General features: G+C 69.8%; 44 protein-coding genes (2 of these 44 only partly in view). 21 read left to right on the top strand and 23 right to left on the bottom strand.

Annotated features, from left to right (window positions below):
- Positions 1-71: the end of a hypothetical protein gene (locus AXK61_RS01620; RefSeq protein ID WP_068743431.1), read on the top strand. It extends 433 nt beyond the left edge of the window; the window shows 71 of its 504 coding nt (coding positions 434-504); the start codon falls outside the window, past its left edge; the stop codon is at positions 69-71.
- Between the two features lie 68 nt (positions 72-139).
- Here AXK61_RS01620 and AXK61_RS01625 read toward each other — a convergent pair whose 3' ends face one another.
- The 3 genes from AXK61_RS01625 to AXK61_RS26025 form a co-directional block, all read right to left on the bottom strand.
- Complete coding sequence (locus AXK61_RS01625) at positions 140-553, bottom strand: type II toxin-antitoxin system VapC family toxin (RefSeq protein WP_068743433.1); 414 nt, start codon at positions 551-553, stop codon at positions 140-142.
- Positions 550-777, bottom strand: a complete 228-nt coding sequence (locus AXK61_RS01630) for a FitA-like ribbon-helix-helix domain-containing protein (protein ID WP_068743435.1) — start codon at positions 775-777, stop codon at positions 550-552. The genes AXK61_RS01625 and AXK61_RS01630 overlap by 4 nt, the downstream gene beginning before the upstream one ends.
- A gap of 115 nt (positions 778-892) precedes the next feature.
- Positions 893-1,279 (bottom strand): helix-turn-helix domain-containing protein, encoded by a 387-nt coding sequence (locus tag AXK61_RS26025; RefSeq protein ID WP_082789167.1) that lies wholly within the window; start codon positions 1,277-1,279, stop codon positions 893-895.
- On the opposite strand from AXK61_RS26025, the gene AXK61_RS01635 reads away from it, so the two are divergent.
- The 5 genes from AXK61_RS01635 to AXK61_RS24220 are packed head-to-tail and all read left to right on the top strand — an operon-like array spanning position 1,278 to position 19,160.
- On the top strand, positions 1,278-4,184 hold the full coding sequence (locus AXK61_RS01635; protein WP_068743544.1) for a helicase-related protein: 2,907 nt from the start codon (positions 1,278-1,280) through the stop codon (positions 4,182-4,184). The genes AXK61_RS26025 and AXK61_RS01635 overlap by 2 nt on opposite strands.
- Before the next feature lie 29 nt (positions 4,185-4,213).
- Positions 4,214-8,878 carry a DNA methyltransferase gene (locus AXK61_RS01640; protein ID WP_331710543.1) on the top strand — a complete coding sequence of 1,555 codons (4,665 nt, stop codon included), beginning with the start codon at positions 4,214-4,216 and terminating at the stop codon, positions 8,876-8,878.
- Positions 8,878-15,177, top strand: coding sequence for a DEAD/DEAH box helicase (locus AXK61_RS01645; protein ID WP_068743440.1), 6,300 nt, complete (start codon positions 8,878-8,880; stop codon positions 15,175-15,177). Before AXK61_RS01640 ends, AXK61_RS01645 begins: the two co-directional genes overlap by 1 nt.
- Positions 15,177-17,411, top strand: a complete 2,235-nt coding sequence (locus AXK61_RS01650) for a 3'-5' exonuclease (protein ID WP_068743442.1) — start codon at positions 15,177-15,179, stop codon at positions 17,409-17,411. The genes AXK61_RS01645 and AXK61_RS01650 overlap by 1 nt, the downstream gene beginning before the upstream one ends.
- 9 nt (positions 17,412-17,420) lie before the next feature.
- Complete coding sequence (locus AXK61_RS24220; protein WP_082789168.1) at positions 17,421-19,160, top strand: ATP-dependent nuclease; 1,740 nt, start codon at positions 17,421-17,423, stop codon at positions 19,158-19,160.
- A gap of 5 nt (positions 19,161-19,165) precedes the next feature.
- Here the strand turns inward: AXK61_RS24220 and ilvA are convergent, their stop codons facing one another.
- A complete protein-coding gene (gene ilvA, locus AXK61_RS01660; protein WP_068743546.1) occupies positions 19,166-20,488 on the bottom strand; it encodes a threonine ammonia-lyase IlvA in 1,323 nt (440 codons plus the stop codon).
- A gap of 48 nt (positions 20,489-20,536) precedes the next feature.
- Positions 20,537-20,971, bottom strand: coding sequence for a hypothetical protein (locus AXK61_RS01665; protein ID WP_082789169.1), 435 nt, complete (start codon positions 20,969-20,971; stop codon positions 20,537-20,539).
- A gap of 108 nt (positions 20,972-21,079) precedes the next feature.
- Between AXK61_RS01665 and AXK61_RS01670 the strand changes: the two genes are divergently transcribed.
- From AXK61_RS01670 to AXK61_RS01695, 6 genes are read left to right on the top strand one after another with little or no spacing between them, the layout of a single operon-like run.
- Positions 21,080-22,174 carry a sensor histidine kinase gene (locus AXK61_RS01670; RefSeq protein ID WP_068743448.1) on the top strand — a complete coding sequence of 365 codons (1,095 nt, stop codon included), beginning with the start codon at positions 21,080-21,082 and terminating at the stop codon, positions 22,172-22,174.
- Positions 22,175-22,855, top strand: a complete 681-nt coding sequence (locus tag AXK61_RS01675) for a response regulator transcription factor (RefSeq protein WP_068569408.1) — start codon at positions 22,175-22,177, stop codon at positions 22,853-22,855. It abuts the gene before it with no gap.
- A 42-nt stretch (positions 22,856-22,897) separates the two neighbouring features.
- Positions 22,898-23,902 (top strand): amino acid ABC transporter permease, encoded by a 1,005-nt coding sequence (locus AXK61_RS01680; protein ID WP_068569407.1) that lies wholly within the window; start codon positions 22,898-22,900, stop codon positions 23,900-23,902.
- The gene (locus AXK61_RS01685; RefSeq protein ID WP_068569406.1) at positions 23,899-24,669 is read left to right on the top strand and encodes an amino acid ABC transporter ATP-binding protein; all 771 of its coding nucleotides are present in this window, start codon (positions 23,899-23,901) and stop codon (positions 24,667-24,669) included. The genes AXK61_RS01680 and AXK61_RS01685 overlap by 4 nt, the downstream gene beginning before the upstream one ends.
- 45 nt (positions 24,670-24,714) lie before the next feature.
- Positions 24,715-25,632 carry an ABC transporter substrate-binding protein gene (locus tag AXK61_RS01690; protein ID WP_068569405.1) on the top strand — a complete coding sequence of 306 codons (918 nt, stop codon included), beginning with the start codon at positions 24,715-24,717 and terminating at the stop codon, positions 25,630-25,632.
- The gene (locus tag AXK61_RS01695; protein WP_068743450.1) at positions 25,632-26,636 is read left to right on the top strand and encodes an LLM class flavin-dependent oxidoreductase; all 1,005 of its coding nucleotides are present in this window, start codon (positions 25,632-25,634) and stop codon (positions 26,634-26,636) included. The genes AXK61_RS01690 and AXK61_RS01695 overlap by 1 nt, the downstream gene beginning before the upstream one ends.
- Here the strand turns inward: AXK61_RS01695 and AXK61_RS01700 are convergent.
- From AXK61_RS01700 to AXK61_RS01720, 5 genes are all read right to left on the bottom strand, one after another.
- Positions 26,633-28,258, bottom strand: coding sequence for a class I adenylate-forming enzyme family protein (locus AXK61_RS01700; RefSeq protein ID WP_068569403.1), 1,626 nt, complete (start codon positions 28,256-28,258; stop codon positions 26,633-26,635). The two genes, AXK61_RS01695 and AXK61_RS01700, sit on opposite strands and share 4 nt — an antisense overlap.
- A gap of 55 nt (positions 28,259-28,313) precedes the next feature.
- Complete coding sequence (locus AXK61_RS01705) at positions 28,314-29,654, bottom strand: NtaA/DmoA family FMN-dependent monooxygenase (RefSeq protein ID WP_231855387.1); 1,341 nt, start codon at positions 29,652-29,654, stop codon at positions 28,314-28,316.
- Positions 29,651-30,679 carry an MsnO8 family LLM class oxidoreductase gene (locus AXK61_RS01710; protein ID WP_068743455.1) on the bottom strand — a complete coding sequence of 343 codons (1,029 nt, stop codon included), beginning with the start codon at positions 30,677-30,679 and terminating at the stop codon, positions 29,651-29,653. The genes AXK61_RS01705 and AXK61_RS01710 overlap by 4 nt, the downstream gene beginning before the upstream one ends.
- Positions 30,679-31,773, bottom strand: coding sequence for an LLM class flavin-dependent oxidoreductase (locus AXK61_RS01715; RefSeq protein ID WP_068743458.1), 1,095 nt, complete (start codon positions 31,771-31,773; stop codon positions 30,679-30,681). The genes AXK61_RS01710 and AXK61_RS01715 overlap by 1 nt, the downstream gene beginning before the upstream one ends.
- 217 nt (positions 31,774-31,990) lie before the next feature.
- Positions 31,991-32,452 carry a cupin domain-containing protein gene (locus AXK61_RS01720; RefSeq protein WP_068569399.1) on the bottom strand — a complete coding sequence of 154 codons (462 nt, stop codon included), beginning with the start codon at positions 32,450-32,452 and terminating at the stop codon, positions 31,991-31,993.
- An 80-nt stretch (positions 32,453-32,532) separates the two neighbouring features.
- Between AXK61_RS01720 and AXK61_RS01725 the strand changes: the two genes are divergently transcribed.
- Positions 32,533-33,006, top strand: coding sequence for a MarR family winged helix-turn-helix transcriptional regulator (locus AXK61_RS01725; RefSeq protein WP_139057711.1), 474 nt, complete (start codon positions 32,533-32,535; stop codon positions 33,004-33,006).
- A 68-nt stretch (positions 33,007-33,074) separates the two neighbouring features.
- Here AXK61_RS01725 and AXK61_RS01730 read toward each other — a convergent pair whose 3' ends face one another.
- The gene (locus AXK61_RS01730) at positions 33,075-34,754 is read right to left on the bottom strand and encodes an alpha/beta hydrolase (protein WP_175399913.1); all 1,680 of its coding nucleotides are present in this window, start codon (positions 34,752-34,754) and stop codon (positions 33,075-33,077) included.
- A gap of 209 nt (positions 34,755-34,963) precedes the next feature.
- Between AXK61_RS01730 and AXK61_RS01735 the strand changes: the two genes are divergently transcribed.
- Complete coding sequence (locus AXK61_RS01735; RefSeq protein WP_231855389.1) at positions 34,964-36,313, top strand: DUF2252 domain-containing protein; 1,350 nt, start codon at positions 34,964-34,966, stop codon at positions 36,311-36,313.
- Positions 36,314-36,326: 13 nt separating this feature from the next.
- Here the strand turns inward: AXK61_RS01735 and AXK61_RS01740 are convergent, their stop codons facing one another.
- From AXK61_RS01740 to aspS, 12 genes are read right to left on the bottom strand one after another with little or no spacing between them, the layout of a single operon-like run.
- Entirely contained in the window at positions 36,327-36,779 is a 453-nt protein-coding gene (locus tag AXK61_RS01740) for a prepilin peptidase (RefSeq protein ID WP_068743460.1), read from the bottom strand.
- Between the two features lie 12 nt (positions 36,780-36,791).
- Entirely contained in the window at positions 36,792-37,202 is a 411-nt protein-coding gene (locus tag AXK61_RS01745) for an acyl-CoA thioesterase (RefSeq protein WP_068743548.1), read from the bottom strand.
- Positions 37,199-38,020, bottom strand: coding sequence for a shikimate dehydrogenase (locus tag AXK61_RS01750; RefSeq protein ID WP_231855391.1), 822 nt, complete (start codon positions 38,018-38,020; stop codon positions 37,199-37,201). The genes AXK61_RS01745 and AXK61_RS01750 overlap by 4 nt, the downstream gene beginning before the upstream one ends.
- The gene (locus tag AXK61_RS01755) at positions 38,017-39,273 is read right to left on the bottom strand and encodes an endolytic transglycosylase MltG (RefSeq protein WP_068569396.1); all 1,257 of its coding nucleotides are present in this window, start codon (positions 39,271-39,273) and stop codon (positions 38,017-38,019) included. Before AXK61_RS01755 ends, AXK61_RS01750 begins: the two co-directional genes overlap by 4 nt.
- Entirely contained in the window at positions 39,270-39,758 is a 489-nt protein-coding gene (gene ruvX / locus AXK61_RS01760; RefSeq protein ID WP_068569395.1) for a Holliday junction resolvase RuvX, read from the bottom strand. The genes AXK61_RS01755 and ruvX overlap by 4 nt, the downstream gene beginning before the upstream one ends.
- A gap of 2 nt (positions 39,759-39,760) precedes the next feature.
- Positions 39,761-42,442 carry an alanine--tRNA ligase gene (gene alaS / locus AXK61_RS01765; RefSeq protein ID WP_068743462.1) on the bottom strand — a complete coding sequence of 894 codons (2,682 nt, stop codon included), beginning with the start codon at positions 42,440-42,442 and terminating at the stop codon, positions 39,761-39,763.
- A 43-nt stretch (positions 42,443-42,485) separates the two neighbouring features.
- The gene (locus AXK61_RS01770) at positions 42,486-43,856 is read right to left on the bottom strand and encodes a replication-associated recombination protein A (RefSeq protein WP_068569393.1); all 1,371 of its coding nucleotides are present in this window, start codon (positions 43,854-43,856) and stop codon (positions 42,486-42,488) included.
- The gene (locus tag AXK61_RS01775; protein ID WP_068569392.1) at positions 43,853-44,959 is read right to left on the bottom strand and encodes a hypothetical protein; all 1,107 of its coding nucleotides are present in this window, start codon (positions 44,957-44,959) and stop codon (positions 43,853-43,855) included. The genes AXK61_RS01770 and AXK61_RS01775 overlap by 4 nt, the downstream gene beginning before the upstream one ends.
- 15 nt (positions 44,960-44,974) lie before the next feature.
- Positions 44,975-45,892 (bottom strand): transglutaminase family protein, encoded by a 918-nt coding sequence (locus tag AXK61_RS01780; protein ID WP_068569391.1) that lies wholly within the window; start codon positions 45,890-45,892, stop codon positions 44,975-44,977.
- A complete protein-coding gene (locus AXK61_RS01785; protein WP_068569390.1) occupies positions 45,883-48,345 on the bottom strand; it encodes a circularly permuted type 2 ATP-grasp protein in 2,463 nt (820 codons plus the stop codon). The genes AXK61_RS01780 and AXK61_RS01785 overlap by 10 nt, the downstream gene beginning before the upstream one ends.
- Positions 48,342-49,274: a DUF389 domain-containing protein gene (locus AXK61_RS01790; protein WP_068743464.1), complete on the bottom strand. Its 933-nt coding sequence runs from the start codon at positions 49,272-49,274 to the stop codon at positions 48,342-48,344. The genes AXK61_RS01785 and AXK61_RS01790 overlap by 4 nt, the downstream gene beginning before the upstream one ends.
- A 3-nt stretch (positions 49,275-49,277) precedes the next feature.
- Entirely contained in the window at positions 49,278-51,080 is a 1,803-nt protein-coding gene (gene aspS, locus AXK61_RS01795) for an aspartate--tRNA ligase (RefSeq protein ID WP_068569388.1), read from the bottom strand.
- Between the two features lie 94 nt (positions 51,081-51,174).
- Here aspS and ypfJ point away from each other — a divergent pair, with 94 nt between their 5' ends.
- The 7 genes from ypfJ to AXK61_RS01830 form a co-directional block, all read left to right on the top strand.
- Positions 51,175-52,083: a KPN_02809 family neutral zinc metallopeptidase gene (ypfJ, locus tag AXK61_RS01800; RefSeq protein WP_068743466.1), complete on the top strand. Its 909-nt coding sequence runs from the start codon at positions 51,175-51,177 to the stop codon at positions 52,081-52,083.
- A gap of 4 nt (positions 52,084-52,087) precedes the next feature.
- A complete protein-coding gene (locus AXK61_RS01805) occupies positions 52,088-52,555 on the top strand; it encodes a hypothetical protein (protein ID WP_068569386.1) in 468 nt (155 codons plus the stop codon).
- A 36-nt stretch (positions 52,556-52,591) separates the two neighbouring features.
- Positions 52,592-54,226 (top strand): DUF885 domain-containing protein, encoded by a 1,635-nt coding sequence (locus AXK61_RS01810; RefSeq protein WP_068743468.1) that lies wholly within the window; start codon positions 52,592-52,594, stop codon positions 54,224-54,226.
- 101 nt (positions 54,227-54,327) lie between these two features.
- On the top strand, positions 54,328-54,897 hold the full coding sequence (locus AXK61_RS25295) for a hypothetical protein (RefSeq protein ID WP_068569384.1): 570 nt from the start codon (positions 54,328-54,330) through the stop codon (positions 54,895-54,897).
- On the top strand, positions 54,894-55,988 hold the full coding sequence (locus AXK61_RS01820) for an MFS transporter (protein WP_068569383.1): 1,095 nt from the start codon (positions 54,894-54,896) through the stop codon (positions 55,986-55,988). The genes AXK61_RS25295 and AXK61_RS01820 overlap by 4 nt, the downstream gene beginning before the upstream one ends.
- Positions 55,985-56,830, top strand: a complete 846-nt coding sequence (locus AXK61_RS01825) for a class I SAM-dependent methyltransferase (RefSeq protein ID WP_068743470.1) — start codon at positions 55,985-55,987, stop codon at positions 56,828-56,830. Before AXK61_RS01820 ends, AXK61_RS01825 begins: the two co-directional genes overlap by 4 nt.
- Positions 56,827-57,671 carry the 5' portion of an NtaA/DmoA family FMN-dependent monooxygenase gene (locus tag AXK61_RS01830; protein WP_068569381.1) on the top strand. It continues 403 nt past the right edge of the window, so 845 of the gene's 1,248 nt are visible here — the first part of the coding sequence; its start codon is at positions 56,827-56,829; its stop codon lies off the right edge, out of view. The genes AXK61_RS01825 and AXK61_RS01830 overlap by 4 nt, the downstream gene beginning before the upstream one ends.

A 57,671-nucleotide genomic window follows, 5' to 3' on the forward strand; every position in this document is an offset into this window, starting at 1 on the left:
CCCAGAACTGGTTCCTCCAGCAGCGCGTCGCCGCGCACCGGGCTCAGCAGCCCGTGGTCCCGGTCGGCTGATCCGTCCCGTTGTCCCTGCCCGACGGTGACCGCTCACCGTCGGGTTCTCGTGCCGAGCACCTGCGCCGTTACGACGTCCACGGGTCGACGATCGCGACGCCGAGCGGCTCGAAATGCTTCACGTTCCTCGTGGCAACCGTCATTCCGTGAGCCTTCGCTACCGCCGCGAGAAGCGCGTCGTCCAGCGGAGCGTGTTCGGGAACCCTGAATTTGGCGAGTTCCCGCGCCGCGGGCAAGTCCAAGGCGAGGACCCGTCCCGTGAATGCCGGGAGCACTCGGGACGCAAACCACTCCCGTAGAACTGCGCCCTGATCGGGGTCTTCGCGCTCCTTCGACTTCACGCCCCGCTCAATCTCCGCGATCGTGGTTGCGGCGAGGTACTGGTCCGCCACCTCAATGCCAGAAATCCACCTCTCCACGGCGGGGTTGCGTCCGCGAACACGCAGTGCAGACACCACGTTAGTGTCGAGGACGTACTTCATAGCTCGGGTGTTCGCGCGGTCGTGCCGAGCGGAGCAGGCTCGAAGTCGATGTCCGCCCCCTCATCCATACTCAGCAGATCGACCATCGTCACGAGGCGCCGTTCGAGCGCTTCCTCGAAGATCGACCGCGCCTCTGCCTCCACCGAGCGATGGTTACGCTCCGCGCGTGCGCGTAGTGCCGCCTTCGTCCCCGTCGGCAGATTCCGAATCAACAATTGCTCCATAGCCACCTCCGCTTGATATCACTACAACGATATCACCAGGCCGACCGTGGCGTTTAGACGTGGCGAGCCTCGCGCGCTTCCGTGGCGCCGGCCTGCCCGTCACCGAACAGCGTAATCACGAGGTCGGATACTGACATCTCAAGACCGCCCGCGATCGCGATGAGCGTGTTGAGCTTCGGATGAACGGGCTGCCAGTCTTGTAGTCACTCATGCCGTTCTCGTAGCCGCCGTACGTCTTCGGGTCGATCCCCGTCGCCGCCGCGATCGATTCCTGCGTGAATCCGCGATCCTCTCGCAGTCGCCTCAGCCGCAGACCCAGGCGTCTCGCCAGGTCCTTCTCGATCGGCGAGGCAGGCACTCGCTCAACCTTTCCGGCCCTACACCTGCACTCCCACCGGGTAAACCCCGGGATACCCGACATTGCGCCCACCCCCGGCTTGTAGGGTCGGGCCGATCCGGGGTTTACCCGGTGTACCTCTGGGATGCGAGTGGGTACGGGCATGGTCGACGCTGGAGCAGGCGTTCGCGCGGCGCGGACGGAGTTCTCCGGCGCGCCCGGATCGGTCGTGGTCGTCCGCGATCAGGAGTGGCTGGTCACCGTCGTAGAGCCCCGCGCCGACGGCGCGTTCGTGCACGTCACCGGTCTCTCTGAGCTCGTCCGTGAGACCTCGGCAGTCTTCTCGAGCGCTCTGGACCGGATCACCGTGGTCGACCCGACCGACGTCGGTGTCATCGCCGATCCGTCGGACCGGTTCCGGCGCAGCCGCCTGTGGTTGGAGTCGATGCTCCGTAAGACTCCGGTCGCCGTCACCGACCCGAGCCTCGAGACAGCCCGCGGCGGGCTTGCACGGCCGCTCGACTACCAACTGAGGGCCGTCGCGAAGGCCCTCGATCCCGACAAGCTGCGACCCCGCATCCTGCTGGCGGACGCGGTGGGGCTGGGCAAGACCATCGAGATCGGCATGATCCTCTCCGAACTCGTCCGAAGGGGCCGGGGCGACCGAATCCTCATCGTCACCCCGAAGCACGTGCTCGAGCAGATGCAGATGGAGCTGTGGACCCGCTTCGCGCTCCCCTTCGTCCGCCTGGATTCGTCCGGCATTCAACGGATCCGGCAGATCCTCCCGGCCAGCAGGAACCCGTTCACCTACTACAAGCGCGTCATCATCTCGATCGACACGCTCAAGAGCGACAGGTACGTGGCCCACCTGCGCAAGCAGCGCTGGGACGCCGTCGTCATCGACGAGTCGCACAACGTTACGAACAGCTCGTCGCAGAACAACCGCCTCGCCACGATGCTCGCCGCGAACACCGACGCGCTGGTGCTCGCGTCGGCAACGCCGCACAACGGCAAGGCCGAGTCGTTCGCCGAGCTGATCCGCATGCTGGACCCGAGCGCCGTCTCCCCCACGGGCGACCTCGACCTCGCGGAAGTCGCCAAGCTGGTGATCCGGCGGCATCGGCATCACCCGGACGTGGCCGGCGAGGTGGGCGACGAATGGGCGGAGCGGCAGCCGCCGAACAACATCGCCGTCCCCGCCACCGCCGCGGAAGACGCGGTCGCCCGGGAGCTGGAGGACGTCTGGCTCTGGCCCGACGGCGCCACGCCGTACTCCGGGAAGAACTCGTCGCTGTTCCCGTGGACCCTCGCCAAGGCGTATCTCTCCTCGCCGGCCGCCCTGGCCCAGTCGATCCGGGAACGACTCCGTCGCCTGGATCCGACGGTGCCGGCCGACGCGGCAGAGCGCTCGGCTCTCACCCGCCTGGGCGAGTTGACCGACGCCGTCCCGATCACCGCTTCCGCCAAGTACCTCGCCCTGCGGGAACAGCTCTCCACCATCGGCGTCAGCAGGACCGGCGACACCCGCGTCGTCGTGTTCGCCGAGCGCGTCGCCACCCTGACCGCTCTCGCCGAGGCGCTGTCCGCGGACTTGAAGATGAGCCGTACCAAGGGCGACGATCTGGGGCAGGTCACCGTCCTGCACGGTGGTCTCAGCGACACCGAGCAGACCGCGATCGTCGAGTCCTTCAAGCTCGAGTCCTCACCGATCCGCATCTTGGTGACGGGCGATGTGGCCTCGGAGGGCGTGAACCTCCACTCACAGTGCCACCACCTGATCCACTACGACATCCCGTGGAGCCTCATCCGGATCGAGCAGCGCAACGGCCGCATCGATCGCTACGGGCAGCGCCACCGCCCGCAGATCAGCACCCTGCTCCTCACCCCGTCCACCGAGCACTTCGCCGGCGATATCAAGGTGCTCACCCGCCTGCTGGAGCGCGAACACGAGGCGCACGGCGCGCTCGGTGAATCCTCCTCGCTCATCGGCAAATACGACGTGAAGGCAGAAGAAGAGGCGATCCGTCAGGTCCTCGCGGGTCAAAAGGAACTCGACGAGGTGGTCCGGTCCGTCGACGAGGTGGTCGACGCCGGGGGCATCGACGCGCTGTTCGCCGAGCTCGCCCTCGGCGACATCGACCAGGACGAGCCTGTGGAGGCTGTGGGAGCGCCGAACGCCTCGTCCGGCGTGTACGGGTCCGAGTTCGAGTTCCTCGCCGACGCTCTGCTGGAGTTCCTCGAGACGCCGCAGCTGGCCCCTCCCAGCGGCGCCGACTGGACCGTCCACAAGCAGCATTCGATCGCCAGCCTCACTCCCACGCCGGACCTGATCCAGAGGCTCGAAGTCCTTCCGCAGGACTACCTGAAAGCACGACGGGTCAAGACCACCTACAAGCTGGCATACACCCGCGCCCGCGGAGAACACGAGCTGCTGCAGGCCCGCTCGGGCGAATCGACGTCGACCTGGCCGGAGGCGCACTACCTCGCCCCGCTCCACCCCGTCGTCGACTGGGCCGCGGACCGCGCGCTCGCCGCACTCGGACGATCGCAGATCTACGCGGTCCGCGGGGACGTGCCGTTCCCGACGGTGCTCGTCCAGGTCACGCAGACCAACACGCGCGGCCAAGTCGTCGCCGCCGGGTACTTCACCGTCGGATTTCCCGACCCGGCGGACCCGTCGGGCAACTGGGTCACGACCCACCCGAATCCGCTCGACGCGGTGCAGGCGCTCTCGCTTGCCGACGTCAACGGAGGCGATCTCACCCCCGCCGACGCCGCCGGGCTGCAGCCCCTCGTCGCGGCCGCTGTCCGCGCCGTCGACGAACCCGCAGAGCTCCAGGCGGCGGCAGTCCGCACGGAGACCACCGCACGGGTCGAGGCGTGGATCGCGCGCGCGGACGCATGGCAGGCCGAGGCGGGCGCGCTGATCCAACGCGGCGACGTCCTGGACCGCCGGGAACGAATCACGCAGGAGCAGAAGCACGCCCGGGCGATGAACCCGGAGCGTCGGCTCACCCGCCCGCTGATGATCGCCGTCCCCGCCGACTACACCGGAACGGAGTCCTGACAATGCCCTCCCCTTCCGACGCGTTGATCGTGGGCGACGAGTTCGTCAGCGAGCACTTCTTCACCACGGATGCCAAGTCGCAGTCCTTCCAGGCGAAGGTCCTCGAGCGCCGCAAGCAGTGGGACGAGGCGAAGGCCGACGGTGCCTCCACCGCGCGGTCCCGGTACTCCGAGGCCCGTGGCCGGCTTGGCGGCGTGCTCAACGGCCTCGCCGAGGCCGCCGACGCCGAGACGCTCGACCAGCTGTACGGCGACCTCCGCACGATCCTCGGCTACGACAACGGAGTCCGCTGGGAGTCGCGCCGATACGGCGGCGCCGACGAAGGGACCGGACCCGTCATCGGCTTCCGCACCCGCGGCCTCACCGGCCCGGAACCGTTCGTGCTCATCGAGGCGCAGGGCGGACTCGAACTCGAGGACCTGCTCGCGAAGAACGAGAAGACGCTACTGCGCGGCTTCCACACCGATTCCGACGAGATCGGCTCGGTCGCTCGACTCCTCTCCCACCTGTTCGTCAGCGACGACGGTCCGCGGTTCGCGCTCGTGCTCGCGGGTGGCACGGCGCTGGTCACGGAGCGGGAGCGCTGGCTGGAGGGCCGGTACCTCGCCGTCGACTTGCAGCTGATCGGCGACCGCAACGACGACAAGCGCGGCGGCGAGATCGACCGTGCCCTCGCGTGTATCGAGGCCGATTCGCTCGCACCGGATGCCGACGGCGACATCTGGTGGTCCGGGGTTCTCGACGAGTCTGTCAAGCACACCGTCGGCGTGTCGAAGGACCTCCGCGAGGGCGTGCGCCTCTCCATCGAGATCATCGCCAACGAAGTGGTGGCCCGGCGGAAGGCGCAGGGTCTCCCTCCCCTTCCGGACGATCAGGCGCAGGTCCTGGCCGGCCAGTCGCTGCGCTTCCTCTACCGTGTGCTGTTCCTCCTGTACGCGGAGGCGACGCCCGAGCTGGGGGTTCTACCCGCGGGCGATCCGACGTACGAGCGCGGCTACAGCCTGGACCGGCTGCGCGAGCTACTGCCCGTGTCGATCACGAATCAAGTCGCGAAGTCGAACACCTATTTCTACGACTCGCTCAGCGTGCTCTTCGAGCTGGTCGACAGTGGCCACGACGGCGGCGCCGCCGACAACCCGGAGGCGTATGCGGAGGGCCTCGTCTTCCAGCCGCTCCGCGCGGATCTGTTCCGCCCCGAGGCCATTTCGCACATCTCCGACGTGAAGTTGGGCGACGAGCAGCTACAGAAGGTACTTCAGCTTCTACTGCAAACCAAGGAGAAGCGCGGCCAGGAGCGCGGTTACGTCTCGTACGCCGAACTGGGGATCAACCAGCTCGGAGCGGTCTACGAGGGCCTGATGAGCTACACCGGATTCTTCGCCCATGAGGATCTGTACGAGGTCGCCAAGCACGGTGATCCGAAGGACGGTTCGTGGGTCGTGCCGGAGGCGCGGATCGAGTCGATCGACACCAAGGACTTCGTGCGCGCCCCCGATGCGAACGGCGAGCTGCAGCCCGTCATCCATTCGCGCGGCAGCTTCGTGTTCCGGCTCGCTGGCCGCGAACGCCAGCAGTCCGCGTCCTACTACACGCCGGAGGTGCTGACCCGGTTCACCGTGGGCCAGGCCCTCGAGGAACTGCTCGACCAAGACGGCACCACGACGACGGCCGACGAAATCCTCGAGCTCAGCGTCTGCGAGCCCGCAATGGGCTCCGGTGCGTTCGCCATCGAGGCCGTGCGGCAGCTGGCCGAGCAGTACCTCAAGCGCAAGCAGGACGAGCTGCGCGAGCGGATCGATCCCGAGAACTACGCGGTCGAACTGCAGCGGGTGAAGTCCTACATCGCGCTGCACAACGTCTACGGAGTGGACCTCAACGCGACCGCCGTGGAGTTCGCCGAGATCACGCTCTGGCTCGACACCATGGGCCCCGGCCTTGCCGCCCCGTGGTTCGGTCTGCACCTGCGCCGCGGCAACTCGCTGATCGGCGCCCGGCACACGGTGATTCCCGCAGGCCAGGTCACGGAGCGTGGCTACCTGGAGGCGACGCCCGTCGACGTGCCGCTCACCGATGGGCTCGCCAACCACCACAACGCCGTGCACCACTTCCTGCTGCCAACCACCGGGTGGGGTTCGACGGTCGACGCCAAGGAGGCGAAGAACCTCGCCCCCGAGACCACAGCGAAGCTCAAGGACTGGCGCAAGACCTTCCGCAAGAAGCTGACTCAGGCGCAAGTCCGACGCGTCCGTGACCTGGCGATCCGCACAGACGTTCTGTGGGGCTTCGCTCTGCGGCGCCTACAGATCGCCGAGTCCGAGATCCGCCGTGATATCCCGCTCTGGGGCCGTAACTTCACCCCCACCGGCGGCGCCGTCTCGCGCGAGCAGATCGAGGACTCGCTCGCCGACCAGAACGGCGCCTACCGACGGCTGCGACGCGTCATGGACGCCTGGTGCGCCCTCTGGTTCTGGCCCCTGACCGACGGTGACCGCACCGTGAACGGCGCGATCGTCGAGCCGCCCAGCCTCGACGAGTGGATCGACACCCTCACTGACCTCCTCGGCACCATTCCGAAGTCCGGCAAGTTCGAGAAGTTCGGCCAGGGCAACCTGTACGACGTCTCCACCTGGTCCGAGCTGACCGATGCCGAGGAATCGGACCTGCTGTTCGCGCAGGCCAAACCGGTCGAAGGCGCCCTCGCCGCCCACCCGTGGCTTGTGGTCGCCGAGCGCATCGCGCAGCGCCAGGGCTTCTTCCACTGGGAACTCGACTTCGCCCCCGTCTTCGCCCGCGGCGGCTTCGACCTGCAGGTCGGCAACCCGCCCTGGGTCCGCCCCCGCTCCGACGTCGACGCCCTCCTCGCCGAAGGCGACCCCTGGTTCCAACTCGCGGTCAAGCCGACGCAGACCCAGGTCAAGGAGAAGCGCGCCGCGGCACTGGCCCTGCCCGGCGTCGAAGACCTCGTCCTTGACGGCACCGCCGACATAGCCGCGACCGCCGCCTTCGTCGGCGACGCCCGCATGTTCCCCCACCTTGCCGGGCTACAACCCGACCTCTACCGCTGCTTCATGGAACAAGTATGGCGCTGCTCTTCGCCTCGCGGCATGTCCGTGCTGATTCACCTTGAGTCTCACTTCACGGATGAGAAGGCTGGCGGACTGCGGCGAGCCACCTACCGCCGTCTACGACGCCATTGGCAGTTTATCAATGAACTACTTCTATTCGAGGAAATCGAAGACCACAAGACGTACGGGATCAACGTGTACGGACTGGAACGTGAACCTCGATTTGCGCACGCAGTTTCGCTCTATCACCCCGACACCATCCTCCGTTCGTATTCCCATAATGGCGATGGACCTGAGCCAGGAATCAAAGACCCGAGAGGGGACTGGGATCAGCGGCCACACGCAGGCCGCCTGGTCAACGTGACCGAATCTACTCTCGAGGACTGGTCTGAGATTCTCGACGACTCAGGGGCATCGACCGACTGTACACCCATGGTTTACACGGTGAATAATTCTGTCGCGCAGGTACTATCCGCGCTTTCCGACGCGCCCCGCATGGGCAGTTTGCCGCTCCAGTTCTCGGCTGGTTGGCATGAGAAGAGCGACCGCATGAAAGGGCGCTTTGATGCGGCATGGGGAATCCCCTCGTCATGGGACGACGCAATATTGCAAGGCCCTCACATCTCCGTATCGACGCCGCTGGTCAAGACGCCGAATACGACGATGCGCAACAATCAAGACTGGTCAGCGACCGATTTCGAGGCGCTCGACGCAACTCTGATCCCAGCGACCGCATACCAGCCGGTCGGGAATCGCGAAGTCTACGACGCGCAGTACACGTCATGGAGCGTCGTCGGCGCCGATTATATCGGGCATCTCGTGCGGGCTCGATCCTGCTACCGTGCCGCATGGAGAGTGATGGCTGCGAACACTGGCGAACGCACACTCATACCTGCAATCATCCCGCCGGGCGCCGCACATGTCGATGGAATATTCGCTCTCGCAGTTCCGCAATTGTCGCCGCTCACCCTAGCTACAATCATCGCAACCCTGTCATCGCTGACGGCAGATTTTGCAGTCCGCGCCGCTCCGAAGTCGGCGATCCGCTCTGGCGTCGCGCGGCGGCTACCTTTTGTGCATAGGACACCAATTCAGGACGAGCTCAGCCTCCGCGCGTTGCGACTCAATTGCGTTACGGGTGCGTACGCTCCCTTGTGGAATTCATGCTTTGACACGAAAAGAATCCTGAGTAGCTGGGCGGGCGGGTTCGAACACCGTCGGAGGAAGCCACTCGACAATGTCGGACCCGAGTGGACACCGGACACTCCCCTAAGGATCGCGGCGGACCGTCGACAGGCGTTGGTGGAGATCGACGCACTGGTGGCCCTGGGTCTCGGCATCACTGCCGACGAACTGTGCACCGTCTACCGCACGCAGTTCCCTGTGCTCTACGGGTACGACCGGAACAAGTACCTCTACGACATGAACGGCCGACTGGTGCCGCAGGAGGTGCTGGTCCGCTGGCGGAAGAAGGGCGACGACCTCACTGAGGAAGAGCGCACGGCGACGAACGCGTCGGGCAACACGTACACCTATGAGCTGCCGTTCCAGTTCCTGGACCGCGAGAAGGACATGCGGGAGGCGTACGCCGAGTTCGAGCGCCGTCTGGCGGAGAAGGGCGAGCTCTGATGGCGGAACTGCTCCCGCTCGCGCAGGCCGAGACGATCAAGGACAGCCTGCTCGATTACCTCGGCACCACGTTTGCGCTCGCGGATCCGGACGCCAAGCAGGTGCTCGACGCGTTCCTGCAGAACCCGGACACCGGCATGTTCCGCGGACCGTACATTCGCACCCGCCTGCCCTTCCGGCCCGCCGCAGACGGCTGGCGCGAGAGCCTGGAGTGGTACGAAGGATTTACGCCGTACGGCCACCAGGCCGCGGCGTTCGCGCGCCTGTCGAGCTACGACCTCGGGCCCGAGAAGCCGCGCCCACAGCCGACCCTCGTCACCACGGGCACCGGATCGGGCAAGACCGAGACCTTCCTCTACCCGATCCTCGATCACGTCCAGCGCGCGAAACGGGGCGGCCAGACCGGGACCAAAGCGCTCATCCTCTACCCGATGAACGCCCTCGCGAACGATCAGGCCTCGCGCCTCACCGAGTTCCTCACCTCGAACGCGGCGCTGGGCGGCATCACCGCCGCCATCTACACCGGCGAGGCCGGCCCGAAGCGCAGCCGCGTCACCAAAGACGGGCTGATCACCGACCGGGACATCATCCGGGACACCGCGCCGGACATCCTGCTCACCAACTACAAGATGCTCGACCAGCTGCTACTCCGCCCGTCCGACGCGGCGATCTGGAAGCAGAGCGCCACCAGCCTCCAGTACCTCGTCCTCGACGAATTCCACACCTACGACGGTGCCCAGGGCACCGACGTCTCCATGCTCCTGCGTCGCCTCGGCCAGACCCTCAAGAGCTACTGGACCGCCGACGAACCCGGCATCACCGACGCCGACCGCGCCCGCCCGCTCGGCCGCATCACGCCGGTCGCCACCTCCGCCACCCTGGGCGACGGCAACGATCCGACGACCATGCTCGAGTTCGCGCACACCGTCTTCGGCGACGAGTTCACCGCTGAAGCCGTGGTCACCGAGTCGCGCCTTACCATCGAGGAATGGTCGGCCGGCTCCAGATCCCGCGTCGCAGCATCAGGATTCACACCGCAAGACGTGGACGCGAGCACACTCGCCGCGGTCGCCGTCCCGGAGGACGACCCGGTCAAGGCAACGACTGTCGTGCTCGGCACCCTGTACGCGAAGGCACCGTCGGCGATCGCGCGCGCGACGGACGCCAACGAATCGCTCCTGCTCGACCTGCTCCGCGCCCACCCGATCGTCCACGAGCTCGTCGGCCGCACCACGTCGGCGGTAACGGTCGAATCCCTCGGCGGTCCCGGCACCGTCGGCGGATTGCTGACCGCCCTGAGCCACGTCCGTGCCACAGTCGGACGATCCGCTGCCTCGGTCGAGGTTCACTTGTGGATCCGTGAACTCACCCGCGTGGATCGCGCCCTCTCCGGTTCACCGCACTTCATCTGGGCCGACGACGGCGTGGTCGTCGATCAGGATGCCGCAGACGCCTTCCCGGCTCCGTACCTGCCGTCGGTCTACTGCCGGCACTGCAACCGCTCCGGGTGGGGAATCACCCTGGCGCCCACCGGCGCCGATCTCGACGCCGACGACACCACGATCCGCCGCCGCGCGATGAACCACGACGACCGCTTCCGCGCGCTGATCCACGCCCCACAAGAGGCCCTGGACGCCGAAACCGTCGCCACGCCACAGGATGACGCGGGCCTCGCCTGGCTGATGGTCGAGGAACGTCGGATCGCTTATCAGCGCCCGTCCGAGCTGCACATCGCCGAGGGGCTGGCACTGCCGGTCCTGATGAACATGGGCGACGACGCCGGCAGCGACTCGACCAAAGACGTGTGCCCGTCCTGCCGGCAGCCCGAGGGCATCCGCTTCCTAGGCTCCGCCATCGCGACGATGCTGTCCGTCTCGCTGTCCACACTGTTCGGCACACCCCAGCTCGATGGCCGCGAGAAGCGCGCCCTCGTGTTCACCGACAGCGTCCAGGACGCCGCGCACCGAGCGGGGTTCGTGCAGGCCCGCTCGCACGCACTCACCCTGCGCACACTCATCCGGCAAGCGTTGTCCGACGGTGCCTCCGACCTCGACGCGCTCACCCACCGTGTGCTCGCGCTCGCCGGCGACGATCAGGCCGCCCGGTACCGCCTGCTCCCGCCGGAACTGGCCGAGCGCAGCGACTTCGCCAAGTTCTGGACGGCGAAGCACGCGAGCCGCGTGCCCCCGAAGATGCGCAGCGCCGTGACCCACCGGCTCCTGCTGGACACGTCGCTGGAGCTGGGGCTCCGTTCCGGAGTCGGCCGCACCCTCGAACGCACCGGAACCGCACTCACCTACGTCGATGTCCCCGCCGTGAAGCTGCTCTCCATCGCCCGGGAAGTGCTCGACTCCCCGGACGTGCAGATCACTCTCGACCTGCCGTCCGACGACGACGTTCATCGCTGGGTGCAGGGAGTGCTGATCCACATGCGCCAGCGCGGCGCCATCGGACATCCGTGGTTCGTCCGCTACCGCGAGGAGGACGGGAACCGATGGTGGATCACCGGCGGCCGCAAGCGCGGCGAGGGGATGCCGGGCTTCGGCCGCGGCTCGTCGGCCCCCGCGTTCCCCGTGACGGGGAAGGTCAAGGACACCGACCTCGAACCGATCGCCTCGCCCCGCGGTTGGTACGCGAACTGGACCGCGAAAGCGCTCGGCCTCACCGCGATCGAGGGCGGCGCGCTCGCCCGCCTCCTGTTCGAGCGACTACACCATCGCGACGTTCTCGGACGGATCACGTCGCAGAGCGGCGCGCACACCTTCGACCTGCCACCGACGTCCGTCGTCGCCCGGCTGGTTTCGCCGGCCGAGCTGGCCGGGAACGTCGTCTCCCTGCTCTGCACGACCTGCCGGGCGCCGCTGTACACCTCCCCTGAGGTCGTCGACGCGATGCGCGGCGCTCCGTGCCTCGTCCTGCGGTGTGACGGCACCCTCCAGCAGCATCACATCGACGACAATTTCTACCGGCACATGTACGCCGCCACCGACATTCGCCGGGTCGTCGCGCGCGAACACACCAGTCTCCTGCCCGACGAGAAGCGACTCGAGTACGAGGACCGGTTCAAGATGGCCGATCCCCCGCCGGACGCACCGAATGTCCTCGTCGCAACGCCGACCTTGGAGATGGGCATCGACATCGGCGACCTCTCCGCCGTCATGCTGTCCTCCCTGCCTCGAACCGTCGCCTCCTATCTGCAGCGCGTCGGACGTGCGGGCCGCCTGACCGGCAACGCCCTCGCGCTCGCGTACGTGACGGCGAGGGGCGATCAGCTTCCCCGGTTCACCCGTCCCGACGAGACGATCAACGGCTCGGTGCGGCCGCCGGCTACCTACCTCGACGCGGAGGAGATCCTGCGGCGGCAGTTCACCGCGTCCGTGGCCGACATCCTCGCCCGCCGCCCCGATACGCCGCACCCGAGGACCACCCCGGACGCGCTCCGCTCGACGAAGCCGAACACCTACCTCGGGCACCTCATCACGGAGGCCGAGACCCGCGCGGGCGAACTGGTGGACGAGTTCATCGCGGCCTTCCCGCCGCTCGGCGATGACGTCGTCGAGCGGCTCCGGCGCTTCCCGGCACCGTCGGACGGACCGGGCACGAGCCCGCTGGCCAAACGGTGCCACCGCGCATCATTCGAGTGGAACAAGCGCATCGAGCTCCTGCAGAACCGGCTCGCCGCCGTGCAGAAGTTGCTGCCCGACCTTCAGGCCAAGGCGGCATCGCCGGCGAGCACCTCAGAGGACGTCGCCGAGCAGCGCACGGCTGAGGCGACGATCCGTCTCATCGGCAAGCAGCTCAGCAACCTCAACGCCGAATTCTGGATCAGCGCCTTGGAGACCTTCGGGCTGTTCCCCAACTACACGCTGCTCGACGACACCGTCACGCTGTCGGTCTCCGTGAACTGGCGCGATCCCGAATCCGACCAGTTCGAGACGGACGATTTCGAGCTCGGTCGCGGCTCCGCCCAGGCCCTGCGGGACTTCGCCCCCGGATCCACGTTCTATGCCAACGGCTTCGAGATCCAGATCGACGCTGTCGACCTCGGGCTCGAGAGCGAGGACGTGCACGACTGGGCGTGCTGCGCACGGTGCGGGTACATCGAGGACCTGTCACAGGACGCCGGGCAGAAGGCACCGTCGACGTGTCCACGGTGTGCGTCGAAGACCATCGGCGATGCCGGTCAGCGGTTGCCGGTGGTCGAGATGAAGAACGTCTCCTCGGTCATCCGCCGGGAGGAGGCTGCGATCGGCGACGCTCACGACGAGCGTGCCCGGCAGTTCTACACGGTGGTCACCGCTGCCGACATCGATCCTGCGGAGATCAATTCGCGATGGTTCGTCGACGGACTCGGCTTGGGCGTGACGCACGTGCGGCGGCTTCGGATGCGGTGGCTGAACATGGGGACCGCGATGAGCGCGGGGAACTCGCGCCTGATCGCCGGCTTCGACGTCGAGTCCTCGCTGTTCCGCGTATGCCGGGAGTGCGGGAAGCTCGATCGCTCATCTCGCACGAATCGTCCGGCGGAGCACCGCCCGTGGTGCCCCCTGCGATCCGAGCTCGACGAGGACTCCGTTTCCGTCGCGCTCGCCCGGACCATGACCACCGAGGGCCTCGTCATCCGCCTCCCGGTCACGATCACCCTCGGCGACTCGTTCGCCGTACCGTCCTTGGCTGCTGCTCTCCTCCTGGGTCTTCGAGAGCGTCTGGGAGGCGCACCCGATCACCTGCACGTGACGTCGATCGTCGAGCCGTCGGGCGAGGACACCGAACGGCCCGCCCTACTGCTCCACGACACCGTTCCCGGCGGCACCGGCTACCTCGCCGACCTCGCCGGTCCCGACGCGGTCTGGGACCTGCTGCATCGCGCCTGGGACGTGGTGCGGAACTGCGACTGCGGCGCCGACGGCAAGCTCGCCTGCGATCGCTGCCTGCTCCCGTTCGCCGCCCTGCCCGACATCCGATACACCTCACGCACCGCCGCCGAGCGGCACCTCACGACCCTGCTGACCGGACGCGAACACGGACCCGACGATTCCGCCGACGTTCCCGCAGCCAAGCCGTGGCACGTAACCGAGGACGAGCCGCTGATCGATGATGGCGAGTCCGACCTCGAGAAGAGGTTCCGCGTGGCGTTCCGTGATCGCCTGGAGAAGCTGGGCGCCACCATCGCCGAGAAGCCCACCGATCGGGGCGTGGTCTGGAACATCGCTCTCGGCCCGTTGAACCGGTGGACCCTGCAACCGCAGGAGAACGTCCTGGGCAGCAAGCCCGACTTCGTGCTCACCTCCGCCCGGGCCGGAGTGCCGCCGACCGCGATCTTCACCGACGGCTGGTTCTTCCATGCCAGCTCGACGCACAACCGCGTGGCCGACGACGCGGAGAAGCGCCGTAACCTGCGCGACGGCGGGTACCAGGTGATCGCGGTGACCCGTGACGACGTGGACGGAGAGGTCCTGCAGCCACGGACCTTCCGAGAGCAGGCGAAGCCGAAGGTACTCAAGGCGGCGGGCGACGGCCTCTCCAGCAGCGCACTGCATCTGGCCTTCGGGAACGCACTCGACCTTCTCATCGCATGGGTCCAGGACCCCTCGTATGCGGCACGGAAGCAACTCGCGCACTGGCTTCCGATGCTCGCCGTGTACAGCCTCGGAGCGCAGGCTATGCGCGCGGAGAACACCTCTGCGGTGGAGGCGGCTCTTGAGGCTTTGACCGGCGAGATCGCCGGATCGTCGAAGAGCGGCGACCTCGTCGTCGGTTCCACGACCGACCTGGCGCTGTCGATGCGACTGCGGTCCGGCGCGGGTGGAATCGATGTCTCCGATGTCGCACTCGTGCTCAACGATTCGAATGATGCGCTCTCCAGTGATCGGAAGGACTCCTGGCGGGAGTGGCTGCACTGGTCGAACCTGCTCAACTTCCGGAGCCTCGGCGCCGACGTCACTACACGTCGGCACATCGGGAAGACCGGCGCGACCGGATCTTTCGCGACGGGTCAGTACCCGATCACCCCCGCCGCTCCGTCCGCCGAGCTCACGGGACCGTGGCTCGAGGCGTACGAGTCGACGATCGAGAAAGACTTGGTGCTAGCGCTGGCCGCCGCCGGCGTTCCGGTACCCGCTGTCGGAGACGAGGCCGATGGCGGCATTCCTCTTGAGATCTCCTGGCCGAGCGTGCGGGTCGCGCTCGACATCGACCTCTCGGACGAGGACCGAGCGGACCTCGGCGCAGCCGGCTGGACAGTGACTCCCGCTGACCTCGACACCGTCCGAACAACCTTGACCGCGAAAGGTGCCTGATGCCCCAGATCATTCTCGGCCCCGGCTTGAACAAGATCGACGGCAGTCTCCAGAAGGCCACCTATGCCTTCTTGCAGAAGCTGACGAAGAGCGATGAGGCTCCCGGACTGCACATCGAGCCGATCAACAACTCCGCCGACTCGCGGGTTCGGACGGGGCGTGTCGACATCAGCAACCGCGCGGTCCTGTTCAAGATCCAGGGCAGCGGGAACGAGGCGGCGTACGTCTTCGCAGGCACGTACCCGCACGACGAGGCCATCGCGGTCGCCCAGAAGTTCCGGATGGACATCAATCCGCGCAACGGCATCGCGGAGCTCATCGCCGTCGGCGGGCCGGAAGCCACCACCGAACGGTCCCCCAAGATCGCGCCCCGCCCGACGCCCGAACTGCAACCTGAGCCGGCTACCGATTCCAGGGCCAGGTCTCTCCGGGACCGGGAGTACACCGTCGAGTACCTCGCGGACCTCGGCTTCGCCCCCGGCTTCGCCGAGGGGGCGCTCGATCTCACCGACTCGGCGGAGCTGTTGGAGTACGCGGAATCCGCGCCGGCAACGTGGCAAGGACACGCGCTCCTAGACCTGTTCACTGGCGAGAGCGTCTCGGAGGTCCGCGAACGCTACGGTCTCGACCGAAATGCTCCCGCCGACGGCACCGACGACGACAAGCTCCTGGAAGCTCTGCAGCATCCTGCCGCCCAAATGGAGTTCGCCTTCGTCGAGGACGACGAAGAACTCCGAAAGGCCATCGAGGATGCGAGCTTCAACGCGTGGCGGGTGTTCCTGCACCCCGAACAGCGTGCGTTGACCACCAGGAACTTCACGGGATCGGCCCGCATCACCGGCGGGGCCGGAACCGGGAAGACCGTCGTGCTCATCCACCGCGCCCGCGAGCTGTGGCGTCGGAACCCGCAGGCGCGAATCGTTCTCACCACGTTCAACCGCACCCTCGCGGAGAGCCTGCAGGACCAGATCCGCTTGCTCGACCCTCAGATCGCATTCGCGGACGAACTCGGCGCACCCGGGGTCTACATCGGCAGTGTCGACCAGATCGCACATCGCGTGGTTGCTAACGCCGGCGATCTCGGCGGGCACGACGGCGCCCCCGGCCCCGTTGTCGAGGTTCTCGGTCCCCGCACCGCGCAACTCAGGTCGACGCGCGCCGGACGGTGGCAGGCGGCCGCCGACCAAGCCGGCGGCGGACTCCCTCCAGATCTCACGACGGCCGGCTTCCTCGAAGCCGAGTACGCGATGGTGGTACTTCCCAACGGAATCACGACCGAGAACGAGTACCTGCGCGTCCGACGGCCGGGGCGCGGAGTCTCGCTCAACCGTGCCCGACGTCAAGGCGTCTGGCACATCATCTCCGCCTACCGGGCCGCTGCAGCGGCCGAGGCGAGCGTCGACTACGAGGAGAAGGCGGCGATCGCAGCCCGGATCCTGTCCGCCAGTACGCCTCTCGCAGATCATGTCCTCGTCGACGAGGGGCAGGACCTCACCCCGGTGCGGTTCCAGTTGCTGCGTGCATTGGTGGCGGCGGGGCCGAACGACTTGTTCATCGCCGAGGACGGACACCAACGTATCTACGGCCAGAAGCTGGTCCTCAGCCATTTCGGGATCAACATCCGCGGTCGGGCCTCGGCGCGCCTGACGCTGAACTACCGCACCACCGAACAGAACCTCCGGTTCGCGCTCGGAATCCTCGAAGGGCAGGACTTCACCGACATCACCGGCGAGGTCGACTCCATCGAGCAGTACCGATCCGCGCGAACCGGCCCAGCGCCGGAGCTGATCGCCGTCGACTCGCTCGCCGAGGAGTACCGGCATGTAGCGGAGACCGTTTCCGCGTGGCTCTCCGACTCGAAGGTTTCGCCGGAGTCGATCGGTCTTCTCGTGGCCACCCGCAAGGAGGCTGAAGGCCTTGTCCGCGCGCTCGGCGAGCACGATCTGCGCGTCTCCTTCGTCGATCGCGACGCCGGTGGTCGCGCCGGCCTGCCCCAGGTGATGACGATGCATCGCAGCAAGGGGATGGAGTTCAGCCGCGCGATTCTCGTCGGTGTCGGTGCCGCGAACGTCCCGCGCAAGTACGTCATCGACGCGCTCCCCGAGGGAGACCGTGAGGACGCCCTCCAGCGCGAACGCTCCCTGCTCTACGTCGCCGCCACCCGCGCCCGCGACCAGCTGGTCGTGATGTGGACGGGCGAACGCAGCACGCTCCTTGATTCGTACGAACTGTAAGGGTGCAATATGAAGATTGCCGAAGTGACCGTTCAGAACTATCGATCGATCGAGAGGCTGACTCGATTCAAGGTTGACGATCTAACCACCCTCGTGGGCCCAAACAACGAAGGGAAGTCAAACCTCCTTCGCGCACTTGCGCTCGGCATGACATTGATTGAGCGTTGGGGAAATCTACCTGACAGACTCACGAAACAGAAAGAAATCGTCGGCATAGATGCGGTGTCACTATTTAGAAGCCGGAGCGGAAGAAATCGCGAAGATGGCATCGCATTCAAATGGTCTGACGACTACCCCAGAGCAAAACAGGAGCGCAACCGGATACCCCCCACGGTGCTGCGACTTACCTTCAGCCTCACGGAGAACGAGCGAACAGAGTTTGCGAAAATCACCGGAATATCCAACAACGGTCAACTGCCGGTGGAGTTGACCCTGCGCAAGCGTTCAGCATCGCTAGGCATCAAGAAGCAGGGCCCCGGAGCCGCCACACATCAAGCAAAAGCCCAAGAGATCGCGAAATTCATCTCGACCCGAATTAGCATCGTGTCAATCCCCGCGATCCGAACCGTCGATCACGCTCGTCAACTGATCAACGACCTCGTCCGACTACAAATGTTTGAACTTGCGCAGTCGAAGCAGTATCAAACCTTGATCAGCCAGCTGAACGCTCTGCGAGCGCAGGCGGTGAACGGGGTTTCCGAAGATCTCCTGACCGCGATTCAACGCTATCTTCCCCGCGTCAATCATATCGAAATACTTCCACGAGATTATGCCAGCTCGGAAGCAATCGAGGACGTTCTAATCGAAGACGGCTCCCTCACGTCGGTCACCAGCAAGGGAGACGGTGTCAAAAGCCTCGTCACTTTGGCGTTGATCCAGGAATTCGCCGCGCGACGCGAATCGGGCCACAGCTTCATTCTGGCAGTAGATGAGCCCGAGGCTCATCTGCATTCGAGCGCGGTGCACCAACTTCAAGAACTCTTTGTTCAACTTTCAGCAACTCAGCAGGTGATTGTTGCTTCTCACAACCCAATATTTGTGAATCGAGATCGTCCAGCGTCAAACATTCTTGTTCGCGACAACGAGGCACGCTCCGCGACATCCGTTCCCAACATCCGCGACGCCCTCGGCGTACAACTACAAGATAACCTATCATCTGCAGAAGTGGTCGTTCTAACAGAGGGACATACGGACGCGAAGGTCCTCCCTGAATTGCTCCGCGAGGTTGATCCAACATGCTCGAGTGATATCGATTCGAATCGCGTTGTCTTCAAAGGCATTACTGGCGCCGGAAAGGCGCGCCGTTCAATCGCTCTCGAAAAGTCTACCGCTTGCCGCATCATAGTTGTCCTGGACGACGATGATGCCGGCCGAGAAGAAGCGGCGAGAATTATCGAAGATCACACACTTGCAGCGGAATGCGTTTTCCTGCTCCATCTTCCAGATCGTCGGAATTCCGAGATGGAGAATCTTCTCTCGCTCCATTCATATGAACCCATACTGAACGAAACATTCGGGCGGAAATTCCATATCGCCAACTTCCTCAACGACCGCAAGAAATGGTCCGAGATACTGATTCGAACTTCAAAAACTCTGGGAATTGCATATTCAGATCACGAAATTGAGGTCAAAGCAAAAACTGCGATCGCCGATGGGATCAGAAATTCGTCTCACCCACTGCTGACCTCGGACTCCCACATCCTTATGACATCGTTGCGCGATGTCATATGGAATGCTCACGGAAACTGACTAAACTATGTCAAGTAGCGGTACGCCGGCGACCCGGGCTCGAGCCGCTCGCAGTGCAGCCGTGACTCGTTCATCCGCTCCAGTAGCGCCCCGAGATCGCCGGCGCGCCCCAACTCCACGCCCACGAGAGCCTCGCCGGTATCGCGGTTGTTGCGCTTGACGTACTCGAACAGCGTGATGTCGTCGTCGGGACCGAGCACCTCGTCGAGGAACCGACGCAGCGCACCGGGCTCCTGCGGGAAGGCCACGAGGAAGTAGTGCTTGAGGCCCTTGTGCACCAGCGAGCGCTCGATGACCTCGTTGTAGCGCGACACGTCGTTGTTGCCGCCGGACAGCAGGCACACCACGGTCGCGCCGGGCTCGAACCGCAACTGCGCCAACGCCGCCACCGACAGCGCGCCCGCGGGCTCGGCGATGACACCCTCGTTCTGGTAAAGGTCCAGCATCGCCGTGCAGATGGCGCCCTCGTCCACCTCGATGATGCCGAGCTCCCCCGCCGCGACATCGCGGATCTCGTGCGCGGGCCAGACGGCGCCGCCCTCGGCGACGGCGACGTCGTAGCCGATCCGGCCGATCTTCTTGACGGCGGCACCGTCGACGAACGGATCGATCGAGGCCAGCTCGACCGGACCGCCCGCCTCGATCGCCCGGGCCAACGACGGTGCGCCGGCGGGCTCCGCGCCCACGATGGTCACCGTCGGCGACTGCGAGCGGAGGTAGCGGGTGACACCGGCGAAGCAGCCTGCGCCGCCGACGGGCATCACGGTCACGTCGGGGACGACGCCGCCGAGCTGCTCGACGAGCTCGACCCCGATGGTGCCCTGACCCGCCGTGGTGCGGGGATCGTCGAAGGCGTGCACCCAGGTGGCACCCGTGGCCGCGACGTCCTCCAACGCAGCCCCTGCAGCGGCGTCGTAGGTCTCGCCGGTGGCGATCAGCTCCACGTAGCGTCCGCCGTGCGCGCGGATCCGGTCCCGCTTCTGCTTCGGCGTGGTCGTGGGCACGTAGATCCGGCCGTGCACCTCCATGGCCCGGCACGCGAACGCCACGCCCTGGGCATGATTGCCGGCCGATGCCGCCACCACGCCCGCAGCCTTCTCGGCGTCGGTCAGCTGAGCCATGAGGTTGTACGCGCCGCGGATCTTGTAGGAGCGGACCACCTGCAGGTCCTCGCGCTTGAGGTAGACCTTCGCTCCGGTCAGCGCGGACAGCCGCTCACACGGCTGCAGCGGACTCATCGAGACCACCCCCGCGAGCCGCGCGCGGGCATCGATGATCGAGTGCACCGTCAGGTCGGCGGCGGCACTGGACATCGATGACGTAGACATGCGGGCCATTTTCCCACTCGCCCCGCGACGCTCCGCACCCCGCCCTGGTCAGCCCCACGGGTTCGACGCGCGCGCCCCGTCCGAGGCCCGTCCGCGCCGCCGTACGGCACGCACGGCCTGATCCGCGCCGAACACGAGCGCGAGCCAGCCCGTCAGCCCGGTCGTGCCGCCCACCAGCAGGAAGAACAGCCCGGCCAGCCACAGGCCGGTGGTGTCCTGCGACGCCCACCACGCCCACGGCACCGCGAATCCGATCACCGCGACCACGGGAATCACCACGAGCAGCCAGAGCCGCCGGAGGACGAGGAACACGACCGTCGACGCCAGCACGATCGCCGCACCGCACGCGATCACCTGCCAGGGCCTGTACGGACCCTGCGCCACACCGTCGACCTCGTAGTACTCGTGGTCCCACCCGAGAAACGCGCCCCACATCGCCCCGCAGAAGACCGCAAGGACGATCAGCCACACCATCACGCGCATGCATTCGATGTTAGCCATCACGGACCAAACCAGCCCGGGTTCCGGCGCGGGGCCGGGGCGCCCGACGCGATCGCGTGCCATCATGGCCAGGTGCTGGAGGGTTACCGAATGCGGATCGCGATCCTCGTCGCGCTGGCCGGCGTAGTGGCCGCTGCCGCCACCCTGGACTTCCATCGCGACGTGCCATGGACCGTCGTGTTGTTCGTGCCGGTGGCGGTCGTCGTCGGCGTGCGATGCGTACCCGCGCGGCGGCTCGGCCTCGCGCCCCGGGTTGCCGCCGAGGTGGTGTCCGCAGTCGCGGTCGGCCTGTTGTTCAGCATCCAACCGAACGCCGCCGTCGGCGTGCTGCTCTACGTCTCCGCCGTGTACGCGGGCGGCGAGTTCCCGATCCGCGCCTCGCTCCCACTCGCCCTGCTGACCGGCGGCAGCGTCACGACCACCGCGCTCCTCACCGGGCCCGCGGATTTCAACGCCCTCTGGATCGGCGGGTCCGTCATGGTCACCGTCTGGGCGGGCATCGCGGGCCGGACACGGCGGGAACGAACGCGCGCGCTGGAACAACTCGTGGAGCAGACCCGCCTCACCGCGGAGTCGGAGGCGCGCAGCGGCGCGCTCGCCGAGCGCGCCCGCATCGCGCGCGACCTGCACGACGTCCTCGCGCACACCCTCTCGGGCGCTGGTATGCAGCTCGAACTCGCCGACGCGCTGCTCGAGGCCGGCCGTCCCGACGATGCCCGCGCCGCCGTCCAGCGCGCCCGTGACGCCATCGCCGACGGCGTCACCGAGGCCCGCGGCGCCGTCCACGCGCTGCGCGAGGACACCGTCGACCTGCCGACCACCCTCGCCGCGCTCGCGGACGGCCCGGAGGAGAGCGTCGAGACCGAGCCGGTCGAGCTGACCGATCCCCAGGTCCGCGCGGTACTGCGCGTCGCGCAGGAGGCGTTCACCAACGCCCGACGGTACGCGCCCGGCGCTCCCGTCAGGGCCCGCCTGGTCCGGATACCCGACGGTGCCGAGCTCACCGTCGTCAACGGTCCGGGCCGTCCCGCCGACGGCGTGCGCGGCTCGGGCATGGGCCTGATCGGGATGCGCGAGCGCGCGGCGGAGATCGGTGGCACGCTGCAAGCGGGTCCGAACGACGACGGCGGGTGGACGGTACGCCTGAGCGTCCCGCCGCCCACCGTTCCGACGAAGGAGCTCTGAGTGAACGACATTCGCGTGGTCGTGGCCGACGACCAGGCCGCCGTCCGCGAGGCGCTGGCCGCGATGCTCGACCTCACGGCGGGCATCGAGGTCGTGGGGGCCGCAGCCGACGGCGTCGAGGCCGTCTCGCTCGTCCGCGAGCACCGCCCGGATGTGCTCCTCACCGACCTCCGGATGCCGAACCTCGACGGTGCCGGGGCCACCGAGCGCGTGCTCGCCGACGCTCCTGACACCGCCGTCGTCCTGCTCACCACCTACGACGACGAGGAGTCCATCCTCCTCGGCCTCCAGGCGGGAGCCCGCGGATATCTGACGAAGAACGCGGGGCGCGCCGAGATCGCAGCGGCGATCACGGCCGCCGCGGCCGGGCAGTCGGTGCTCGACCCGCAGGTGCAGCAGCGGCTCGTCGCCTCCGCGACGGGCGGCGCGAGCGCACGTCCGGCACCGTCGGGCCGCGCGGCGGCGCCCGCCCCGGATCTGACGCCCCGCGAGCGGGAGGTGCTGCGCCTCATCGCCGACGGTCTGACGAACCGGGACATCGCGGGCCGGCTGTTCGTGAGCGAGTCGACGGTGAAGACGCACATCAACAACCTGTTCGCCAAGGCCCACCTCCGCGACCGCGCGCACGCCGTGCGGTACGCCTTCGAGACCGGGGTCGCGGCATCCGGTCAGGCCGATTGAAACCCTTCTCCACTGCACGCCACCGGCTTACGGTCGGACATCATGGCGACAACGATCATCTCCCCGACACGCGCCGTGTCGACCACAGCGCAGTCGGGCGCGACATCCGTTCCGGTGCGGCTCGTCCCGCGCCGACGGCCCGGACGATGGGCGGCCGCGGCCGTCGTCGCGGTGCTCGGCGCGATGCTGGTCAACACGCTGCTCACCAACCAGCGCTTCGAATGGCCCATCGTGGCCCACTACTTCACCCAGGCGGCGGTCCTGAAAGGGCTGTGGCTCACCCTGTGGTTGACCGCGGTCACGTTCGCGGCGGGTTTCGTCCTGGGCATCGGGCTGGCGGCGATGCGGCTGTGGGGAGGACCACTGCTGCGGGCGGTGTCCTTCGGCTTCGTCTGGCTCGTGCGGTCGGTACCGCCACTCGTGCTCCTCCTGTTCTGGTTCCAGCTCGCTTCCCTGTATCCACGCCTGTCGCTGGGGATCCCGTTCGGCCCTGAGTTCGTCACCGTCGACACCACGCACCTGATCAGTGGGATCGTGGCCGCGATCATCGCGCTCACGCTGGACGTGGCCGCGTTCGCCGCGGAGATCGTGCGCGGCGGCCTGGTCTCGGTGCCGCCGGGGCAGACCGAGGCCGCCCGGTCGCTGGGGCTCGGCCCGCGCCGCATCTTCCGGCGGATCGTGCTGCCCCAGGCGATGCCCGCGATCATCCCGGGCTCCGGCAATCTGCTGATCGGCCTGCTCAAGTCGACCTCGTTGGTCAGCGTGATCGCGGTGACCGACGTGCTCTACTCGGTGCAGCTGGTCTACAACCAGAACTTCAAGGTGATGCCGCTGCTGCTGGTCGCGACCACCTGGTACGTCGTGATCACCTCGGTCCTCGCAGTGGGCCAGTACTTCGTGGAGCGGCGGTTCAGCCGGGGTCGACGGGACGCCCGCCCCTTCCGCGAGATCCTCCGCGACGCCGCACGCCTGCGGCCGCGACTCCCCCGCACCACTGCGCCCCCGACGGTGCCGGTATCGGCGGACTCGGCAGGTGAGCGCCGATGAGCGCCATCGAGATCCGCGGCCTGCGCAAATCCTTCGGCGGCCGCGAGGTACTGCGCGACGTGGACCTCGACGTCGCCCCCGGCGAGGTGGTCGTCATCCTCGGCCCCTCCGGCTCCGGAAAGTCGACACTGCTCCGCTGCATCAACCACCTCGAGCGACCCGACAACGGCTACGTCCGCGTCGGCGGCGACCTCATCGGGTACGGCGAGGGCGGCGCTCGCCGCGGCGAGACGGTCCTGCGTGAACTCCACCCGCGGGACGTCGCGCGCCAGCGCCGCCACATCGGCATGGTCTTCCAGCAGTTCAACCTGTTTCCGCACTTCACTGTCCTGGAGAACCTCACCGAGGGACAGCACGCCGACGGCGTTCCGGCCGACGAGGCCGCCCGCCGCGGCCGGGAGCTGCTGGCGCGCGTCGGCCTGGCGGGGAGGGAGGACTCGTATCCGTCGCAGCTCTCCGGCGGGCAGCAGCAGCGCGTGGCGATCGCGCGCACCCTGGCGATGCGTCCCGACGTGGTGCTCTTCGATGAGCCCACCTCCGCGCTCGATCCGGAGCTCGTCGGCGAGGTCCTCGCGGTGATCCGGGATCTCGCCGAGTCGGGCATGACGCTGGTCGTCGTCACCCACGAGATCGGCTTCGCCCGAGACGTCGCGGACACCGTCATCTTCATGGACGACGGCCGGATCGTCGAGACCGGCCGGCCCGCGACGATCTTCTCCGACGCCGAACACCCTCGCACCCGCGAATTCCTCGCGGCGGTCCGCTGATCCACCACCTCCAACCATCCGATCCCCCTGCACCAGGAGACATCCATGCGCAGCCGCGCCCTGTTCGCCACCGTCGCCGTCACCGCCGCCACCGTGCTCGCGGCGTGCGGCGGACCGTCGGACCCGTCCACCGGGAGTTCCGCGTACCCCGTGCCCACCCAGGATCTCGTGTCGGGCATCGCCGTCGATCCCGCCGCGCGGGCCCTGCTTCCCGAGGGAACGACGGAACTCACGCTGGGCCTCACCCGACAGCCCGGCATCAACAACCTCCCCCACGCCGGCGAGGTACCCGAGGGCACCCCCGTGGGCCTCGACGTGGACCTGCGAGAGGCTGTGGCGAAAGCCCTGGGCGTCACGTGGAAGCAGGAGATCGGCACGTTCTCCACGATCATTCCGGGAGTGCAGAACGGCCGGTACCAGGTGGGGCAGGGCAACTTCGGCGTCACCAAACCGCGCCTCGAGGTCGTGGACTTCGCGACCTACCTGAACGACGGGCAGGCCTTCGTGGGGGCGTCGAAATCCGGTCTCACGAGCGTGAAGACGCTCGAGGACCTGTGCGGCAAGAAGATCGTGACGGGGTCGGGCACCACCTTCCAGCAGATCCTGGAGAAGGGCACCGGGCAGTGCACGTCGAAGGGGAAGCCCGCGTACACCGTGCAGTACCTCGACGACCAGGGCGCGATCGTGCTCAACCTGCAGAACAACCGCGTCGACGCCTATTTCGGACCAACGCTCTCGCTCCGGTACCTCGTCGACAAGGTGCCCGGCACGACCTTCCTCGGCGAGTACTCCACCACCGTCGTCGGATTCGTGACGGCGAAGGGCTCGCCGATCGCCCCGGCGATCTCCCACGCGATCAACACGCTCATCGCCCGCGGCGAGTACCAGAAGCTGTTCGAGAAATGGAAGGTGCCGACCTCGGCACTGCCGAAGTCCGAGGTCAACCCGACCGCGGGGTTCTGATGGGGATCGAGTCCCTCGCCTTCCTCACGCCCGGCAACTACGCCGACGACGACCCCGCAGCCGGCCTCGACGACACCTTGCGCCTCATCGCCTTCGGCGAGGAGCTCGGCTACCGCGGCGCCTGGGTGCGCCAGCGTCACCTGGAGCACGGGATCTCCTCCGCGGCGGTGTTCCTCGGCGCCGCCTCCCAGCGCACCACGACGATCGAGCTCGGCACCGCGGTGATCCCCATCGGCTACGAGAACCCCTTCCGGCTCGCGGAGGATCTGTCGCTCGCGGACGCCCTGTCGCGCGGACGCGTCCAGGCCGGGTTCTCGACGGGGATGCCGCATGCGGACCTGCTCACGGACCTCGTCTTCGACCACCGCCCGACCGAGTCCGGGCACGCGCGGGTGGCGCGCACCGTCGAGCATCTGCGCGGCGCGTACCTCGGCGACGAGGGCACCCGGATCGAGTCGCCCGGCAACGTACAGCGGCCGCGGCTGCAGCCGCACTCCCCCGGTCTGGCGGACCGGTCCTGGTACGGCGGAACCTCGCTCGGCTCGTCGCGGTGGACCGGCGAGACCGGATTGCACCTGCTGACCGGCAACATCGTCTCGGCGGCGGGCGTCGACTCCGACGACTTCGGGACCGTGCAGGCCCGGCTCATCGACGCGTTCCGGCGGTCCGGAGGCGACCGCAAGCGGGTCGCCGTCGGGCGGGTGATCGTGCCGACGGACAGCGCCGACCGCTCCACCGCGGACCGGTACCGCGCGTACGCGCGCTCACGGTACGAACGCACCCGAACCGCCCACGGGGACAGGCGGACCCTGTTCGCCGAGGACCTCGTCGGGCCCGTCGCGGAGATCGCCGAGCGACTCGCCGCAGACCCCGCCTTCGCGCCGGAGACCGGACCGGTCACCGAATTCCGCCTCGAGCTGCCCTACGAGTTCGACGTGCGGGACTACGAGCAGATCCTCACCGATGCACTCGGACTACTCCCGGCGCTCGCCTCCGCCGCCTAGGTATGCGTCTCCCGCAGAGTGCGGACGAGGTTCTTCTGGATCTTGCCGGTGGCGGTCTTCGGGAGGGCGTCGACGAAGACGATCTCCTTGGGCGCCTTGAAGCCCGCCAGGTTGTCCTTGGCGTACGCGAGGAGCGCGTCGACGTCGCGCTCGCCCGACGGTGCCGCGACCACGAACGCCGTGACGGCCTCGCCCCAGTGCTCGTGCGGGGTACCGACGACCGCGACCTCGGCGACGGTGTCGTGGCCGAGCAGGACTCGTTCGACCTCGACGGAGGAGACGTTCTCGCCGCCGGACTTGATGATGTCCTTGGCGCGGTCGGTGAAGAAGACGACGCCCTCGTCGTCGAGGTAGCCGATGTCGCCGCCGTGGAACCAGCCGTGCGCGAAGGACTCCGCGTTCGCGGCGGCGTTGTTCCAGTAGCCCTCCATGAGCTGCGGTGAGCGGTAGACGATCTCGCCGACCTCACCGGGCGGGAGGAGGGCACCGTCGGCGCCCATGATCGCGACGTCGGTGGACACCGTGGCGGGACCCCAGGAGTCGTCCTTGACGCCCTGATGGCCGGCCCACTGCAGCTCCGAGGCGGGCGTGGTCTCGGTCTGCCCGGATCCGAGAACGATGGCGGCGGAGGCGAACCGCGCCCGCAGCGCGGCGAGCAGCTCGGCCGGCATCGGCGCCATCGCGTACATCCCGGCGACCAGCGACGCGGTGTTCTCGTCGTCCAGCTCGGGCTGGGCGAGCAGCGCCGCCCACATCATGGGCAGCAGCGTGATGTGCGTGACCCGATGGTCGACGAAGGCCCGCGCCAGCTTCTCGGGATCGAATCCCCGCAGCAGCACGGCGGTTCCGCCGGTGATGAGAGTGGGCATGAGGAGCGCGTCGAGCGCGGTGACGTGGAAGAGCGGCAGCGCGATCGGCTGGACCACGGGCTGCACGTCCGGCCGCAGACCCAGGCCGAGCGCGGAGGACAGCGCCGAGATGTGCACCGCCACATGGCTGGTGACCACACCCTTCGGGCGGGCCGTGGTGCCGGAGGTGTACAGGCAGTGGAGCACGTCCCGGTCCTCGACGATCGTCTCGACCACGGAGCCGTCGGGATCGAGGACCTCCGGGAAGGCGGTCGACGGTACGCCGCCCACCTCGGCCGGGATCTCCCCCGCGCCGTTCGACACCACGTACACCGCCTCCACCACGTTCTCCGCGGCGCCGAGGGCGGCGGTCAGCGCGGGGACGAAGACGTCCTCGGTGATGACGGCGCGGACACCGCTGTCCCCGAGCTGGTAGGCGACATCGCCGGGCGCGAGCAGCAGGTTCAGCGGCATCGCCACCACCCCGAGCTTCGCGCACGCGAACAGCGACACGGCGAACTCCCAGCGGTTCTGCATCTGCAGGGCGATCGCGTCGCCCCGCCCGTAGCCGCGCGCCTGCAGGCCGCGGGCGAGCGCGTTGGACCGGCTCTCCAGCTCCCGGTAGCTGACCACGTGCTCGCCGTCGACGATCGCGATCCGATCGCCGAAGGTCCGGGCGCCCCGGGTGGGCAGGTCGCCCACGCAGACGCGGTGGGTGAGGTTCACCGCCAGCGGGTCGATACCGGACATATCGGGGCGCATCGCTCGACTCATGGCGGCACCGTAGCCCGTCCACGGCGGACGCGCGCGACGAACGGGTGAAGAGGCGCTAACCGACGCGGCGGGCGGCCCCGCCGACTTCCCGAACCGGAAGCCCGAGGTGCTCACGGAGCGTCGTGGCGCCGTACTCGGATCGGAACGCCCCGCGCTCCTGCAGCAGCGGAACCACCTGGGCGATGAAGTCGTCGAGACCGGTCGGAGTGAGGTGCGGCACGAGGATGAAGCCGTCGGCGGCGTCGGCCTGGACGTAGGTGTCGATCTCGTCCGCGACCTGCTGCGCGGTCCCCACGAATTGCGGCCGTGTGTTGAGCTCGATCACCAACTCCCGGATGGACAGCCCGCCCGCCTCGGCGCGCGCACGGTACGTGGCCACGATCTCGCGCGGGTCCGCATGCAGGACACGCCCCTTCACCGCCTGGGCCTCGAAGACCGGCTCGACGTCGGGCAGCGGTCCGTCGGGATCGAAGGACTGGAGTTCGCGCCCCCAGACCTGCTCGAGGAAGTTGAGCGCGGTCTGCGGGCCGACCTGGCTGCGGCGGATCTCGCGGGCCTTCTCCGCCGCCTCGTCGGCGGTGGCCCCGATGACCGCGGCCGCGCCGGGGAAGACCTTGAGGTGGTCCGGGTTGCGGCCGCGATCCGCGGCGCGCCGCTTGACGTCGGCGTAGAAGGTCCGGCCGCTCTCGAACGAGCCGTGCCGCGTGAAGATCGCGTCGGCCTGGGCCGCAGCGAAGTCGCGTCCCTCCCCGGAATCGCCGGCCTGCAACAGGACCGGGTGTCCCTGCGGCGACGGCGGGAGCGGCGCGCTGCCCCGGACATCGAACTGCGTTCCGTGATGCACGATCTGATCGCCGCCCCAGCCGTCCCAGAACTTCCGGGCGACGGTGACGAATTCGTCGGCGCGCCGATACCGGTCGGCGTGCGCCAGGTAGCCGCCCCGCCGGAAGTTCTCACCGGTGAAGGCGTCGGAACTGGTGACCATGTTCCAGGCCGCCCGGCCGTCGCTGAGATGGTCGAGCGTCGCGAACTGCCGTGCCACGTCGAAGGGCTCGTTGAAGGTCGTGTTGATCGTGCCCGCGAGCCCGATGCGCTCGGTGACGGCCGCCAGCGCAGCGAGCACGGTGAACGTGTCGGGGCGGCCGACGACATCGAGGTCGTGAATGCGCCCCAGATGCTCGCGCAGGCGCAGCCCCTCCGCGAGGAAGAAGAAGTCGAACTTCCCGCGCTCCGCGGCGCGGGCGAGATGGACGAACGAGTCGAACTCCACCTGGCTCCGCGCGGCGGGATCCGACCAGACGGTGTTGTGGTTCACGCCCGGGAAATGCGCGGCGAGGTGGATCTGCTTGCGGTGCGCGCCTTCGCGCACCGGAACGCCCTCGTATCCGGTGGTCACAGGAGTCCCCATTCCTTCGCCAGGAGTTCGTGGCTGCGCAGGCGCGCGGCGTGGTCGTGGGTGACCGAGGTGATGACGATCTCGTCGGCCCCGGTGCGTTCGGCCAGGGTGCGCAGGCCGTCGGCCACGCGCCCCGGCTCGCCCACGAACTGCGTCTCGGTACGGTCGGCGACCGCCGCCCGCTCGGCATCGGTGAGGGCTGCGCTGTCCCGCGGGTAGGCGATCGCGCCGGCGCCGTACCGGATCGAATGCACCCACGCGGGGAAGCCCGCGGCGAGTTCCCGGGCCTGCGCGTCGGTGTCGCCGACCACGACATCGGCGCTGACGACGAGGCGGGGCGCCGCCAGCCGATCGGACGGACGGAACGCCTCGCGGTAGGCGCGGACCGCGTCGAGAGTCGTTGCGGGGCTGACGTGGTAGTTCGCGACGAAGGGCAGCCCACGGCCGCCGGCGACCTGTGCGCTCTCCCCGCCGCTGCTGCCGAAGAGCCAGACCGGCGCGTCGTGGGCGGCCTCGGCGACGGGCGACCGCAACGGACGCCCGTCGGCGGTGAAGGTGCCGCCGATCAGCGCCAGGACGTCGTCGACCTGCTCCGCGAAGCCGGGCGGCTGCGCGTGCGGGTGGTAGAGGGTCTCGTAACCCGCGACGATCGCCGGATTCGGCCCCGGCGCACCGGGCGGCGGCGTGCGGAGCCGCTGCCCCGTGCGGCCCAGTCCGATGTCTACGCGGCCCGGATGCAACGCCGCGAGCACACCGAAGGCGTCGGCGACCGTGGGCGCGGTGGTGAAGCCCACGAGCACCGCCGCCGACCCGACACGGATCCGGTTCGTAGCGGCGAGGATCTCGCCGATCAGCACGGCCGGGGCGGCGCTGGCGACGTGTGCGAAGTGGTGCTCGGCGACCCAGTAGCGGCCGTACCCCCAGTCCTCGGCACGGCGCGCGAGCTCGAGGGTGTTGCGGAGCGCCGCCGCGGGATTCGATCCGTCGGCGATCGGCGCAAGGTCGAGAACGTTCAGCGAGGTCATCAGGCACCCTTCACGGCGACGAAACGGTTGACGGCCGGCGCGAGGCCGAGGATGTCGCGCAGTGTGCCCGCCCGCGGGGAGCCCGGCAGGAGTGGCGCGAAGGCGGATCGCAGGCGGGGAAGGTCGACGGCGTTGACGCCGGGGCGCAGGCGGGCACCGTCGAAGCCGAGCGCCTGCCATCCGGAGACCGTACGGGCGAGAGACTCCCCCGTGCCGGCGAACACCACGGTGTCGTCGTCCGCCGGCTCGCGGCGGTCCAACTTCTCGATGCGGCGCAGCGCCGTCCGTTCGGAATCGGCGAGGTGGACGGTGACGTCGACGAGGATGCGCGCCACGCCCGCGGCGCGGAGCCGGGAGGCCGTCGCCGCCAGGGCCTCCTCGGCCGCGGCGGGCACGATCGCCACGTCCGCACGGGCGGCGACCGTCTCCGTCTCGGCGCCGGTGACGCGGACGATCACCGGCGGGCTCCCCTGCGGCGGCCGCGGCGTGATCGACGGGCCCTTGACGGAGAAGTTCTCGCCCTGGAAATCGATGTAGTGCAGGCGGTCCCGGTCGATGAAGCGGCCGGTGGCACGGTCCTTGACGATCGCGTCGTGCTCCCAGCTGTCCCACAGGTCGCGCAGAACCTCGATGTACTCGCGCGCCTCCTCGGCGAGGGACGCCGGTGCCTGCGGGTTCTTGCGGCCGAAGAGCGCCGCGTCGGCGGCGGCGCCCGTGGTGGCGGGGAGCACGCCCGCGCGGCCACCGCTCACGTAGTCGAGCGTCGCGACCGCCTTGGAGGCGTGGAAGGGTTCGGTGTGCGTGGCGGTCACGGTCGGCACCAGCCCGATCCGTGGCACCGACGGCGCCAGGCGCGCCGCCAGCAGCGTCGCGTCGAACCGCCCGGTCAGCCGGTCACGGGCGGTGAGCGTGAACGAGTCCTCGAAGGTCACGAGGTCGGCGGCGGCCACCTCCGCGGAGCGGGCCAGCCCAACCCAGTGCTCCGCGGAGGTGGCCTCCAGTGGGTCCGCGCCGACCTCCGCGAACGCTGCGGGATGCCAGCCGAACGGCTCCAGGGCGATCCCGAGGACAGGGCGAGAGGTAGGCGCGGTCACGGATTCGACGGTAGGCCGCGGGGATTCGTCTGTGACCCCTTGCGCTCAGCGTGGATCGAAGGGAATCGAACCGCGCTCGGCCCCGCCCGGGCCGCCTGCCCTACCTGCAGGCGGTCCCGTCGTTCATGCGCCGGCAGATCCGACGGGGCCTCCTCGCCCTCCGGGAGCGGATCCGGAGGAAGCCCGGAAGCTGCCCCCTCTGCCGCCGTGACCCCGCTCAGCTCCGGGCGCGTTCGCGCCAGACGGGGCTGTCGACGAAATGATTGTCGTACTCCTCCTTGGCGGCGACGAGCTCCGACGGAGCAGCGGCACCCGACGCGATGTCGCGCAGCAGCCGGAAGTAGCCGAACCGCTCCACGCCGGGTGTGAGCACGATCAATGCGCTCGTGGCCACGGCCGGACCGGCCGCGAAGGCGTGCACCGTGTTCGGTGGGATCACCGCAAGGGAGCCGACCCCGACGACTGTGATGTCCTCGTCGATGAGCATCTCCAGCGCACCCTCGAGCACGTAGAAGATCTCCGTCGATCGAGTGTGGAAGTGCGGCGAGGCGCCGTCGACGCCGGCCGGGAGCCGCACTCGCTGCACGCTCGCCGCCCCGTCGGTGGCGGAAGCATCGGCGAACAGGTCGATCTGCGGGCCGCCCCCTTCGCCGACAATCTCCGTGTTCCGAATGATCATGACGCCTCCAAGTAGTTCGATGACTAACTACTAAGATGATTAACCATCTAACGATGTCCGTCAAGGCGTAGTCTCGGCGCGTGCACGACGTCGACGCCGCGATGGCCCAATGGCATGCCGAATACCCCGGTCTGGACACCCTGCCCATGAGCATCATCGGCAGGCTCGCCCATCTCGAGGCGGCCGCCCGTGCCGCGATCGAGGCTCCCCTCGAAGCTGAGGGGCTGCGCAGGGGCGAGTTCGACGTGCTTGCGACACTCCGCCGATCGGGCACGCCCTTCGCTCTGAACCCCGCGACCCTGGCGGATCAACTCCTCATCACCCGAGCGGGACTGACCGCCCGAGTCGACCGGCTCGAAGCGGCCGGATTCGTCACCCGCACCCCCGACCCCAGCGACGGACGAGGGAAGAGCGTGACGCTCACAGCCGAGGGCCGACACCTCATCGAACGCCTGCTACCCGGCCACATCCAGCGCGAACGGGATCTTCTGTCCCCCCTGAGCCGCGAACAGCAGCAGGCATTCGACACCCTCCTTCGCGATCTCACGACCTGAAGCCCGGGCCTCCCGGAACGGACGCCGCCCCGAGGCCCCCTCGGACGTGTCGTCGCCCCGACACCGGATCAACGGCCGTTCATCGTGTCCTCGATCCGCTGGACCACCGCGTGCGGCAGGTCCGACGCGAGGATGTCGCGCCACAGCCACACCGCGTCCGGACCGAAGGAGTGACCGAACCCGTTCGGCACATCGGCGGAGAACACCATGTCCATCGTGACCTGCCAGAAGGTCACGACCGGCAGCCAGCGCATCAGCGGATCGACGTCCGGCCCGAGCGGCTCCCGCAACCAGTCCGGCCGTTGGTACGCCAGCTCCCTGTTCCACCACGTGATCGGGTCGCCGGCGTGCTGCCAGTACACGACCCGCGGGAACGACCACGCCGTCGCCGGTTGGTGCACGTCCTGGATCCGCGACGCGAACCGGATGTTGCGACCACCGTCGACCACCGGCAACCGCTCCGGCGAACCCTGGTCCCGGGCTTCAGTGAGCCCGCGCCACGGCTGCGCGAAGTTGGGAGTGCCGACCAGGAGCGCACCGTCGACCTGTGCCAGCATGTCCGGCGCGTCGCGGAAGGCGCCCTGACCGCCGTAGCTCCCGAGACTCTCGCCGAAGACCACGAGCTTCGGCCGGGCGTCCGCGGGCAACCGCGACCAGCGCTCGCGCACCGCGGTGAACAGCGCCTTCCCCGCGTCGAGCGGCGGCTGCCGGTCCGCGACGAAGGACAGGGCGCTCGGCAGGAACGAGTACTGCATCGCCGCGATCGCGGTGTCTCCGCCGTTGATGTACTCGAACGACGACGCCACGTTCGGATTGATCCAGCCCCGCCCGGTCGTCGTGACGACGGCGAGCACCTTGCGCTCGAAGGCGTGCGTGCGCTCCAGTTCGGCGACCACCCGCTTCGCGACCCCGTCCACGGAATCGGCCGACACCCGCCCCGCGTACACCCGGATCGGCGTCTTGGCCGGCGCGCCCAGGACCTGCGCGATCCGCTCGGCCGACGGTCCGCCCGCGACGAACGTGCGCCCCTCACGCCCGAGGGAATCCCATGCCTCCGCCGACGCCGGCGATCCACTCCGTTCGGGGACGCTCGGCTGCTCCACGCCCGGCGCGGTGCTCTTGTCCGTGAGTTCTGCGGTGGCCGCCGCCGTACCGATGATCCCGCGGTCGACGACCCCCGAGACGGCCAGCACGAGCACGACCGCCACCACGACGACGGTCGCGGCACCGGCGACGAGCGGCGGCAGTACCCGAAGGAGGCCCCGGCGCACCCATCGCGCCAGTACCAGGATCCCCCTGCCGATCTGCACCACGAACAGCGCGACGACCAGGGACAGCAGGACGACGACCGAATAGAGCGGAGCCGGCTCCCTCGGCACCCCCATGAGGTCACGTACCACCTGCTGCCAGTGGTGGCCCAGCACGGTGAACACCGGGATCACGAGCACCGCGGCCACCGCGAGCGCCCACCATCCGGTGCGGCGCAACCGGTCCGAGTACGCCGGACGGAAGCCGCCCACGCGCACGAGTGCGGCAAGACCGGCCCCGATCCCGTAGCCGACCGCGACGGACAGGCCGGTCGCCGCGGACTGCAGGAACCACGGGCGCGGCAGCAGCGACGGGGTCATCGACCCCGCGAAGAACGCGAGCGCGACGACCAGCCCCGTCGCGGAGAATCGACCGACCCACCGTCGGACCGCCGCCACCGCCCGATTGCGAGTGGCCGCATCGACACGATCGACGTCCATCATCATCACTCACCCCACGGCTCGAGCGCAGACGCCGGAACACCCGGAGTCGGAAAGGCGAACGGTAGCACGTCGGCGGGTCGCCACAGAATGGCGGACAATGAATTCCGAGCCCGGAGTTCCCTCATTTCCGGCGACGCCATCGGGCCGCTCCCGAGTTTTCTCGATTCATCGGCACGGTAACGCCCTGAATGGTCGATAATCGACCGATGGACGAACCACGGACGACCGCCGATGTCAGCTCCGCCGTCGGCCGGGCGGCACGCAAGCGAGTACCGCGGAGCACCATCGGAGACTGGAACCCGACATCGCGGGGTCACGACGCGCTCGAAACCATCCTCGCGCAGAACGACATCCGCGACGAACGACTCCTCCCCCTCCGGCACGGGCGCATGGCCGCCACGCCGTGGACCTACTACCGCGGCGCCGCGGCGGTGATGGCGGCGGACCTCGCGTCGGCGCCGCACACCGACCTCACCGTGCAACTGTGCGGAGACGCGCACGTGCTGAACTTCGGATTGTGGCGCAGCCCCGAACGGAATCTTCTCTTCGATCTCCGAGATTTCGACGAAACACTACCCGGTCCTTTCGAATGGGATCTCAAACGATTCCTCGCGAGCCTCGTCATTCTTGCCGAAACGAATGGGCTGCCGCCCGCAACCACGGCCGACGCCGTGCGGAGCGGGTTCCGCGGCTACCGCGACTGGATCGCACGCTACTCGACCTGGCCCGAGCTCGACATCTGGTACGACAGCGTCGACATGACGCAACTGATGAACTACGTGGCTCCGGACGACGAGCAGCGTCTCGAACGGTACATCGAGAAGCGCGCCGCCAAGCGCTCCCAGCGCGGCGCTCTCCGGAAGTTCACCCAGGTGGTCGACGGCGACCGCCAGCTCACGGAGGCACCGCCCTACCGCACCCACGCGCTGAGCCACTACGCCGAGCAACTCGACACCGTCTTCCGGCAGTACCGCGACAGCGTCGCGGACCACGTCGCGCACCTCTGGTCGCGCTACGACCTGGTGGACGCCGTGCAACAGGTCGTCGGCGTCGGCAGCGTGGGCATGCGCGTCTTCCTCACCCTGAGCGAGGAACGGCGAACGGGCGACGCGCTGCTCCTGCAGGTCAAGCAGGCCGGTCCGTCCGTGTACGAGCAGTTCCTCGGCCCCAGCCGCTACTCGGCACACGGGGAGCGGGTCGTCCAGGGACAGCGACTCATCCAGGCCGCCACCGACATGTTCGTGGGCTGGACCTCCATCGACGGCATGGACTACTACGTCCGGCAGTTCCGCGACGGCAAGGTCATCCCCGACGGGGACCTCGTCGCGCCGCGCCTGCCGTCGTTCGCCGAGGCCTGCGGGCACGTCCTGGCCCGCGCCCACGCCCGCAGCGGCGACGCGACGAAGATCGACGGCTACCTCGGCGGAGCCGCGCGGGTCGAGGACGGCTTCGTCGACTTCGCCTTCGCGTACGCCGAGCAGAACCGCCGCGACCACGCGCAACTGGTGGCCGCGGTCGATGCCGGATCCGTGCCCGCGGCGCCCGGATGGCCCTGATCCGCAACGGATCTCACCCGAGACCGATACCGAGAGCGAGCGGGAGCCCGACCACGCACCACGCGGCGCCGATCATCGCCGGACCGTGCGGCACCGTCCGACCACGAGCGACCAGCGCCCACACCACGGTGATCGCCTGCGCGGCGAGGACCGCGACGAGAACCGCCGGTACCCCGCCCGCTCCCCCGACGACGGCACCGAGCGTGGGCGCCAGTTTCACATCGCCCGCGCCCATGCCGCGGGCGAGGAAGGCCGCGCCGTTCACCACGGTCCAGAGCGCCGCACCGAGGAGCGCGGAGGGCGCACCGTCGAACGCCTGCCAGAGGGCGACGGCGAGTGCCGCCGCCGCGGCGGGCAGGGTCAGGACGTTCGGCAGGCGTCGCTCGCGCACGTCGAACCGGCACAGCGCGACGCACCACGCGACGAACGGCGCCAGGGCGAATCCCCCGAAGAGCCCCCACTCCACACCGGGAGTGTGTCAGGACAGGAGTACGTTCCGCAGCAGATCGGGGACCGGGACCGATCCCGACCCGTCGGTCGCGATCACCGCGTGCACGACCCGGCCCGACACGGCGTCGGTGGGGACCTCGGCGTCGAGGTCCGTGCGGAACACGAACTCGAGGGTGAAGCTCTTGTTCCCGATCCGCCCGGTCCGCAGGACCAGCTCGACATCGCGATCGTCGGTCAGGCCCGCGGCGTAGTCCATCTCCACGTGCACGACCTGGGTGTCGAATCCGGCCGCCAGCAGCGCCTCGTAGCCGTCCCCGCGGTCGGCGTAGAACTCCGTCACCGCCGTGTCGACGTAGCCCAGGTACCACATGTTGAACATCACGCCCTGGCGGTCGATCTCGTAGTACCGCGGCCGGAATCGATACCGGAAGTCCGTCATCGTTCCGCCCTCGCGGCGGCCAACGCGGCCGCCATCGCGGCGCGCGGCGCCGGCCGGCCGGTGAACCATTCGGCCTGGCGGTACGCCTGCGCGAGCAGCATCGTCAGGCCGCCGGCGGTCCGGGCGCCCTTCGACTCGGCCGCCGCCACGAGTAGCGTGGGCCAGGGATCGTAGGCGACGTCCGCGACGGCGGGCGCCGCCGACGACAGCGCGTCCACGAGCGGGAAGTCTTCGGACTGGGCCGATCCCGGCACCGTCGACACCACGACGTCCGCCGTCGGCACGGAGTCCGCCGCGAGCGGTGCCCACGACGCGGTGAGGCCGAAGGACGCGGCGCACAGCAGGGCGTCCTGCGCCCGCGACTCCGAGCGGGCGAGCACCGTCGCCCTGCGGAAGCCGCGGTCGGCGAGCGCGGCGAACACCGGGCGGGCCGTGCCGCCGGCACCGACGACGACCGCCGACTCCCCCGCCGCGCCGCACTCGTCCAGGAGGCCGGCGGCACCGTCGACGTCCGTGCAGTCGGCCAGCCACCCGGCCTCGGTGCGCACCAGCGTGTTCGCGGACCCGACGGTGACCGCGCGCTCCGTACGCTCGTCGGCGAACGCCAGGGCCGCGAACTTCCCGGGCATCGTGACGGACAGGCCCACCCACTCCGACCCCAGGCCGGCGACCAGGCCCGGCAGAGCATCGGCGTCGCACTCGATCCGCTCGTAGGTCCAGTCCAGACCCAACGCGCGGAACGCGGCGTTGTGGAGCACCGGGGACAGCGAATGCGCGATCGGCTTCCCCAGGACCGCCGCGCGTCGCGATCCGGTCACCGACCGCAGCCCGCAGTCAGGAACTTCGTGTCGCAGGCCTTCTGCCGGTTGCGCTCGTGCTGCGCGAAGTCGTCGGTGAACAGCGTCGTGCCCTGGCTGTCGACCGTGACGAAGTACAGCCACGGCCCCGGTGCGGGGTTCTCCGTCGCGACCAGCGCCGGGATCCCCACCGCGCCGATCGGCGTCGCCGGCAGACCCGTCTTGGCGTAGGTGTTCCACTCGGTCTTCTTGAGCAGCTGCTCGCCCACCACGTCGATGCCGGTGACGGCCTCGGTGTAGTTGACGGTCGAATCCATCTCGAGCTTCTGGTTCTTCGCGAGCCGGTTGAGGATCACCCGCGCGACCTTCGGGTAGTCGTCGGCCTGGTTCACCTCGCGCTCGACGATCGACGCGGACACCAGCACCTGGTACGGCGCGAGCTTCGCCGCGGACGTGCGGCTCGCGTCGAGCAGGCCCTGCGCCTCGTACTGCTTGGCCGACGCCGTGATGAGCTCCTTGAGGATCGACACCGGCGTGCCCGACGGGTCGATCTGGTCCCACACGCCCGGCGCGATGAGCCCCTCGATGCGGCGGTGATCCCCCTTGAGCCGGTTCACGGTGGCGGCCGCCCAGTCGGGGACCCCGAGATCGGCGACACTCGCCGTGGAGGCCACCTTGACGAAATCCGCCTTGGCCGTCTGCTTCTTCACGCCGCCGTCCGTATGGGCCGTGGCCGCGGACAGCTGACTGAAGATCCCCGGCGCGACCTTGTTGTCCTTGTTGCGCTTGTCGTCGAGGACCGCACCGGGCGAGACGTTGAGCATGCCCACGCGGTGCGTCCGCGCCGGGTCCACCAGCATGGTGACGACCTCGGACGCGGGCAGGGTCATGCGGAGCTCGTAGTAGCCCGCGGAGATCGGCTTGTCGCCCGCGGCCCGGTTGAACGCGCCGACCGACTTGACCACCCCGGCGTCCACGAGGTTCTGCGCGAAGTCCGAGTTGTTCTCACCGGTGATGTGCACGACGACCTCGGCACCCGACTGACCCGACGCGAAGTCCTCCGGAGCAGCCCCGCCCCCGAACAACGAACCGCGCACCGTCCACAGCACCGCGCCGACCGCCACGAGGAAGACCACCAGGATCGACAGCAGAGCGATGCGGCGGCGGCGCTTCACCTGCGCCTGTCGCGCGGCCCTGCGTCGGTCCGCCCGGGTGGTCCGCTGCTCGCCGACCGCGACCGGTTCCGCGCGGTGCCTGTTCCACCCGTCGCTCACTCGCCGACCTCCTCGGGGCCGGGCACCGGCCTCTGCTCGTCGAGCCATCCCTGCAGGATGGCCACCGCGGCGGCCTGATCGATCACCGCTCGCTGCTCCTTCGCCCGCACCCCGTTCTCGCGCAGCGCACGCTGCGCGGTGACCGTGGTGAAGCGCTCGTCAGAAAAACATACCCGTGGCGGCGTTGCCTGTGAGGTACGCAGGACCCCGGCGAGCCGTCGCGCGAAGCCCTCGGCCATCTTCGCCGAGGCCCCACGTTCGCCGCGCAGGGTGCGGGGCATCCCGACGACGATCTCGATCGGCTCGTAGTCGACCACCAGTTGCGCGATCCGCCGCAGGTCGGAGCCGTCCTTCGCGGCGCGGACCGTCTCCACCGGCGTGGCGAGGATCCCGTCGGGATCCGAGACGGCCACGCCGATGCGGGCCTTCCCCACGTCCAGGGCGAGCCGACGGCCGCGCTCCCACGCGGGCTGCGCGCCGCTCACCGTCAGGCGCCCACCGTCCGCGTGACCTCGGCCCGGACCGCGGCGATACCGCCGTCGATGCCCGAGGCGTCCGATCCGGCACCCTGGGCCATGTCGGCCTTGCCGCCGCCGCGCCCGCCGACCGACGGGGCCGCGGCCTTGACCACGTCGCCGGCCTTGACGCCCAGTTCCTGCGCGGCGTCGTTGGCCGCGACCACGAAGGGCACCTTGTCGCCGTCGACCGCGAACAGGGCGATGACGGCCGGCTCAGCGCCGAGGCGGCCCTTGAGCTGCATGACCAGACCGCGGAGCTCACCGGCGGTGACGCCCTGCGGCGCCTTCGCGGCGACCAGCCGGACGGCGCCCACCCGCTCGGGGGCGGACGCCAGCTCCGCCAGCGCGGACAGCGCCGCCTGCGCCCGCAGCTTCTCCAGTTCCTTCTCGGCGTCCTTGAGCCGGGTGACCAGCGACTCGACGCGCGCCGGCACCTCCTCCGAGGGCACCTTGAGCGAGCTCGACAACGCGGATACGAGGGCGTGCTCCTTCGCGAGGTACTGCTGCGAGTCGAGGCCCACGTAGGCCTCGACGCGACGCACGCCCGAGCCGACGGAGCTCTCCCCGAGCAGGGTGACGGGGCCGACCAGACCCGAGCTGGCGACGTGCGTACCGCCGCACAGCTCCATCGAGAAGGGCCCGCCGATCTCGACGACGCGCACCCGCTCGCCGTAGTTCTCGCCGAACAGCGCCATCGCGCCGCTCTTCTTCGCGGTCTCCAGGTCGGTGACCTGGGTGTGCACCGCGTAGTCGGCCTGCACGGCCTCGTTGGTCACCCGCTCGATGTCGGCGCGCTGCTGCTCGTTCAGGCCGCCCGACCAGCGGAAGTCGAAGCGCAGGTAGCCGGGCTTGTTGAGCGAGCCCGCCTGCACGGCATTGGGGCCGAGCACCTGGTGCAGCGCGGCGTGCACCAGGTGGGTCCCCGAATGCCCCTGGGTGCTGCCGTGCCGGTGCGACGGGTCGACCGCGACGGTGACGGTGTCGCCCTCGGCGACCTCGCCGGCGGCGACGGTGCCCTGGTGGCGCCACACGGTCTTCGCGACGCGCTGCACGTCGGTCACGACGATCTGCGCGCCGGCGGCGGTGGTGATCGTGCCGATGTCGGCGAGCTGACCGCCGGCCTCCGCGTAGAGCGGGCTGCGGTCCAGCACGATCTCGATGTCGTCGCCCTGGTGCGCGACGGGTACGCGGACGCCGTCCTTGATCAGGCCGAGCACCTGCGCGTCGGAGACCAGCTCGTCGAAGCCGGTGAACTCCGTGGGTCCGCGGTCCACGAACTCGCGGAACACCGACAGGTCGGCCAGCGCCGACTTGCGCGAGTTCGCGTCGTCCTTGGCGCGCTGGCGCTGCTCGGCCATGAGCGCGCGGAAGCCGTCCTCGTCGACCGAGAGGCCGGCCTCGGAGGCCATCTCCAGCGTGAGGTCGATCGGGAAGCCGTAGGTGTCGTGCAGTGTGAAGGCGTCGTCGCCCGAGAGCACCGTCCGGCCCGAGGACTTGGTCGAGTCCACGGCATTGCCGAACAGCGTGGTGCCCTGTTCGAGAGTCTTGAGGAAGGCCTGCTCCTCGCCGGTGGCGATGTTCCGGATGCGCTCGGCGTCGTCGGCGAGCGAAGGGTACGACAGGGTCATCGTCGAGATGACGGTGTCGACGAAGGCGCCCATCGTCTCGCCGGTCGCGCCGAGGAGGCGGGCCGAGCGCACCACGCGGCGCAGGAGGCGGCGCAGCACGTAGCCACGGCCGTCGTTGCCGGGGTTCACGCCGTCCTCGATGAGCATCACCGCGGTGCGGGTGTGGTCGGCGATGACGCGGAAGAGCCGGTCGTGCTCCGGGTTGGATTCAGGTCGCCGGCCGTACACCTGCCCCGTGAGCTCCTGGGCGCGGTCGATGACGGGACGCAGCAGGTCGGTGTCGTAGACGTTGTCGACGCCCTGCAGCAGGAAGGCGACGCGCTCGACGCCCATGCCGGTGTCGATGTTCTTCTTCGGCAGCTCGCCGAGGATCTCGAAGTTCTCCTTGCCGCCGCCCTGGCCCCGCTCGTTCTGCATGAAGACGAGGTTCCAGATCTCGATGTAGCGGTCCTCGTCGGCCTCCGGGCCGCCCTCGACGCCGTACTCGGGGCCGCGGTCGTAGAAGATCTCCGAGCACGGGCCCGCGGGTCCGGGGATGCCCATGGACCAGTAGTTGTCCTTCATACCGCGGCGCTGGATGCGCTCGGGCACCTGGCCGACCTCGAGCCACAGGTCGCGGGCCTCGTCGTCGTCGAGGTACACGGTGGACCACAGGCGCTCGGGATCCATCCCGAATCCGCCCTCGTCGACGGGGTTCGTCAGCAGCGACCAGGCGAAGCGGATGGCCTCGCGCTTGAAGTAGTCGCCGAAGCTGAAGTTGCCGGCCATCTGGAAGAAGGTGTTGTGGCGCGTGGTGATGCCCACCTCCTCGATGTCGAGGGTGCGCACGCACTTCTGGATCGACGTCGCCCGGTCGTAGGGCGGCGTCTGCTGGCCCAGGAAGTACGGCACGAAGGGCACCATGCCGGCGATCACGAACAGCTGATTCGGGTCGTTCAGGACCAGCGACGCACTCGGCACCTGGGTGTGTCCGGCCTTGACGAAGTGGTCCGTGAACCGCTTCCGAATCTCATGGGTCTGCACAACGATCCTTCGCGTAAAAGATTTCGATCTCGACCTACGAACCTTACCGGCGACGCAGGATCCCGCGCAGCCGCGTTACCCGCGGGCCGATCTCCCGCTCGAAGCCGTGATCGGTGGGGGCGTAGTAGTCGACGCCCACCAGGTCGTCCGGCGGGTACTGCTGCGCGGCGACACCGCCCGGCACGCCGTGCGGGTACACGTAGCCCTGCGCGTTGCCCAATTTCTCCGCGCCCGCGTAGTGGCCGTCCCGCAGGTGCGGCGGCACCGCCCCCGCCTTGCCTGCGCCGATGTCGCCCATGGCCGCGCCGATCGCGGAGACCACCCCGTCGGACTTGGGGGCCGTGGCCAGGTGGATCGTGGCCTGTGCCAGGGCGAGCCGCGCCTCCGGCATGCCGATCAATTGGACCGCCTGCGCCGCCGCAGTGGCTACGAGCAGGGCCTGCGGGTCGGCCATGCCGATGTCCTCGGACGCGTGCACGACGAGTCGCCGGGCGATGAACCGCGGGTCCTCCCCCGCGGAGATCATCCGCGCCAGGTAGTGCAGCGCCGCATCGACATCGGAGCCGCGGATCGACTTGATGAAGGCGCTGATGACGTCGTAGTGCTGGTCTCCGGCGCGGTCGTACCGCACGGCCGCGGTGTCGATCGACGACTCGACGATCTCCAGGCTGATCTCGTCGACCTGCTCCCCGAGCGCGACGTCCGCGGCGGCCTCGAGCGCCGTCAGCGAGCGCCGCGCGTCCCCTCCGGCCAGCCGCACCAGGTGCTCCCGGGCCTCGTCGGAGATGGTCAGCGCGCCGTCGTAGCCCCGGGCGTCCGTGAGAGCGCGGTCGATCAGCTCCGAGATGTGCTCGGGCTCCAGCGGCCTCAGCTGCAGGATGAGCGAGCGCGAAAGCAGCGGCGAGACGACGGAGAAGCTCGGGTTCTCGGTGGTCGCCGCGACGAGCAGCACGACGCGGTTCTCGACCGCCGCCAGCAGCGCGTCCTGCTGTGCCTTGGAGAACCGGTGGACCTCGTCGATGAACAGCACCGTCTGCTCGTCGACCAGCAGCCGGCGGCGCGCCACCTCGATGACCGCGCGCACGTCCTTGACGCCCGCGGACAGCGCGGAGAGGGCCTCGAACCGACGCCCCGTGGCGCCGGAGATCAGCGAGGCGATCGTCGTCTTGCCCGTACCGGGCGGGCCGTAGAGGATCACGCTGGCGGCGCCCGCACCGTCGATCAGCCTGCGCAGCGGCGTGCCGGGGCCGAGCAGGTGCTCCTGGCCGAGGACCTCCTCGAGGCCTCGGGGCCGGAGGCGGACGGCGAGGGGCGTGCCCGCGTGCGTGGGGACGAACTCGACCGGACCGCGGGCCGACGGTGCCTCCGGTGGCGCTCCGAGGTCCCCGTCGTCGCCGAACAGGGAGCCGGTCACAGCGCGCGGACCTCCGCGGCGGCGGCGACCGCGATGTCGCGCAGCCGCGGGTCCGCGGCGGCGAGGCGGTCCCACCGGGCGGCGAGATCGTCGTTCGACCAGGCCGGCAGGCTGTCGAGGTGGCCGGCGTCGATCCGGCTCGCGGAGTCCAGACCCAGCGCCCAGTAGGTGGCGAGCGTGAGCCAGGCGAGCTTCGCGGTGGTCACGTGCCGGCGCAGGGCGACATCGTCGGCCAGCCTGGGCCACAGCCGCACCACCTCGGACCGCCAGGCCTCGACGATCGCGATGTCGTGCTCGGTCGAGTGGCCGTCCGCGGTGCAGTCGGGATAGGTCAGCAGGACGTAGGCCACGTCGAGCGCGCCGTCACGGAAGCCGGCCCACTCGTAGTCGAGGAAGCGCACCGCGCCGCCGACCACGTGCGTGTTGTCGGGACCGACGTCGGACGGGCTGAACGCGCGGAAGGGCCCCTCGGTGAACATCGCGACCGCGGCGTCCAGGACCGACCGGGCACCGTCGTCGATACCGCCGATGGCGCGCGGCACCGCGAGCGCGGCGCGCGCGGCCTCTCCCGCGACCGGGTCGTTGCGGGAATCGGTGTGTTCGCGCCTCGCCAGCACGGACAGGTCGCGTTCGCGTCCGTAGGTACCCGCGTGCATGCGCCCGAGCGCCTGGGCCCACGCGGAGAGCACCGTCGCCGCGCCGGACGACGGGGTGCGGCGCAACCGGTCCGCCATCGTCTCGCCCTCGCCGAGATCCTGCAGCACGAGGATCTTCGCGTCCGGGTCCGAGGCGAGCAGTTGCGGGCCCGGACGGGCGTCGACCGGCAGCGCCGTCGCGAACTTGTAGGCGGCGCCCTCCCGGGCGAAGGCCTCGGAATGATCGGCGTCCGAGTGATCGGGGGCCCGGAGCTGCTTGATCACGACGGTGCGCGGCAACAGCGGGTTGTTGTGCAGGACCCGCACGCGCATCACCAGCGTGCGGCCCGAGCCGCCCAGATCCTCCGGCTCGCCCAGCTCGACGGGTGCGCCGACCCGACGTCCCAGCAGACCCTCCACCGCGGTGAGGGCCGCCCCCGTCGTCTCGTACCCCAGCGCGGCAACCATCGCTTCCAACCTACCTCAGTCCGGCAGGGGCGCGACGTCCACGGAGACATGGATCTTCGACCCCTTCGATTCGGTGTAGATGACGCCGCGCAGGGGTGGAACGTCCTCGTAATCGCGGCCCCATGCCACGGTCACGTGCCGCTCGTCGACGAACTTGTTGTTGGTCGGGTCGAAGGGCAGCCAGACATCGCCGGGCAGCCGCACCGCGGCCCACGCGTGGGTCGCCCCGGCGCCGACGACCCGGTCCTGGCCGGGGGGCGGCTCGGTGGCGAGGTAGCCCGACACGTACCGGGCCGCGAGGCCCTTCGACCGCAGGCACGCGATCGCGACCCGCGCGAAGTCCTGGCACACGCCCTGACGGCGCTCCATCACCGTCCCGACCCGGGTCGAGACATTGGTCGCGCCGGACGTGTACGCGAAGTCCGTGTAGATCCGCGTCGTCAGCTCCTCGATCGCCTCGACCAGCGGCTTGCCGGGCGTGAAGACCGCGTCGGCGTAGGCGCGGACGGCGTCGTCGATCTCCGGCGGGCGCTGGTCCAGGCGGTACTGCACGGCCACCGCGCCGGCCTCGCCGACCGGCCGCGCGAGTTCCCACGGCGCGAGCGCGGCGCCCTCGTCGGTGACGGCCCGGTCCAGCGGGTCGACCACCACGAGCGACTCCCCGCGGACCGTGAGTTGCGTGTGCGGGGTCGTGACGTGGAAGTAGGTGTCGGTGTTGCCGAAGGCGTCGACGCCCTCCGACCGGTCGGTCGGCTCGGGCCCGATCGTGATCGCGTGCTCGTCGACGCGCTGATCGGACAGCTCCCGCGGCGACAGGTAGCAGCGGCCGAAGCTCGACGTGACCTCGGCGTCGTAGGTGTAGGTGGTCTCGTGCACCACGCGGTAGCGGCGCGACCGGGAGTCCTCGGTCCGCCGGGAGAAGCTCAGCCCCACGACTGCACCCCCACCCAGATCGGGCGCGCCGCGGCCGGCAGTGCGAAACGGGTTCGTTCGAGCACGTCGGAGACCTCGCGGAGCGCCTCGTCGACGGCGTCCAGCAGGCCCTCCAGCTCGGCGCGCCGGCCGTCCACGACGGTCTCGACCTCGTCCGGATCGAACCGGTGGAGCCGGGTCAGGGCCTCGCCGACGGTGCGCTCGCAGGTCGGGCTGCGCAGCTCGTCGGGCAGCTGCGCCAGGCCCTCTGCCAGCGCCCCGAGCGCGGCCACGAGCGACCGCGGGTTGGTGGCGTCGAGGAACATCAGGTCGACCGCGGCGCTCGCCCGGAGCACGGCCCGGTGCCTGCGCCGGTACGTGACCGCGGACTCGCACGTCACCAGGTAGGCCTCGAGCATGCCCGCGTCGACGTCGGCCGCCGCGGTCGGCACGACCATCGCCCGGGTCACGGCGCTGAGCTGCAGCGATCGCTCGATCCGGCGGCCGGCGTCCATCATCAGCCAGGCCGGGTCCTGCACGAGGGACTCACGGGCGAGCCCGGAGAACGCGAGCAGCGAGACCAGGACCTCGCCGAGCGTCTGATCGAGCTGCTCGCCGCCGTCGTCCGGGTCGGCCGCGAGGCGCGCCAACGACCGCTCGGCGCCGCTGAGCACCAGCCAGGTGTCGGTGGACATCTGGTCGCGCACCGCCCGCAGGCAGGCGCGCAGCCGCACGCCCGAATGCACGACGGTGCCGGGCACGTCCGCGTCGAGCGTGAGCCGGCGCAGCCGGGCCGTGACATCGGACTGTTCGGCGCCCTCGACGACGATCCGCCCCAACTGGTCGGTGACCGACGCCGCGACCACCGCGTCGAGCAGGGGCTGCAGTACCGCGGAGCCGGCCTGCCAGGGCCGGTGCCGGAACTCGCGGCTGCGGTCGTGCGCGACCGACACCAGCCGGACGGTCGCCTCGGCGCGCTCGGCGTACCGGCCGATCCAGAATTGGTCGGACAGCACGCGGGCGGTCGCGATCGGCCCGCTCGGCGCCGCGCCGACCCGCCCGGACCGGGGTGCGGTGGCCACGCGGGCCGGGGCTCGCAGGTCCTCGGACGTCGGCACCCAGACATCACGCGCCGCCGACGAGTTGAGCAGGGACCCGGCGGCACCGTCGAGCAGGACCTGGCCGAGCCCGCCCGGCAGCACCGAGTACCCGGATTCCTGGGCGAGGGAGAAGGCACGCAGCGCGAAGCCGCGCTCGACGACGGTGCCGCGGTCGATCGCGGGGCGGCCGGTCGCGGGGACGAGGGTCTTGACGCACCAGACGGACGGGTCCGCGGCGACGCGGGCGCGCAGGTCGTCCGCCGCGCCCGCGGACAGGGCGTCGCCGACGACGCGCTCCCCCGTGGCGAAGTCGATGACGAGCATCTCGTCGAGCGGACCGTCCAGGGTGGCACGCCCGGCCGGGGTGGCGGCGTGCAGGGTGGGCGTGGACGCGAGCAGGAGGTCCTCGTCGAGCAGCGCGCGGCACAGCTGCGGCAGGAACGCGTGCAGCGCGGGGTTCTCGAGCACGCCCGAGCCGAGCGTGTTGACGACGGTGACCGCCCCGCGGGTCATCATCTCGACCAGCCCGACGACGCCGAGCTGCGAGTCGGTCCGCAGGTCGAGGGGGTCGGAGAACTCGGAGTCGACGCGGCGCAAGATGACGTCGATCCGCTTCATCCGCCCCAGGGCGCGCATGAAGACGCCGCCGTCGCGGACCGTCAGATCCGCGGCCTCGACCAGCGGGAAGCCCAGCACCGAGGCGAGGTAGGCCTGGTCGAAAGCGGTCTCCGAGAAGGCGCCGGGGCTCAGCACCACGACGGTCGGGTCGTCGGCGCCCGGCGGGGCCGCCTCGATCAGCTGCACCCGCAGGGCGGCCGCGAACGACGAGACGGGGCGCGGGGTCTCGGTGCGGAACTCGCGCGGGAGGGCGCGGGAGGTCACCCGGCGGTCGGCCAGCGCGTAGCCCACGCCCGACGGGGCCTGGGTCCGGTCCGCGACGGCGACGTATCCGCGCGCGGCACCGTCGGCGCCGGCGGTCTCGGTGAGGTCCACGCCGTGCAGGAACAGGGACCGCGGGCCGGGCGACGGTACGCCGACGGCCCGCCGGATGTACCCGGGGTGCGCGAAGAGCACCTCGGGCGGCACCAGGCCGGTCCGGACGGTGCGCTGCTCGCCGTAGAAGTCCTTCAGGACCGCGTCGAACAGCAGGGACCGCTGGGCGACGCCGCGGGCGAGGTGATCCCATTCCTCGCTGCCGAGCAGCACCGGCAGCGGGTCGAGCCGCCAGGGACCGGGTTCGACCGGGTCGTTCGTCGTCGGGAGCGCGTCGAGGGCGTTGTAGGTGATGCCCTCGTCGTCGATGAGCCCCCGGACGCGGGTGCTCAGTCGGCGCAGGCCCTCGCGGTCGAGTGCGCGCAGCGCGTCGATGCTCACAGTCCCACCTGCTCCCGCATGTCGCGCCAGGCCGCCGGACGCAGTGCCAGCACGAGGAATCCCGCGACGACGATCCCCACCAGGTTGACTCCCAACTGCGCGGTCGACTCCAGCGCCCGGTGCCAGTCGCCGACCGTCGCGGCGACCACGGCGTACCCGGCGGCCGGCACCGTCGTGACCGAGATGAACACCCCGACCAGCGCCGCGGACTTCGCGGTCACCATCGAGATCATGCCCGCCGCGCCGGCCAGCAGCGCGACGATCAGCGAGAACGGGCCGACGCGGTAGATGAAGTCGACCTGCGCCGCCGACGCCAGCACGTCCTCCGGGTACAGATCGGCGGCGAGCGCGAGCTCGGCCCCGATCCACGTGCACGCCATCGCCACGGGGAAGCCGACGAGCAGCGCGATCGACGGGCGCAGCGCGAAGTGCGGGCGCCGCGTCGCGAGGGCCACCGCGATCGCGGCGAGCGGACCGAACTCCGGGCCGACGACCATCGCGCCGACCACCGTGACCGGCGAGTTCGTGACCACGCCGACCGCGGCGAGCATGACCGCGAGGACCAGGAACGCCAGGAAGGTGACGTTGAGCGTCGACTCCTCGCGGGTCCGGGCCGTCAGTTCCTCCCAGACCACCGCGTCCGACGGGTCGCCGGGCACTGCGCGCTCGGCCTCGTCCGCGGCGGCGGACAGGACCGTGTCGAGCGAGGCGACGGTGACGGCACCGTCGGCCGGGATACCGAGGGCCTCCAGGCCCTGCAGGACCCGGTGCGCCGCCTCCCGCGTGACGTCCGCGCCGATCACGTCGCCCGAGGGCTCGATCGAGCCGCCGGGCGCGAGCGTGATGTGGGTGACGCCCGGCCGGGATCGCAGGATGTCGAGCACCGCGGCGGTGCGCTCCGGCGGGCTGATCACCCGGATGTGGCGCACGGGCTACTTCTGCTCGGCGACCTGGTCCGCGGCGGCCGGCTCCGGCTTCTTGGGCTTGGCGTCCATGCCCGACTCGCGGCGCTGCTGCACCGTGATCGGGGCGGGCGCCTCGGTCAGCGGATCGACGCCACCGCCCGACTTCGGGAACGCGATGACCTCGCGGATCGACGGCGCGCCGGCGAGCAGCGAGACCACGCGGTCCCAGCCGAAGGCGATGCCGCCGTGCGGCGGGGCGCCGTAGGAGAAGGCGTCGAGGAGGAAGCCGAACTTCTCGCGCGCCTGCTCCTCGTCGATGCCCATGATCGCGAAGACGCGTTCCTGCACGTCCTTGCGATGGATACGGATCGAACCGCCGCCGATCTCGTTGCCGTTGCAGACGATGTCGTAGGCGTACGCTAGGGCGCTGCCCGGGTCGGTGTCGAACGTGTCCACCGACTCCGGCTTGGGGCTGGTGAAGGCGTGGTGGACGGCCGTCCAGGCGCCGTCGCCCACGGCGACATCGCCGGAGGCGGTGGCATCGTCGGCGGGCTCGAACAGCGGCGCGTCGACGACCCAGGTGAAGGCCCAGTCGCCGTCCTTGATCAGGCCGAGCTTGTCGGCGATCTCGCCGCGCGCCGCGCCCAGCAGGGCGCGCATCTGCTTCGTGGCACCGGCGGCGAAGAACACGCAGTCGCCCGGCTGCGCGTGCACGTGCGCGGCCAGGCCCGCCCGCTCGTCGTCGGAGAGGTTCTTGGCGACGGGGCCCGTCAGCTCGCCGTCCTCACCGATCAGCACGTAGGCGAGGCCGCGGGCGCCGCGCTGCTTGGCCCACTCCTGCCAGGCGTCGAGCTGGCGTCGGGGCTGGCTCGCCCCGCCCGGCATCACGACCGCGCCCACGTATTGCGACTGGAAGACGCGGAAGGGCGTGTCCTTGAAGTACTCGGTGCACTCGACCAGCTCGAGGCCGAAGCGCAGGTCCGGCTTGTCCGAGCCGAAGCGACGCATCGCCTCCGCGTAGGTCAGACGCGGGATCGGGGTGGGGATCTCGTGGCCGATGAGCGACCAGAGAGCCTTGACGATCTGCTCGCCGAGCGCGATCACGTCCTCCTGGTCCACGAAGCTCATCTCGATGTCGAGCTGAGTGAACTCGGGCTGGCGGTCGGCGCGGAAGTCCTCATCGCGGTAGCAGCGGGCGATCTGGTAGTACCGCTCCATGCCGGCCACCATGAGCAGCTGCTTGAACAGCTGGGGGCTCTGCGGCAGGGCGTAGAAGGTGCCGGGACGCAGGCGGGCCGGAACCAGGAAGTCGCGCGCGCCCTCCGGGGTGGAGCGAGTGAGCGTGGGCGTCTCGATCTCGGTGAAATCGTTGAGCGCGAGGATGTTGCGCGCCACGGCGTTCGCCTGACTGCGCAGCTTGATCGCGGCGGCGGGGCCCTCGCGGCGCAGGTCCAGGTAGCGGTACTTCAGGCGCGCCTCCTCGCCCGGCTCTTCGTCGAGCTGGAAGGGCAGCGGCGCGGACTCGTTGAGCACGACGAGCTCACTGACGTTGACCTCGATCGCGCCCGACGGGAGGTTCGGGTTCTCGCTGCCCTCGGGCCGCTTCTCGACGGTGCCGGTCACCAGCACGCAGTACTCGGAGCGCAGGCGGTGGGCCTGCTCGGCGACGTCCGACTCGCGGAACACCACCTGGGCGACGCCGGAGCTGTCGCGCAGGTCGATGAAGATGACACCGCCGTGGTCACGCCGGCGGGCGACCCAACCCGCGAGGGTGACGACGGTGCCGGCATCCTCCGCCCGCAACGATCCGGCCAGGTGGGTGCGCAGCACTTCGGGGTGTCCTTTCGACGGAAAACTCGACCCTGGACATGCTACGGGGAACTGTTGCACCCGCGGACACCCGTCTCATGGAATGCTGTTGCGCATGACCTTCCAGGGCAATGGACCGCTTGAGGGCGGAAACGTCGGTGCGGGCGGCGGCGGCGGCGGCATGGGCCGCGGCATGATGATCGGTGGCGGCGGCCTCGGCGCCGTGGTCGTCGTCGTGCTCGGCCTGATCTTCGGTGTCGACCTCACGGGCGGCGGATCGTCGAACAATGCGCAGCAGGGCGGTCAGGGAGGTAACGCGGGCGTCTCGCAGGCGGACGCGGAGATGCAGAAACACCTCGACTCCTGCACGATCGAACTGGCGAACAGCGACACGGCGTGCCGGATCAAGGCGACCACGATCTCGCTGAACAAGGTCTGGCCGACGGTGCTGCAGGGCTACCGGGCACCGAAGGGCAAGACGCTGATCATGCCCGCGGGCGCGACCTCGATCAACACCGCGTGCGGCGTGGCCAGCGCCGATACCGGGCCGTTCTACTGCCCCAGCGACGAGGTCTCGGTGTTCCAGATCGACTTCATGGACCGCGTGATCAAGCGCATGGGCGGCTCCGCCGAGGCCTTCTCGCAGGAGTACATCGTCGCCCACGAGTTCGGGCATCACGTCCAGAAGCTGATCGGCACGATCAACAAGTCGCGGGAGGGTACGGGCGCGCAGAGCGGCTCGGTCCGCGTCGAGCTGCAGGCGGACTGCTTCGCCGGGGTGTGGGCCGCACATGCGGACAAGGGAGCGAACGCGATGCTCAAGCCCTTGACCCGGGACCAGATCACGACCGCGATCACCACCGCGCAGGCCATCGGCGACGACACGATCCAGCGCAACGCCGGCCGCAACCCGAACCCGGAGTCGTTCTCGCACGGCACCTCCGCGCAGCGTGTGAAGTGGTTCTCGCAGGGCTACCAGACCGGCGACCCGAACCAGTGCAACACCTTCGCGGGCACCGTCTGATCGCGTGCTCGAGACGCTGATCCGCTGGGCCGCGTTCTTCGGCGGGTGGCTGCTCGTCGCGGGGCCGCTGGTGCAGTCGAGGCTCGAGCTCGACGCTGAAGCGTCGGAGCTCAGCGGTATCCGAGCCACCGTCGAGGCGACGGCCCCGCCGTCCCGGCTGTCACGGTGGTGGTGGTTGTTCCCGCCAGTGGCGGTGTACCTGACGCGGCGCCGTCAGGCGGCGTACGTCGCGACTCTGCGCGAGGTGCTGACCGCGGAACAGATGAGCAAGCTCGCACACTTCTTCGCCGTCGCGCGGGCGTGGCTGCTCGTCGCGAGCGGCGCGGCTCTCATCGCGCTCAAGGAGACCTACGAGCTCTCCCATCACCAACACTGGGAGCCGTGGGGTTTCTGGGCGTTGACGGCCTTCGCCGTCATCGCGATCGGCGGGCTCAACACGGCCACGTGGAAACGGCCGGACAGCAGGACCTGACCCACGCGGGGCCCGGCGCGAACATAGGGTGGGTCCATGGCTGAGAACACTCCTGCGGGCACCCCGATCGACGCACTGGCGGACCGTCTGGCCCGGCGACTCGCGGAGGCGGACCCGATCGAGGCCACCGCGGTCGGGATCACCGATTTCGACGACCGTCTCACCGACTTCTCCCCCGCCGGCGTCGCCGCGCGTGCCGCGGTGGCCCGCGAGACCCTCACGGAGCTGGCCGGGCTCGCGCCCGAGAACGACGCGGACCGGGTGACCGCGGCCGCGCTCCGCGAGCGGCTCGGCGTGGCGGTCGAGATCGCCGACGCGGGCCACGACATCGGCGATCTCAACGTGATCGCCTCTCCCCTGCAGGCGATCCGGGACGTCTTCGACCTCATGCCCGACGGTGACCCGCGGCTCGCGGCCCGGCTCGCGGCCGTCCCGTCGGCGGTCGAGTCGGCGATCTCCGGCCTGCGTGCACGCCTCGCCGACGGGTCCTGGCCCTTCCCCGAGCTCCAGGTCCGCGAGGTACTCGCGCAGGCCCGGGAGGCCGGCGACCAGGTCGCGGCGAACGCGGACCGCCTCGCCGACCCGGCACCGTCGGGACTGACGGACGCGATCCGGGCGGCCTTCGCACGGTTCGCGGAGGTCCTCGAGACCGAGATCGCGCCGTCCGCGATACCGGTGGACCGGCCCGGCGGCCTCGGAGTGGGGCGGGCGGCCTACCCGCTGTACTCGCGCCTGTTCCTCGGCACCGAGGTCGACCTCGAGGAGACCTACGCGTGGGGGCAGGAGCTGTTGGCGGCGATCGTCGCGGAGCAGCGGGAGGTCGCCGGCCGGCTGTACCCCGGCGCGACGGTCGCGGAGACCCTCGCGCGGCTCGACACCGAGCCGCGGTACGCGCTGCACGGCACGGACGCGCTGCGGGAGTGGATGCAGCGGACGTCGGACGCGTCGGTGGCGGCGCTCGCGGGCACCCACTTCGACATCCCCGCCGAACTGCACCACCTCGACTGCCGGATCGCGCCGAGCAGCAGCGGCGGCATCTACTACACCGGCCCCTCCGCGGACCTGACCCGGCCCGGCGCGATGTGGTGGTCGGTTCCCAAGGGAGTCACCGAGTTCCACACCTGGCAGGAGAAGACGACCGTCTATCACGAGGGGGTGCCCGGCCACCATCTGCAGATCGGGCAGGCCGTGATCGCGCCGCTCAACCGGTGGCGCAAGCTGTACTCCTTCACGTCGGGCCACGGCGAGGGGTGGGCCCTGTACGCGGAGCGACTCATGCGCGACCTGGGCTTCCTGGACGACGACGGCGACCTCATGGGCATGCTCGATTCGCAGCGGCTGCGGGCGGCGCGGGTGGTCCTGGACATCGGCGTGCACTGCGGCTTCGAGGCACCCGCCGAGGTCGGCGGGGGCGAGTGGACCTACGACAAGGGCTGGGCCTTCCTCCGCTCGCACGTCGCGATGGCCGACGAGCAGTTGCGCTTCGAGTACCACCGCTACCTGGGGTGGCCCGGGCAGGCACCGTCGTACTCGGTGGGCCAGCGGGTGTGGGAGCAGACCCGCGACGCCCACCTCGCCGCGCACCCCGGGTCGACGCTCAAGGACTTCCACCGCGACGCCCTCGCCCTCGGCGGTATGGGCCTGGACACCCTCCGCGCCGCAATCGTCTGAATCGCGCCGCGTATAGCGTCCGGACGGCCCGCGGTCAAGACCCACGATCGTGGTTCGCGCAACGGTGAGGTTTGCGATACGAATTACTTAGCCTCCAGAACATGGAAACGAGATCCGCAGCGCGGCTGTGGCTGATCCGCGTCTTGGAGGGACAGCTCGGGCTGTCGTCGATGCTCGCCGCCAGGGGTGACGTCAAGCTGCTCGCGACCTGGCTCGCGATCGCGGCGCAGCTCGACAAGGACATCGACGGCCTCTGCGGCAACCCCGACCCCGAGGCCGCGCGGCGCCTGTTCTTCACCTCCCAGGCCCTGATGGAGAAGTTCGTCATCGAGCGGATCTCCTACGACACGATCGAGGACTGGACCGAGCACAGCGCGCGAATCCACCGGCAGCTCACCGCGATGGACGATCCTCGCACCGAGTTCCCCGCCCGGCTGCACGCACAGCTCGATCTCTACGACTCGGCGGTACACAGCGACGACGGCCGGGTGACCGTCGACCGCTGCGGAATCTGGACCTATCGGGAGCAGCGCCGCGCCGCCGGCACTCCGATAACGCTGACGAGTCCGTGCGAGTTCTGCACGCGCTCGGTGTCGGCGAACGCGCGCCACCAGAAGCTGGCGGCCACCGTCCGCCTGCGCGAGCGCGGCTGCGATTGGACCTTCGCGTGAGTACCCCGACCGTGCTCGCCCCCGCACGCCCGCGGGTCGCCGGGGCGTACCTGCTGCTGTTCCTGATCGGCGCCGAGACCTTCCTCATCTCGCCGCTGCTGCCCACCATCACAGCGGCACTGCACACCTCCGTCGCGGTCGCTGCGAACGCGACCACCGCCTACGTGCTGGTCTACGCGGTCGCCTCTCCCCTCCTCGGCTCGGTGTCCGACCGGATCGGCAGGCGCACACCGCTGCTCGTGGGCGCCGCACTGTTCCTCGTCGCGAACCTCGGCTGCGCGCTGGCGCCGGATGTCGCCGTGCTGATCGCCGCCCGCGCGGTCGGCGGGCTCGGCGCTGCGCTCGCCGGACCCAGCATCTGGGCCTACCTCGCCGACAGCGCGCCCGATCCGGAATCGATCGGGCGGTACATGAGCCGCGGCATGGCCTTCTTCTCCTCGGGCCAGGTCATCGGCATCCCGGTCGGCGCCGGGCTGGCCGCGGCTCTGGGTTGGCAGTTCAGCTTCGTCGCCCTGGCCGCCGGCACGGCGGCGGCGATCGCCGTGCTCGCCCGCGCCGTTCCCCGTGCCCGGCCGGGCGGGACGGCACCGTCACTCCAGGAGGGCCTGCGCGTCGCGCTCGACCGACGCGTCGGCCCGATCCTCGCGCTGACCTTCGTGGTCCAGGCGTTCAGCCTGGGCGCGTACGCCTACGCCGGCCAGATCCTGCACGAGCGGCTCGGCTGGAGCGCGGGCGCCTTGGGCCTGGTGGGCGTGCTGGTGGGGCTCGGCAGCGTGACCGGCGCGTTGCTCGGCGGCCGACTCACGCGCTCCGGGCTGCCACTCGCCGCGCGCCTGACCGTGTGGATCGCGGTGATCGGCGTCGGGCTCGGCGCGTTCGCGCTGTCGCACGGCGCGGCACCGGCGCTCATCGCGCTCCTGGTCTGGTTCGTCGGCAGCGGCGGATTCGTCACGGAACAGCAGACCGCGCTCGCGCTCGCGGCGGGCGACCGGCGAGCATCGGCCAGCGCCTGGAACACCAGCGCGATGCACGCGGGCACCGCGATCGGCGTTCTGCTGCTCGGGGCGATCGTGACCGGGGCGCGCGGATGACCGCCGGCGTCCAGCACGACGACCGGATGGCGGGCTACGCCGATCACAGCAGGCTGCGGCAGACGCCGGACGCGCTGCGGGTCGTCGCCGCGCTCGGCGAGCGGCTCGCGCGAGCGCGGTCGGTCGTCGACCTGGGCTGCGGCACGGGCGCGCTGATCGACGCGCTCGCCGGCGCGGCACCGTCGGCGGCGATCACCGGGCTCGACGCCGCGGTGCCCCGCATCGCGGAGCTGCGGGCGCGGCACGCGGGCGATGTCCGGGTGCGCTTCGCGGTCCACGACCTCCGCGAGCCGCTCTCCGCGCTCGTGCCGAACGGTTCGGCGGACGTCATCACGATGACCGCGGTGCTGCACTGGCTGCATCCGGGCGAGAGCGCCGTCGTGCGCCGCATCGCCACGGCGCTCACCACCGGCGGCGCGGCGGTGCTCACCACTTACCATCCGGTCCTCGAGGCCTCCGGTCTCGGTGGCACGGACGCGGTGATCGCCGAGGCCGCCGGCGCCACCGCCGCGCAGTTCGACGGTGCCGGGGTCGTCCCGGTTTCGCGCCGCACGCTCCCGGCGGTCGCGCTCGAGCGGACTCTGCGCGGCGCATTCGGCGAGGTCGAGTCGGTCGAGCACACCGCCCGGACCGCACCCGCGGACGGCACCGCCTTCGCCGACTACGTCGACAGCACCTTCGGCGACTACTACCAGGGCCTGTTCCCGGACCACGCCACGCAGCGCGCAGCGGTCGCCGCGGCCGCCCAGCGCAGGCTGGACGCGACGGGCGCCGTCACCTCGATGCCGATCCGCACCTGGCTGTGCACCGCGCCCGACGCCGACCAGGGGATCCGGGCATGAGCCGGATCCACCTGGTCGTCGAGGCCGTCGGCGCCCAGTTGCCCGAGCTCGCCGAACGGGCCCGACGGGGCGGCCCCCGCGTCGCGAGCCCGGACGACTTCCTCGACTTCGCGGCGCGCGCGGAGGACGCAGGCGTGGACGCGCTCTTCTACGCCGACTTCCTGGGCAAACCGCGCGCGCAGTTCGCGGCGCGCCCGCTCATCCCGTTCGAGCCGCTCACGGCACTGTCCGCGATCGCGGCCCGCACGTCGTCGATCGGGCTGATCGCGACGGCGTCGACGACCTTCTCGGAGCCGTACACGCTCGCCCGGCAGATCGCGTCGCTGGACAACCTCAGCGGCGGGCGCGCGGGATGGAACATCGTGACCTCGATCCAGGGCGCGGGCAACTACGGGCAGGACCTCGCGGCCAAGGACGAGCGGTACGCCCGCGCCGCCGAGGTCACCGACGCGGTGTTGGCCCTGTGGGCGTCCTGGGATCCCGCGTACCGGCGGCCGCGCGGCGGCTTCGTCGACACCGATGCCATCGCCGACGTGCACTTCTCCGGTGCGCACGTCACCCTCGACGGTTGGCTCGACGTCCCGTCGGACCGGCAGGGCAGGCCCGTGCTGTTCCAGGCGGGGTCCTCCGCTGCGGGCCTGACATTCGCGGCGCGGTACGCCGACGCGGTCTTCGGGATCAACCCGAGCCGGTCCGGCGCGATCCGGACGCGCACGCGGTTGCGCGAGCTCGCCGCCGCGCAGGGCCGCGATCCCGGTGCCGTGAAGTACCTGCCGGGCGTGCGCCTGTTCGTCGACGACGAACTGGACACCGTCGAGAGCCCCGGCCTGCGCGACGCCGT

This window comes from Tsukamurella pseudospumae (assembly GCF_001575205.1).
Taxonomy (GTDB): domain Bacteria; phylum Actinomycetota; class Actinomycetes; order Mycobacteriales; family Mycobacteriaceae; genus Tsukamurella; species Tsukamurella pseudospumae.

Coding starts and splice junctions, on each gene's coding strand:
- AXK61_RS01625 (WP_068743433.1), bottom strand. CDS start 553: ATGAAGTACGTCCTCGACACTAACGTGGTGTCTGCACTGCGTGTTCGC.
- AXK61_RS01630 (WP_068743435.1), bottom strand. CDS start 777: ATGGAGCAATTGTTGATTCGGAATCTGCCGACGGGGACGAAGGCGGCA.
- AXK61_RS01635 (WP_068743544.1), top strand. CDS start 1,278: ATGGTCGACGCTGGAGCAGGCGTTCGCGCGGCGCGGACGGAGTTCTCC.
- AXK61_RS26025 (WP_082789167.1), bottom strand. CDS start 1,279: ATGCCCGTACCCACTCGCATCCCAGAGGTACACCGGGTAAACCCCGGA.
- AXK61_RS01645 (WP_068743440.1), top strand. CDS start 8,878: ATGGCGGAACTGCTCCCGCTCGCGCAGGCCGAGACGATCAAGGACAGC.
- AXK61_RS01650 (WP_068743442.1), top strand. CDS start 15,177: ATGCCCCAGATCATTCTCGGCCCCGGCTTGAACAAGATCGACGGCAGT.
- AXK61_RS24220 (WP_082789168.1), top strand. CDS start 17,421: ATGAAGATTGCCGAAGTGACCGTTCAGAACTATCGATCGATCGAGAGG.
- ilvA (WP_068743546.1), bottom strand. CDS start 20,488: ATGTCTACGTCATCGATGTCCAGTGCCGCCGCCGACCTGACGGTGCAC.
- AXK61_RS01665 (WP_082789169.1), bottom strand. CDS start 20,971: ATGCGCGTGATGGTGTGGCTGATCGTCCTTGCGGTCTTCTGCGGGGCG.
- AXK61_RS01670 (WP_068743448.1), top strand. CDS start 21,080: ATGCGGATCGCGATCCTCGTCGCGCTGGCCGGCGTAGTGGCCGCTGCC.
- AXK61_RS01680 (WP_068569407.1), top strand. CDS start 22,898: ATGGCGACAACGATCATCTCCCCGACACGCGCCGTGTCGACCACAGCG.
- AXK61_RS01685 (WP_068569406.1), top strand. CDS start 23,899: ATGAGCGCCATCGAGATCCGCGGCCTGCGCAAATCCTTCGGCGGCCGC.
- AXK61_RS01690 (WP_068569405.1), top strand. CDS start 24,715: ATGCGCAGCCGCGCCCTGTTCGCCACCGTCGCCGTCACCGCCGCCACC.
- AXK61_RS01695 (WP_068743450.1), top strand. CDS start 25,632: ATGGGGATCGAGTCCCTCGCCTTCCTCACGCCCGGCAACTACGCCGAC.
- AXK61_RS01700 (WP_068569403.1), bottom strand. CDS start 28,258: ATGAGTCGAGCGATGCGCCCCGATATGTCCGGTATCGACCCGCTGGCG.
- AXK61_RS01710 (WP_068743455.1), bottom strand. CDS start 30,679: ATGACCTCGCTGAACGTTCTCGACCTTGCGCCGATCGCCGACGGATCG.
- AXK61_RS01720 (WP_068569399.1), bottom strand. CDS start 32,452: ATGATCATTCGGAACACGGAGATTGTCGGCGAAGGGGGCGGCCCGCAG.
- AXK61_RS01730 (WP_175399913.1), bottom strand. CDS start 34,754: ATGGACGTCGATCGTGTCGATGCGGCCACTCGCAATCGGGCGGTGGCG.
- AXK61_RS01735 (WP_231855389.1), top strand. CDS start 34,964: ATGGACGAACCACGGACGACCGCCGATGTCAGCTCCGCCGTCGGCCGG.
- AXK61_RS01745 (WP_068743548.1), bottom strand. CDS start 37,202: ATGACGGACTTCCGGTATCGATTCCGGCCGCGGTACTACGAGATCGAC.
- AXK61_RS01775 (WP_068569392.1), bottom strand. CDS start 44,959: ATGGTTGCCGCGCTGGGGTACGAGACGACGGGGGCGGCCCTCACCGCG.
- ypfJ (WP_068743466.1), top strand. CDS start 51,175: ATGACCTTCCAGGGCAATGGACCGCTTGAGGGCGGAAACGTCGGTGCG.
- AXK61_RS01810 (WP_068743468.1), top strand. CDS start 52,592: ATGGCTGAGAACACTCCTGCGGGCACCCCGATCGACGCACTGGCGGAC.
- AXK61_RS25295 (WP_068569384.1), top strand. CDS start 54,328: ATGGAAACGAGATCCGCAGCGCGGCTGTGGCTGATCCGCGTCTTGGAG.
- AXK61_RS01825 (WP_068743470.1), top strand. CDS start 55,985: ATGACCGCCGGCGTCCAGCACGACGACCGGATGGCGGGCTACGCCGAT.